This window comes from Pluralibacter sp. (assembly GCF_019237635.1).
Lineage (GTDB): Bacteria > Pseudomonadota > Gammaproteobacteria > Enterobacterales > Enterobacteriaceae > Enterobacter_B.
On sequence record NZ_JAFAGS010000111.1, the window covers coordinates 1 to 48,282 of the forward strand.

A 48,282-nucleotide genomic window follows, 5' to 3' on the forward strand; every position below is an offset into this window, starting at 1 on the left:
CTGTTCGACGACTGGGCGTCGCTGGTGTGGTATGACGCGCCAGCGCGCATTCGTAAGCTCCAGTCGCTGCCGCTCCCGCAGCTTGAAGAAGAGGTGGCCCGGGCGTTTCCACCGCGGCTTGGTCGCGTTACGCCGCTGGCTGCAGGCGCCTTTCCGCTCACGCGTCGCCACGCGCTGCGTTACGTACAGCCTGGCCTGGCGCTGGTTGGCGATGCGGCACACACGATTCATCCGCTGGCGGGGCAGGGCGTCAACCTGGGTTATCGCGATGTTGAGGCGCTGCTGGACGTACTGACGCGCGCACGCAGTCATGGGGAAGCATGGGGTAGCCTGCCGGTGCTTAAGCGTTACCAGATGCGCCGTATGGCCGATAACTACCTGATGCAGTCGGGTATGGATCTGTTCTACGCCGGGTTCAGCAACGATCTCGCGCCGGTACGCGTGCTGCGTAATATCGGGCTGATGGCGGCAGGTCGCGCCGGGGCGTTGAAGCGCCAGGCGCTGAAATATGCGTTAGGGCTGTAGGCTAAATCAGGGAAAGCAGAGACTTCAGCGCGGGCAGCGTTTCACCTGAGCGGACGAACTGCGCCTGGTGCCAGATTTGCCCGTCAGGGTGTGGTATCCCGGCAAACTGCAGTTCGTTGAGCGCAAATAGCCGTTGGCCGGTGCGTAATATTGCTGCCGCCAGTGGGATAAGCAGAACAAGGCTTCCGGCGACGGAATAGAGATCCAGCGGCGCTGCGATAAATTGCCAGACCGCCAGCACCACACAACCGGCCTGGAGGATAAGTTTCAGCAGAAAGCCTGTCAGAAAAAAACGCCGGGCTTTGGCCGGTGAGGAAAAGCCGGGGTTGGTTAGCAAGCTCCGCTGTTCCCGCACCGGAATCGCGTTAACGTAGACAAGCCACTCGCTATTCTCCTGTGGCGACCAGACCTTCATGCTCTCTTTTTGGCGATGCAGATACAGGGCAATCAGTACTGGCCAAAATAACCCTATCAGCAGCATATAGCCAAGCCCGGCGGAAAAGCCGATGAATGACAATGCGAAGCTGAGGACGACCGCCAGCAAGGGAAGGGGTTTATAAAACCATAGTGCGGAGGTTTGGTATTCCATCATGACATCCTTGCAAATCAGGCGTTGTATGATGACATTATCACCGGATAAACAAACAAAAAAGCTCGCCGTAGCGAGCTTTTTTGTTTGTTTAGTGGCTGGGGTACGAGGATTCGAACCTCGGGATGCCGGAATCAGAATCCGGTGCCTTACCGCTTGGCGATACCCCAACGGGCGCGTCGTGAGACGTCTTTCTAAAATTGGCTGGGGTACGAGGATTCGAACCTCGGAATGCCGGAATCAGAATCCGGTGCCTTACCGCTTGGCGATACCCCAATTTTATTTGGTGGCTACGACGGGATTCGAACCTGTGACCCCATCATTATGAGTGATGTGCTCTAACCAACTGAGCTACGTAGCCAAATTTTATTTCTTTTCACATCGACTGGCTGGGGTACCTGGATTCGAACCAGGGAATGCCGGTATCAAAAACCGGTGCCTTACCGCTTGGCGATACCCCAACAACAGGCACGTCAGTTTATCGATGAAAAGATGGCTGGGGTACCTGGATTCGAACCAGGGAATGCCGGTATCAAAAACCGGTGCCTTACCGCTTGGCGATACCCCATCCGTGCAACGCTTACCTGGGAATGGTGCGGGAGGCGAGACTTGAACTCGCACACCTTGCGGCGCCAGAACCTAAATCTGGTGCGTCTACCAATTTCGCCACTCCCGCAAAAAGATGGTGGCTACGACGGGATTCGAACCTGTGACCCCATCATTATGAGTGATGTGCTCTAACCAACTGAGCTACGTAGCCATCTTTTTTCGCGTTACCTTATCGGCGTTGCGGGGCGCATTATGCGTATAGACCCTTGCAGCGTCAACCCCTTTTTCATCGAAAATGACCGGAATGCGACTGTTTGGTTAGGTTGCGAACAGCATGGCCGAATAATCGGCGTTTATTGATTATTTATCGTATTTTAGGCGGGGAAAAACAACGGACCCCGTAGGGTCCGTACTGTTATTTGTAGGCTGACTGATGAACGCCGACCGCGCGACCGGAGGGATCGTTCATGGTTTTGAAGGCTTCGTCCCATTCAATGGCCTTAGCGGATGAACAGGCGACCGACGGACCGCCAGGCACACATTCCGCCGCGCTCGGTACCGGGAACAATTCTTCGAAAATTTCGCGATACAGGTACGCTTCTTTCGACGACGGCGTGTTGTACGGGAAGCGGAAGCGCGCGGTCTCCAGTTGCTGATCGGTAATCTGCTTCGCCGCCACCTCTTTTAAGGTATCGATCCAACTGTAGCCTACGCCATCAGAGAACTGTTCTTTCTGGCGCCAGGCCACGCTTGCCGGCAGGTAAGATTCAAAACATTCGCGCAGGATATGTTTTTCCATTTTGCCGTTGCCGCACATTTTGTCCTGCGGGTTAATGCGCATCGCCACATCGAGGAATTTCTTGTCGAGGAACGGTACGCGCGCTTCGACGCCCCAGGCGGACATCGCTTTGTTGGCGCGGGCGCAGTCAAACATATGCAGCGCCTGCAGCTTGCGAACGGTTTCTTCGTGCAGTTCTTTTGCATCTGGCGCTTTATGGAAATAGAGGTAGCCGCCGAACACTTCGTCGGAACCTTCACCGGACAGCACCATTTTGATGCCCATTGCTTTGATCTTACGTGACATCAGGTACATCGGCGTAGAGGCGCGGATGGTGGTGACGTCGTAGGTTTCAATGTGATAAATCACGTCGCGGATCGCGTCCAGACCTTCCTGTACGGTGAAGTGAATTTCATGGTGCACAGTACCCAGATGGTTGGCCACCTCCTGCGCGGCTTTGAGATCCGGAGAACCGACCAGACCGACGGCAAAGGAGTGCAACTGCGGCCACCAGGCTTCTGAGCGCTCCTGATCTTCCACGCGACGGGCGGCGTACTTTTTGGTAATGGCGGAGATAACGGAAGAGTCCAGACCGCCGGAGAGCAGTACGCCGTAGGGGACATCGGACATCAGATGGCTTTTCACTGAGTCTTCCAGCGCCTGACGCAATGTGGCTTTGTCGGTCGCATTGTCTTTGACGGCGTCATACTCGAACCAGTCACGCTGGTAGTACTGACGAATCTCGCCGTCTTTGCTCCACAGGTAGCTGCCCGCCGGGAACTCTTTGATGGTGCGACACACCGGCACCAGCGCTTTCATTTCGGAGGCAACGTAGAAGTTGCCGTGTTCGTCGTGGCCCATATACAGCGGGATGATGCCGATGTGGTCGCGGCCAATCAGGTAAGCGTCTTGCTCGCTGTCATACAGGGCGAAGGCGAACATGCCCTGCAGATCATCAAGGAACGCCGGGCCTTTTTCCTGGTACAGGGCGAGGATCACTTCGCAGTCTGAACCGGTCTGGAAGGTGTAGCGATCGCCGTATTCCACGCGCAGCGCCTGATGGTTGTAGATTTCACCGTTGACCGCCAGCGCGTGAGTTTTCTTCTCGTTGTACAGCGGCTGGGCGCCCGCGTTGACATCGACAATCGACAGACGCTCGTGCGCGAGGATAGCGTTATCGCTGGCGTAAATGCCGGACCAGTCCGGGCCGCGATGGCGCATCAGGCGGGAGAGTTCGAGCGCTTTTTTACGCAGCTCAACCACGTCAGTTTTAATATCCAGAACACCGAAAATAGAACACATAGAGAAATCTCCGTTAAACCTGTTGCGTGTTGTTGTGTCGTTGCATGAGATAAAAAATGCCGCAAACCACCGGACTACGCAATAGATTTACCGGCGAAAAAGTAAAAAGTGCAATAGAGATTAGTGAATTCTGAAAATCACGTATGTTATTGCCGCTGTCATTAGCGATTATTCAACAAAGTGGCGATTTTATTAGAGGGCTTTCTTTTTTCGTGTTCCAGAAAGCAAAAACCACGTCCGGGGACGTGGCGCTATTCAGATAACGTCGATTTCCGCAACCGACGGGTAAATCCACGACGGTCTGAACGGTACGCTGTCGATGTCGTCGACCGTCGATACGCCCGACAGCACCAGGATGGTTTCCAGCCCGGCCTGAAAGCCCGCGAGAATATCGGTACGCAGGTTGTCGCCCACAATCACCGTCTGCTCAGAGTGGGCCTGCATTTTATTCAGCGCGGCGCGGATGATCCACGGGCTCGGTTTGCCGACATAGAACGGTTTGCGCCCGGAGATTTTTTCGATACCGGCGCACAGCGCGCCGCAGGCAGGGTAAAAACCGCGGCCGTGGGTATCCGGGTTGGTGGCGATAAAGCGCGCGCCGTTGGCGACAAAGAAGGCCGCCTTATGCATCATTTCCCAGTTATAGGAGCGGGTTTCGCCGACAATGACGAAATCCGGGTTGACGTCGGTGATGGTGAACCCGGCTTTATAGAGTTCGTGGATGAGCGCGCCTTCGCCGACCACATAGGCTTTTTTTCCTTCCTGGCGTTTCAGGAAGTCGGCCGTCGCCATGGCGGAGGTATAGAAAACGCTATCCGGGACATTAACACCGGCGGTTGCGAAGCGGTTTGCCAGGTCTTGTCCGGTCTGGGAAGGGTAGTTGGTCAGCAGCACCAGCGGCATCCCTTTTTCCATAACGCGGTTAAGAAACTCTGCTGCGCCCGGCACGGCAATGTTGTCGTGCATCAGCACGCCGTCAATATCACAAATTACATTCTTAATGGTCATGGACTACCCGACGTCAAAAAAAGAAGGCGTCACTATAAAACGCCATTAGCTTTCCAGCAAACGTTGCAGAAGCATTCCGTTGAGCATAGCGCGTTTCACCAGGGCAAAGGCGCCGATGGCGGAACGGTGATCCAGCTCAGAGCGCACGACGGGCAGATTCTGGCGAAACGCCTTCAGCGCCTGGGTGTTGATACAGCCCTCAATGGCCGGTAGCAGCACTTTTTCCGCTTCGGTGATTTCACCGGCGATCACCACCTTCTGCGGGTTGAACAGGTTGATGGCGATGGCGATGGTTTTGCCCAGGTGACGGCCGACCTGCTCGATGACTTCGCTGGCGAGCGCATCGCCTTTGTTGGCGGCTTTACAGATGGATTTGATGTTGCAGTCATCCAGCGTCACGCGGCTCTGGTAGCCTTGCTCCAGCAGATGGCGCACGCGCTGTTCAATCGCGGCGTTGGCGGCGACGGTTTCCAGACAGCCGAAGTTGCCGCAGTGGCAGCGCTCGCCGAGCGGATCGACCTGGATATGGCCGATTTCGCCCACGTTGCCGTTGCGCCCGATGAAGATGCGGCCGTTTGAGATGATCCCGGCGCCGGTACCGCGGTGTACGCGCACCAGAATAGAGTCTTCGCAGTCCTGCGACGCACCAAAGTAGTGCTCGGCGAGCGCCAGGCTGCGGATGTCGTGGCCGACGAAGCAGGTCACGTTAAAGCGTTTTTCCAGCGCCTCCACCAGCCCCCAGTTCTCAACCTGGATATGCGGCATATAGCGGATCACCCCACTTTCGGGATCGACCAGCCCAGGCAGGATCACCGAGATAGCGATCAGCTCGCGGATCTTCCGCTGGCTGTGCTCTATAAAGGTGGCGATAGTGGAAAGCAGCGCATGCTCCAGGGTTTCCTGGGTGCGTTCCGGCAGCGGGTAGTGTTCTTCCGCCACCACTTTGCTGCTCAGATCGTAGAGCGTGAGCGTGGTGTCATGACGACCAAGGCGGACGCCGATGGCGTGGAAATTGCGGGTTTCAGTGACAATAGAGATAGCGCGGCGGCCCCCGGTGGAGGCCTGCTGATCGACTTCTTTGATCAGGCCGCGTTCAATCAGCTGACGCGTGATTTTAGTCACGCTGGCGGGCGCAAGTTGGCTATGCTCGGCAATCTGAATCCGCGAGATTGGTCCATGCTGGTCAATCAGGCGGTAAACGGCCGCGCTGTTAAGTTGTTTTACGAGGTCAACATTACCAATTTGAGCTTGTCCGCCTGATGTCATACTTTCACTTACTCAAGTCAACGACCTCGTTACCATTAACGATGGTCTTAGTGATTTTATAATCGCGGGTGAATGCGGTCAGGTTAGCAACCATTCCCGGTGCAAGGCTGCCCAACTGCTTGCTCACGCCGATAGCGCGGGCTGGGTACAGCGTTGCCATACGCAGCACTTCGTCCAGCGCGATGCCGCAGTGTTCCACCAGGTTACGTACGCCCTCGATCATGGTCAATGCTGAGCCGCTGAGGGTGCCGTTTTCATCCACACACAGTCCATCCCGGTAGTATATTGTTTTACCAGCAAAAATGAACTGTTCGATGTTAGCCCCTGCCGGCGCGGTGGCATCAGTCACCAGGCACAGCTTGTCGCCTTTCAGACGTTTCGCGTTACGGATATTGGCGAAGTCAACGTGCAGACCATCGGCAATGATACCGCAGTAAACGTCCGGCTCGTCGAAAATCGCGCCCGCAAGACCCGGCTCGCGGCCCGTAATATACGGCATGGCGTTATAAAGGTGGGTGGCGAAGGTAATTCCGGCGCGGAAGCCGATTTTGGCCTCTTTCAGCGTGGCGTTGGAGTGCCCGGCGGAGACCACAATACCGGCATTCGCCAGACGGGTAATGACGTCCGGCGCCACCATTTCAGGGGCCAGAGTGACCTTCGTGATAACGTCGGCGTTGTCACAGAGGAAATTGACCAGCGTGTCGTCAGGCTTACGCACATAGTTCGGGTTGTGCGTGCCTTTCTTTACGATGTTCAGCCACGGGCCTTCCAGGTGCAGACCCAGCGCCTGGTTCGGGTATTTGGCCAGGTATTCGCGCATCACGCGGACGCCCTGCATCATTAGCTCGTCGCTGGCGGTAATCAGCGTCGGCAGATAGCTGGTGCAGCCCGATTTCTCGTTGGCTTTTTGCATGATTTCCAGCGTTTCAACGGTCACGGCGTCGGCGGTATCGTTAAACTGCACGCCGCCGCAGCCGTTCAACTGTACGTCAATAAAACCGGGGGACAGAATGGCGCCATTCAGCGAGCGTTGCTCGACCCCGGACGGTAAATCAGCCAGTGGGCAAATACGTTCAATCAGGCCATTGGCGACAACAATCGCATGGTCATCCAGAATTTCGTGACCGGTGTAAATCCGGCCATGGGTTAAAGCATACATTACGACCCCCGGTTTCAAAATGCGCCCCGTCCCTGCGTAAAGGACGGGTATTCAATTACAGACCTTTAATGTTTTCTGCTTCTAATTCGTTGAAGTACTTCAGCGTTTTCACTTTCAGTTCCATGGTGGACGGCTCGTCGCACACCATCACCGCTTTCGGGTGCAACTGCAGGCAACTGATGGTCCACATATGGTTTACATTACCTTCAACGGCAGCCTGAAGCGCCAGCGCTTTCTGATGGCCCAGAACCAGAATCATAACCTCTTCGGCATCCAGCAGGGTACCCACGCCGACGGTCAGCGCATATTTAGGCACCTGGTTGACGTCGCCGTCGAAGAAGCGGGAGTTTGCCACACGGGTGTCATGGGTCAGGGTTTTAATACGGGTACGGGAAGAGAGAGAGGAGGCCGGTTCATTGAACGCGATGTGCCCGTCGTTACCCACGCCGCCCATGAACAGGTTGATTTTACCGTAGGAGCGAATTTTCTCTTCATACTGGCGGCATTCTGCGTCGATATCCGGGGCATTACCATTCAGCAAATTAATGTTTTCTGCCGGGATATCCACGTGGTCAAAGAAGTTGCGGTGCATGAAGCTGTGGTAGCTTTCCGGATGCTCTTTCGGCAGGCCGACATACTCGTCCATGTTGAACGTTACCACGTGTTTAAAGCTAACCTGGCCTGCTTTGTGCATCTCAACCAGCGCTTTATACGCGGTGAGCGGCGTGCCACCTGTCGGCAGACCCAGTACAAACGGACGATCCGCTGTCGGTTTAAACGCGTTGATGCGGTTAACGATATGACGGGCAGCCCATTTGCCCACTTGTTCTGCTGTCGCCAGGGGAATCAGTCTCATTGTTCACCTCAGTAGTTTAAAATAAATGTTGGCGGATTGGCGCCTTAACTCAGATAAGCGTAACCTGGATTTATCAATTGAGCGGGGCAATCCGTCTTGATTTTTTGAATGATAAAATAAGTTTTCCCTGTTAGCCAGTGTAAGGAGGAGGGGATTACGATATTTGGTGATAAAAATCACAAAAAATACGCTTTTAATTTGCGAGACGAATTAATTTTTCACACACTCTGAAGGCAGGTGAAAAATCGCCACGCTTTCAAGGTTAGTTACACTATAAAAAAACGGCTTTGAATGAGCCTTTACGGGGTCTCAAGGGGGAATAAAGTGAGTGTTCTAGGTTATTTACAAAAAGTCGGCCGCGCCCTTATGGTGCCAGTGGCCACGCTGCCTGCCGCAGCCATCCTGATGGGTGTCGGCTACTGGATCGACCCCAACGGCTGGGGTAACTCCAGCGCGCTGGCGGCGTTCTTCATCAAATCAGGCTCCGCCATTATCGACAACATGTCCGTGTTGTTCGCGATTGGTGTTGCTTATGGTATGTCCAAAGATAAAGACGGTGCAGCTGCGCTGACCGGTTTTGTGGGTTTCCTGGTATTAACCACTCTCTGCTCGCCAGCAGCGGTGGCGATGATCCAAAAAATCCCGGCGGATCAAGTTCCGGCGGCATTCGGTAAGATCAGTAACCAGTTCGTGGGTATCCTCGTCGGTATTATCTCTGCGGAACTGTACAACCGCTTTAGCAGCGTTGAGCTGCCGAAGGCGCTGTCGTTCTTCAGCGGACGTCGTCTGGTGCCGATTCTCACCTCGTTTGTGATGATCGTGGTCGCCTTCATTATGATGTACATCTGGCCGGTGATTTTCGACGGTCTGGTGAACTTCGGCGAACACATCCAGAAACTGGGTTCTATCGGTGCGGGCGTATACGCGTTCTTCAACCGTCTGCTGATTCCGGTCGGTCTGCACCACGCGCTGAACTCCGTGTTCTGGTTCGACGTCGCTGGCATTAACGATATTCCTAACTTCCTCGGCGGCGCGCAGTCTATCGAAGCGGGCAAAGCGGTTGTGGGTATCACCGGTCGTTATCAGGCGGGCTTCTTCCCGATCATGATGTTCGGTCTGCCGGGTGCGGCGCTGGCGATTTACCACTGCGCGCGTCCGGAAAACAAAGCGAAAGTGCTGGGTATCATGATGGCGGGCGCCTTTGCAGCCTTCTTCACCGGTATCACCGAGCCGCTGGAATTCTCCTTCATGTTCGTGGCGCCGGTACTGTACGTGATCCACGCCGTGCTGACGGGTATCTCCGTATTCATCGCGGCAAGCATGCACTGGATTGCGGGCTTCGGCTTCAGCGCCGGTCTGGTGGATATGGTGCTGTCTTCGCGTAACCCGCTGGCAACCCACTGGTACATGCTGATCCTTCAGGGTCTGGTGTTCTTCGTTATCTACTACGTGGTGTTCCGTTTCACTATCACCAAATTCAACCTGATGACCCCGGGTCGCGAGCTGGCAGTTGACGGCAGCGAAGCGGATGGTCAGGACATGAACGTGAGCGGCGCGAAAGAGCAGGACGTTTCTGGTCTGGCTCGTCAGTACATCGCGGCAGTTGGCGGTTCTGACAACCTGACCGGTATCGATGCGTGCATCACCCGTCTGCGTCTGAACGTGAAAGACTCCTCTTTGGTTAACGAAGCGCTGGCAAAACGTCTGGGCGCGTCAGGTGTTATCCGCCTGAACAAAACCAGCGTGCAGATTATCGTCGGCTTCGTTGCTGAGAAAATTGCTAACGCAATGAAAACCACCGGGCATGTCGCTGCCGCAGAAGCCGCTCCGGCTGCGGCTCCAGCTCAGGCCGCAGTAAAACCGCAGGCGGTACCGAACGCAGTAACCATCGCCGCGTTGGTTTCTCCGGTAACGGGGGATGTGGTGGCGCTGGAGCAGGTTCCTGATGAAGCGTTCGCCAGCAAAGCGGTTGGTGACGGTATTGCGGTGAAACCAACGGAGAAAACCGTTGTGTCTCCGGCAGCTGGCACCATCGTTAAAATCTTCAACACCAACCACGCGTTCTGTCTGGAAACCGAGAAAGGCGCGGAAATCGTTGTCCACATGGGTATCGATACCGTTGCGCTGAACGGCGAGGGCTTCAAACGTCTGGTGGAAGAGGGTGCGGAAGTGGCGGCAGGTCAGCCGGTTCTGGAAATGGATCTGGACTTCCTGAACGCGAACGCGCGCTCCATGATTAGCCCGGTTGTGTGCAGCAACATCGATGACTTCAGCGGCCTGGTGATTAAGGCGCAGGGTCACGTGGTTGCCGGTGTTACACCGCTCTATGAGATTAAAGGCAAGTAAGTGCTCCTGAGTAAGCGTTAAGCCTTAAGCGGCGGGGGATATCCTCCGCCGCTTTTTTTTATAGCGAATGCCCTCATTATTTTCTTTCAGTAGTTATTTTGCGTAACTAAGGGTTGTCAGTCGGTCCGGCTTATAAGATCATGTTGCGTTATACGTTGTTTACGCCTTGAGGAATGCACGATGAGTGAGGCAGAAGCCCGCCCGAGTAACTTTATTCGTCAGATAATCGATGAAGATCTGGCCAGTGGTAAGCACACCACAGTCCATACGCGTTTTCCGCCTGAGCCGAACGGTTATCTGCACATCGGCCACGCGAAATCTATCTGCCTGAACTTTGGTATCGCACAGGATTACCAGGGCCAGTGCAACCTGCGTTTCGATGACACCAATCCGGCAAAAGAAGACATCGAGTACGTAGAGTCGATTAAACACGACGTACAGTGGTTAGGTTTCCAGTGGGCAGGGGATATTTGCTATTCGTCTGACTATTTTGACAAGCTGTATCAGTACGCCGTCGAGCTCATCAACAAAGGTCTGGCCTATGTTGACGAACTGTCTGCGGACGAAATCCGCGAATACCGCGGTACGCTGACAGCGCCTGGCAAAAACAGCCCATACCGCGATCGCAGCGTGGAAGAGAACCTCGCGCTGTTCGAAAAAATGCGCGCAGGGGATTTTGAAGAAGGTAAAGCCTGTCTGCGTGCGAAAATCGATATGGCTTCACCGTTTATCGTGATGCGCGACCCGGTGCTGTACCGTATTAAATTTGCGGAACACCACCAGACCGGCAACAAGTGGTGCATCTACCCGATGTACGATTTCACCCACTGCATCAGCGATGCGCTGGAAGGTATCACCCACTCGCTGTGTACGCTGGAATTCCAGGATAACCGTCGTCTGTACGACTGGGTGCTGGACAACATCACCATCCCGGTTCACCCGCGCCAGTACGAATTCTCGCGCCTGAATCTGGAATACACCGTGATGTCCAAGCGTAAGCTGAACCAGTTGGTTACGGACAAGCATGTTGAAGGTTGGGACGACCCGCGCATGCCGACCATTTCCGGTCTGCGTCGCCGCGGCTATACCGCCGCCGCGATTCGTGAGTTCTGCAAACGTATCGGCGTGACAAAACAGGACAACACCATTGAGATGGCGTCGCTGGAGTCCTGCATTCGTGAAGACCTTAACGACAACGCGCCGCGCGCAATGGCCGTTATCGACCCGGTTAAGCTGGTTATCGAAAACTACCCGCAGGGCGAAAGTGAGCGGGTGGCGATGCCGAACCATCCGAACAAACCGGAAATGGGCAGCCGTGATGTGCCGTTCAGTGGCGAGATCTGGATCGATCGTGCGGATTTCCGCGAAGAAGCCAACAAACAGTACAAACGTCTGGTGCTGGGTAAAGAAGTTCGTCTGCGTAATGCGTACGTGATTAAGGCCGAGCGCGTTGAGAAAGATGCGGCGGGCAACATTACCACCATTTTCTGCAGCTACGATGCGGATACCCTGAGCAAAGACCCGGCGGATGGCCGCAAGGTGAAAGGCGTTATTCACTGGGTGAGCGCCGCGCACGCGCTGCCGATTGAAATCCGTCTTTACGATCGCCTGTTCAGCGTTCCAAACCCGGGGGCGGCGGAGGATTTCCTGGCGACCATCAACCCGGAGTCGCTGGTTATCCGCCAGGGCTACGCTGAGCCTTCGCTGAACGCGGCTGAAGCGGGTAAAGCGTACCAGTTTGAGCGTGAGGGTTATTTCTGCCTCGACAGCCGCTACGCGACCGCAGAGAAGCTGGTGTTTAACCGCACCGTCGGCCTGCGTGACACCTGGGCGAAAATCGGCGAGTAACGCGCCGTAGCATGAGAATACAGGCGCTGCTTCGGCAGCGCTTTTTTTATGACATTTTCGCGTAGCGAAATAATACCCTCATCGTATTACCTGACCTTTCTGTCGACTGTTACATTTGCAGAGTTTTATTTTCCTCTCTAACCGTTGCAGGCTGTGGTTTGTGACGCCATCCTCTTTCATTGATGTTTGTAACAAAACGAAATCAAATATGTGCGCCTTGTCATACTCTTGCGTTTTTGTGCGGAAAAAGGATTGATAATTCGCGTCGCGAAAAATAGTCTGTTCACAGTAGCATTCGGAAGGTTATTGATTCGCTGCTTTTATTTGTCAGTTTTTTATTTTTAATCGCTGTTTGCCCTTTTGCATCCAGCGTTTTTTAAAAGTCAAAGAGGATATACACATGCGTACGTTCAGTGGCAAACGTAGTACGCTGGCGCTGGCTATTGCCGGCGTCACCGCGATGTCGGGTTGGATTGCAGTTCCGCAGGCCAGCGCGGCAGGATTTATCGATGATTCAAGTTTAACGGGCGGTATCTATTACTGGCAGCGTGAACGTGACCGTAAAGATGTCACCGACGGGGATCAGTACAAAACCAACCTTTCGCATTCCACCTGGAACGCCAACCTCGATTTCCAGTCCGGTTATGCCGCTGACATGTTCGGTATTGATATTGCCGCGTTCACCGCCATTGAAATGGCGGAGTCTGCCGAAAGCGGACACCCGAACGAAATTGCCTTCTCCTCCAGCAATAAAGCGTACGACGAAGATTACTCCGGCGATAAGAGCGGGATCAGCCTGTATAAAGCGGCGGCGAAATTTAAGTACGGCCCAACCTGGGCTCGCGCGGGTTATATCCAGCCGACCGGACAAACGCTGTTAGCGCCGCACTGGAGCTTTATGCCAGGTACCTATCAGGGCGCCGAAGCCGGGGCCAACTTTGACTACGGCGATAACGGGGCGTTGAGCTTCTCCTATATGTGGACCAACCAGTATAAAGCGCCGTGGCATATCGAAATGGATGGCTTCTATCAGAACGATAAGAAGACCAAGGTCGATTATCTGCACTCGATTGGCGGGAAGTATGATTTCAAAAATAACTTTGTGCTGGAAGCCGCCTTCGGTCAGGCTCAGGGCTACATCGATCAGTACTTTACCAAAGCCAGCTATAAATTCGATATTGCTGGCACGCCGCTGACCACCAGCTATCAGTTCTACGGCACCCGCGACAAAGTCAGTAACGGCGGTATCAACGATATTTATGACGGCACCGCATGGCTGCAGGCGCTGACCTTCGGCTACAAAGTGGCTGATGTTGTCGACCTGCGACTGGAAGGGACCTGGGTTAAGGCTGAGGGGCAGCAGGGCTACTTCCTGCAGCGTATGACGCCGACCTACGCGTCCTCAAACGGTCGACTGGATATCTGGTGGGATAACCGCTCAGACTTCAACGCCAACGGTGAAAAAGCGGTGTTCTTCGGCGCGATGTATGACCTGAAAAACTGGGACATGCCGGGTTGGGCCGTGGGCGCATCCTACGTCTACGCATGGGATGCGAAGGCGGGCAAAATGGCGACGCCAGACGCTTACTACGACCCGAACTATCGCCTGACCGAATCGTCCTACAGCCTGGACGCTCTGTACACCGTTCAGGAAGGCCGCGCGAAAGGAACGCTGTTCAAGCTGCATTTCACTCAATACGACAACCACTCCGATATCCCGAGCTGGAGCGGCGGTTACGGCAACATCTTCCAGGATGAACGTGACGTGAAGTTCATGGTTATCGCACCGTTCACCATTTTCTGATGCCAGACGCGGCGGGGTTATCCCGCTGCATAACATTGAGGTCGCACTATGAAGAAAGTAATGCTGGTCGCCATCATGGCATCCGGGTTGGTCGCCTGCGCACAGCCGCCTGCGCCAAAGGAAGATTCAAAACTGAAGGACGCCTACAGCGCCTGTATTAATACCGCGGAAGGCAACCCTGACAAAATCCAGGCCTGCCAGAGCGTGCTGAATGTCATGAAGCAGGAGAAACAGCACGAGCAGTTCGCGAATCAGGAGAGCGTGCGCGTGCTGGATTATCAGAACTGCCTTCAGGCTACGCGTACGGGCAATGATCAGGCGGTTAAAGCGCGTTGCGATAAAATCTGGAAGGAAATTCGCAGCAACAATACAACGCAATAATGTTTTATCTTCTGTTGATGCCAGTAAAAAAGCCAACCGTCAGGTTGGCTTTTTTGATCAGCGGAAGATTATTTTTCGACGCCGTCGTGTGCGTGCTCGTTTTCACGGCAGTCGCCTTCAGCGCAGTGACCGTACAGGTACAGGCTGTGGTTGGTCAGGCGGATGCCGTGTTTTGCGGCAATTTCACGCTGACGCGCTTCGATAGACTCATCGCTAAATTCGATCACTTTGCCGCAGTCGAGGCAGATCAGGTGATCGTGGTGATGCTGCTGCGTCAGTTCAAAAACGGATTTACCGCCTTCAAAATTATGACGGGTCACGATGCCGGCGTCGTCAAACTGGTTCAGCACGCGGTAAACCGTTGCCAGACCAATTTCTTCGCCCATATCAATAAGGCGTTTATATAAGTCTTCCGCACTGACATGGTGGTTATCCGGCTCTTGCAGCACTTCCAGAATTTTCAAGCGAGGAAGCGTGACTTTCAGGCCGGCCTTCTTTAATGCGGTATTGTTGTCAGTCATGCGGAATCTGTCCTGTTGCTAAAGGCTTCCCTCGGGGAAGTATCACATAAGAGTGTAATCAGGATAATGCGTCTCATTATAGAACTGCCATGTCTAAATGAAAACCACAACTCCTGAGCAAAGTCTGCTTTTAAAAACGAGGCATCATCTGCAAAGCGAAACATCTGTCCTCGTCAAATCAACGGTTATTGTACAGATCTACGCTGGAAAGTTAAAAAATTGTAGCGATTATTTTGATTGCTTTTATCTATTAATGCGGCACAACTTAATCGTTGTGCCGCTATAAGATCAGGCATTCTTAATCGCTTCCAGATGCAGCTCTTCTGCAATCTGCTTAACCCATTTTTCAACGCGCTCTGCGGTCAGTTCCGGCTGGCGGTCTTCATCAATCGCCAGACCGACGAAGTGATCGTCATCGGCAAGGCCTTTAGAGGCTTCGAAGTGGTAGCCTGCCGTCGGCCAGTGGCCAACGATTGCGGCGCCGCGCGGCTCAATGATGTCGCGAATGGTGCCCAGCGCGTCGCAGAAGTATTCAGCGTAGTCTTCCTGATCGCCACAGCCAAACAGGGCAACCAGCTTGCCGTTGAAGTCGATATCTTCAAGCGTCGGGAAGAAGTCGTCCCAGTCGCACTGCGCTTCGCCGTAGTACCAGGTTGGGATACCCAGCAGCAGAATGTCGAAACCTTCGAGGTCTTCTTTGCTGCTTTTGGCAATGTCATGCACCTCAGCAACATCTTTACCCAGCTGCTTCTGAATCATTTTTGCGATATTTTCGGTGTTGCCGGTATCGCTGCCAAAAAAAATGCCTACGATTGCCATGAGTAAAATAACCTCTTGAAACGTCTTGAAATGGTGGTGGCATGATGCCCACAGATAAGGGCAATAATAGCAGGAGCAGCGGTGCGCGAAAACCGCTATCGCGCCGTACTGCACTCTCTGCTACATGAAAATGTTATTTTTGCGGATTTTCAGACAATCCCCTGGCCGCGCAGGGTAGCCAGTTGCTGCATCAGCATCTCTTCAATCAGTTCGCTGCGGCTCATATTTCGGGCGTCGGCCAGCTCATTGAGCGCATCGACAGCGTCGCTGTTCAGCTTCAGCTCGACACGTTTCAGGCCGCGGACCTTATCGCGTTTTAGCTGATTGCGCTTGTTAATGCGCAACTGTTCATCGCGCGAGAGCGGACTGGTTTTGGGTCTTCCCGGGCGACGCTCATTTGCGAACAAATCTAATGTCGTACGGTCCGTTTGTTCTTTTGCCATGATTCAGAGTGACTTCGGGGAAACAAGCCGCCGGAATACCCTCCGGCGTAGATAGCGCGCAATCATACATCACGGAGTCCGGCGCGCCAACGCCGACGGGCATTATGGCGCGCGGTCGCTCGGTTTTTAATCACTCAGCCAGATAACGGCGGATGGCGCGCAGAACGGCGTCCGGTTTTTCCGCATGCACCCAGTGACCGGCCCCGGCAATGACGTGGGCTCGCGCCTGCGGGAATTGCGCCAGCAGCGGCTGCCGGTAGGCCTCCGTCACGTACGGCGAGTTGCCGCCAGGAATAAAGAGCGCGGGCTTATCCCACGGGCGAATAGGCTCCCAGCCGACGATATGCGGATACTGATCCCACAGTACCGGCACGTTGAAACGCCATTCGCCGTCGATAAAGGATTTCAGCAGAAACTGGATCACGCCTTCTTCATGCAGGTGTTCGCGCATCACGGCGGCGGCCTGCTGGCGAGAGGTCGCTCCGGCGTCGGTGACCGCGTTGATGGCGGCAAAGATCTCATCGTGACGGCGCACCTGGTAATCCACCGGCGCGATATCGAGAGCCACCAGTTTGTCGATACGCTCAGGGGCGAGGGCGGTTAAAGCCATCACCGCTTTACCGCCCATGGAGTGGCCAACCAGTGTGGCTTTTTCAATCTGTAGCGCGTCCAGGGTGTCGAGCAGGTCCTGGGCCATTGCCGCATACGTCATTTCGGGGACGCGCGGCGAAAGGCCGTGATTACGCATGTCCACCTGTACGATGTCGTGGTCGGTGACCAGAGAGCGGGCGAGGATGCCTAAGTTATCCAGGCTGCCAAACAGGCCGTGGACGAGGACGATGGGTGAATGAGTGTGCAGGTTTTGTGCAGTTAGCGCTCGGCTATTCAATTTCATGGCAAAGTTCTTTTTTTCGCTCTGTCGGGTTAGGGTATTATGTTGAACATTCTGCCGCCCGGCTGCAACACCAGGAAGTATTCCTGAAATTGCCGCCACCCTGGTTTGACGCTATCCGCTGTTGGGATTTGACCTTATAATCCCAGCGACTTGTATTCAGAAAAGATATCGTACTGGATTAAGATGAAAACGATCGAAGTTGATGATGAGCTCTATCGCTATATTGCCAGCCACACCCTGCACATTGGCGAGAGCGCATCCGACATTTTACGGCGCATGCTGAAATTTTCCGCCGTCTCCCAGCCAGCCGCTACCGTCGTTAAAGAGTCCCCCGCTGCCGCACCTGCGCCTGTTGCGGCAGTGAAAGCGGCGACGACGCCGAGAGATAAGGTTCGCGCTATGCGTGAGCTGCTGCTTTCTGATGAATACGCCGAACAGAAAAAAGCGGTGAACCGCTTTATGCTGGTGCTGACTACACTCTACTCACTGGATGGCAAAACGTTTGCTGAAGCGACGGAGTCTCTGCATGGCCGTACCCGCGTCTATTTCGCGGCCGATGAGCAAACGCTGCTGAAAAACGGTAACCAGACCAAACCCAAACAGGTGCCAGAAACCCCGTACTGGGTGATCACCAACACGAACACCGGTCGTAAATGCAGCATGATTGAACACATCATGCAATCAATGCAGTTCCCTGCGGAATTAATTGAAAAGGTTTGCGGCACAATCTAACCCTTGCATGAGAAGGACCAGGCAATGGCAACTCATAACCGTGCGGGTCAACCTGCACAACAGAGTGATTTGATCAACGTCGCCCAGCTGACGTCTCAGTACTACGTGCTGAAGCCGCAAGCAGGCAACGCGGACCACGCGGTAAAATTCGGGACCTCCGGTCACCGTGGCAGCGCCGCTCGTCATAGCTTTAACGAACCGCACATTCTGGCGATTGCTCAGGCAATTGCGGAAGAGCGTGCGAAAAACGGCATCACCGGTCCGTGTTTTGTGGGTAAGGATACTCACGCGCTGTCTGAGCCTGCGATCATTTCCGTACTGGAAGTGCTGGCGGCCAACGGTGTGGATGTGATTGTGCAGGAGCAGAACGGTTATACCCCGACGCCTGCTATCTCTCATGCTATCCTGGTTCACAACAAAAAAGGCGGCGCTCAGGCTGACGGCATCGTCATCACCCCGTCGCACAACCCGCCGGATGACGGCGGCATTAAATACAATCCGCCAAACGGTGGTCCGGCAGACACCAACGTCACCAAAGTGGTGGAAGATCGCGCGAACGCGCTGCTGGCCGACGGCCTGAACGGCGTGAAGCGCATGTCGCTGGATGCCGCATGGGCTTCCGGCCACATTAAAGCGCTGGATCTGGTTCAGCCGTTCATCGAAGGACTGGTGGATATCGTCGATATGGCGGCTATCCAGAAAGCGGGTCTGAAGCTCGGCGTCGACCCGCTTGGCGGGTCCGGTATCGAATACTGGAAGCGTATCGCGACGCACTACAAGCTCGATCTGACCATTGTTAACGATCATGTCGATCAAACATTCCGCTTCATGCACCTCGATAAAGACGGCGCTATCCGTATGGACTGCTCCTCTGAGTGCGCAATGGCGGGCCTGTTGCAGCTGCGCGACAAGTTCTCTCTGGCCTTCGCCAACGACCCGGATTACGACCGCCATGGCATCGTGACCCCGGCCGGGCTGATGAACCCGAACCACTACCTGGCGGTGGCGATCAACTACCTGTTCCAGCATCGCCCGCAGTGGGGCGCTGATGTTGCCGTAGGGAAAACCCTGGTGTCGTCGGCAATGATTGACCGCGTGGTGAACGCGCTGGGCCGTCGGCTTGTGGAAGTGCCGGTGGGCTTTAAGTGGTTCGTCGACGGCCTGTTTGACGGCAGCTTTGGCTTTGGCGGCGAAGAGAGCGCGGGCGCATCATTCCTGCGTTTCGACGGTACGCCGTGGTCTACCGACAAAGACGGCATCATTATGTGCCTGCTGGCGGCGGAAATCACCGCGGTTACCGGTAAGAACCCGCAGCAGCACTACGATGAGCTGGCGGCTCGCTTCGGCGCGCCGAGCTACAACCGTCTGCAGGCTCCGGCAACGTCCGCGCAGAAAGCCGCACTGTCTAAACTCTCCCCGGAGATGGTCAGCGCTAACACCCTGGCGGGCGATCCGATCACCGCGCGTCTGACAGCGGCGCCGGGCAACGGCGCGTCTATCGGCGGCCTGAAGGTGATGACCGACAACGGCTGGTTTGCGGCGCGTCCGTCTGGTACGGAAGATGCGTACAAAATCTACTGTGAAAGCTTCCTCGGCGACGAACATCGTAAGCTGATTGAGAAAGAAGCGGTTGAGATTGTCAGCGAAGTGCTGAAAAACGCGTAAGGCGTGAACGAAGAAAAGTAGGCTCCTGAGAAGGCGCCTGCTTTTTTTTTGCCCTTTAACCGGGGAGAGCGTGACGGTGGCAGGTTAACGTTTCGCAGTCGATGCGTACAACGCAGACCGCCTTCATCATCTGTTCCCGATAGTGAAAGGTTTTTCCCGGCGCTGACTGGCGCATGATGGCATCCAGCCCGCGCCGCATCTCCTCACGACGTTGCAGTATCGAGGCATACCCGGTGGCCATAATGCTGGTATAGGCGAAGCCGTAATCACAGGCGTCGTCCGCCGTAATAAGCCCGTGGTCGCCGTCGATTTCAACGCTGACCGCCGGGTTTTTACGCAGCAGCCGCATTTTTTTCCCGGTTCTGGCGCCGTGGAAATAAATCACCCAGCGCCCGTCCTGATAGTCATAGCCAAAATTGACCGGAACAACATACGGCCAGGCATCGTCATTAAGGGCTATCCGGCAGACCTGATGCCGTTCGACGATTGCCCGTATGTCTGCAATTGCAGTGACTTCCCGCTCTGGATTGCTCATAACTTGTGTCTTATCGTTGATGGTTTGAACTGCCCGGGCCGCCTGAGCGGCGACCCGGAGACGGGGATCAACCGTGTTTGTTTTTCAGTTCAAAGCGCGGGGAGACCAGGCCATACAGCGTCCAGCCCAGGAAGGTCACGATAGAGCCGTACAGCATCGCCTCTTCGCCGGAAGAGTAGAGCGCGTAGAAGCTATAGATAGCCCCGATCAGCGCTACGGCGTTGGCGATTTTCGCTTTGCCCGGATCGACCTTCGCCACTTTCTGGATGATGACCAGCGCCGCCATCGACAGGATGTACGGAATAATGTTGGTCACCACCGCCAGGTTAACCAGCACGTTGAACTGGTTGTTCAACGACGGGCTAATAGTCATCAGCGCTAACCCGGACTGGATGACCACGATAGTCAGCATCCCCTGGACAGGCGCATCCGCCTGGCTGGTGCGGGAGAAGATTTTCGGGAAGTAACCTTCGTCCGCCGAAGATTTAAACACCTGGGCGATAGTGAACTGCCAGCCGAGCAGTGAGCCGCAGCAGGACATTACCATCAGACCCATGATCACTTTGCCCACTTCCGGGGTAAACATCTGGGCGAAAGCCAGACCGAACGGCGCGGTGGAGTTCGCCAGATCCATGTTCGGCACAATCCCGGCAATCACGTTGGTTGAGACGATGTAGATCACCGCCGCGCCCAGGGTCCCGCCGAGAACAGCGATAGGCACGTTACGTTCCGGGTTCTCCACCACTTCCATGTTGGCGCAGGCGGATTCCAGGCCCAGGAAGGCCCACAGCGTCATGGCGATAGACGAGCTTACCGCGCTGAAGAACGGCACGTTATGCGGGTTCCATGCGTTGACGTACATTGTCGGGCTAAACCAGAACCAGCCGATAATGCACAGACCGACGACCGGAATGATAACGCCCCAGACGGTGACGCTACTGATCTGACCGGTGATGCGCGCGCCGCCGAAGTTGGCAATCGTACACAGCCACAGCACGCCGATGGTGGCGATACCGATTTGCACCGGGCTCAGCGTGGCGCCGAATAGCTCGGTGCCGTAGCCGACTGCCGAAATGGCGATCGCCACGTTGGCAATCAGCAGCGACACGCCGTAGGTGTAGTTCGCCATGAAGTTGCCGGACTTACCGAAGGCATACTCCGCATAGCCGCCCATCCCGCCGGACTTACGGCTGAACATCCCGCATTTAGCGAAGGCCCACGCCAGAGCCATTGAGCCCACGGCGGTGACCAGCCAGGAGATAATGGAAATGGTGCCGACTTCAGCCAGTTTGGTGGGTAACATGATGATGCCCGAACCCATCATGTTCACCATCGTCAGGATGGTGAGCTGAACAACCCCCATTTTGTTGGATTTGCTCATAATTTTTCCCCTTTCAGCAGCGCATTGGGGGCGTGCTGATCGTTAATCACATAGCACCACACCTGTTTGCGACCGTCGTGCTCCTGGAGGTAAACCCCCTGGAGTTCCGGTGCAAAGCCGGGCAGCAGATTGATACCTTCTTCCAGCGCGGTGAAGTAGCGCAGTACGGCGCCGCCCCAGATTTCGCCCGGAACGACGCACAGTATGCCTGGCGGGTACGGCAGCGCGCCTTCTGCGGCAATGCGACCTTCGGCCTGTGGCAGCGGCACCAGACTGACCTGGCCGCGCAGATAGGCGTAGTTAGCGTCCTGCGGGTTCATGCTCACGCGCGGGAAGTGCGATTTGCGGAACATCTCTTTTTGCAGTTGCTTAACGTTGTGACGGGCATAGAGGTTGTGCATTTCCTGGCACAGCTGGCGCAGGGTGTAACCTTCATAGCGATCTTTATGTTGGCCGTAGAGCGACGGCAACACGTCGGCAAGCGGCGCATCGGACTCAAGCAGGGTTTCAAACCGTACCAGCAACGCGACCAGCTGCTGCAGCTTGGCCATGTCTTCAGCTGGCGTCAGCAGGAACAGGATGGAGTTGAGGTCGCATTTTTCCGGGATCACGCCGTTTTCACGCAGGAAGTTGGCGAGGATGGTGGCCGGTACGCCAAAGCGCTCATACTCGCCATTCGCCGCATCGATGCCCGGCGTGGTCAGCAGCAGTTTGCATGGATCGACAAAGTACTGGTGCTCGGCGTAGCCCTCAAACCCGTGCCAGCGTTCACCCGGAACAAAATGGAAGAAACGCAGGTCGGTGGAGATATCGGCGGTCGCCCAGGACTGCCACGGCTTGCCGTCGACGAGTTCCGGGACAAACGGGCGGATATGTTTGCAGTTATCGAGAATCAGCTTACGGGTTTCGATACCGCTAACCACGCAGTCCATCCACATGTTGCGACCACATTCGCCTTCGTGCATCTTCGCGTTGATATCCAGTGCCGCAAACAGCGGATAGAACGGGCTGGTGGAGGCGTGCATCATAAAGGCATTGTTCAGACGCTTATGCGGAACATAGCGCTGTTGCCCTTTGATATGGCTGTCTTTTTTGTGGATCTGCGAGGTCTGTGAGAAACCTGCCTGTTGTTTGTGCACCGACTGGGTCACCAGAATGCCAGGATCGTTTTCGTTGAGATCCAGCAGCAGCGGCGAGCAGTCCGCCATCATCGGAATAAACTGTTCGTAACCCACCCAGGCGGAGTCAAACAGAATGTAGTCGCACAGATGACCGATTTTATCGACCACCTGACGGGCGTTATAGATGGTGCCGTCGTAGGTACCTAACTGAATCACCGCCAGACGGAACGGACGGGCGTCCTGTGCGCGGGTTGGCGCGGCTTCGCTGACCAGCTCACGCAGATAGCGTTCTTCGAAACAGTGGGCATCAATACCGCCGATAAAGCCGTATGGGTTGCGTGCTGTTTCCAGGTAAATCGGCGTTGCCCCCGCCTGCAGCAGTGCGCCATGGTGGTTAGACTTGTGGTTGTTGCGGTCAAACAGCACCAGATCGCCCGGCGTCAGCAGGGCATTCAGCACCACTTTGTTGGAGGACGAGGTGCCATTAAGCACGAAGTAGGTCTTGTCGGCGTTAAAGACCTTCGCCGCATGCTGCTGGGCGATGCACGGCGCACCTTCGTGGATCAGCAGATCGCCCATAGCGACATCGGCGTTGCACAGGTCAGAGCGGAAGAGTGCTTCGCCGAAATACTCGACAAACTGGTTGCCCGCTGGATGGCGGCGGAAGAATTCGCCGCCCTGGTGGCCCGGGCAGTCAAAAGCGCTGTTGCCCTGAGCGACGTAATCGACCAGCGCGCGGAAGAACGGTGGGCGCAATTGCACCTCGTATTTGTGCGCGGCGGCCTCCAACTGACGGCCGTAAAAGTCGTTCCGGGTCTCATCGTGCTCGAACACCCCCTGAATACGTGAAAGGTACTCAGCAGGCACGATTTCTTCTTTATTAATGGCAATAAATACCGGGATGTTGTAGCCGGTTGCATCTATTTCATCGAGTTTGCCGCGCTCGACATCTTCAATAGACAATACGGCGGCGGCAACGTCAATAAAATGGCTTTCACAGGTATTGATAATAGAACGCTGTGTCGTAAAACAATCAGGGCAAGTACGGCTTACTGCAATTTTTAATTCTGACATTGGGATCTCTTCTTTATTTTCGGTAATAACAGGCCCTCAATTTCTTAAAAAAGAAATTGATTTTTCCGGATAAAAGGCAATATCACTCCGCTGATAATAAAATCAGGAAATTGCTTTTTTGGGATGTCACAAATCCCACCAGTCCGGTGACTGGCAATGTGCAGGATTTGTCAGGGCGAGCGCTATTGGCTACAGGCGGATGCCTGTACTGGCAAAATTCAGGAAGACCTGTATGCGAAAGCGCCCGTAGTCGGAAGACTACCGGGCATTAAAGAAGTGAAAGTCAAAACTATTTCGGTGGGCAAACATCATGATATGTGTTGTCCGCCTTATATGGGGCATCGTTCGGCTATTGTTTTCCATTTCGTGTACCTTCATGCATTGAGTGAAAGTGGGGTCATTTTATCCATGAATGAAAGGTAATCTGTGAAGATGATCAATAAAATATGATCATTTAAGAAATAAATAGTCATTGGTTATGCATATCACAGAATGATGTGCTGAATTGTATGTTTATTGTGAATGAAATGTGTTGAATAATGATTTGAATTAATCTTGTTTGTGGCTTTTTATTATTTTTTAATAAATTTAGCGGGGTTGGAATAAGCAGGGGGAGAGATATTTATGTTGTGAATAATTATTCACAACATAAAGCGATAGCCAATACCGGTTTCCGTTAATAAATGCTGTGGACGTGCGGGATCTATTTCCAGCTTTTGGCGCAGGTGCCCCATATAAATGCGTAAATAATGACTATGCTCGACGGCGTTCGGTCCCCAGACCTGGCTGAGCAACTGACGTTGTGTAAGTACCTTGCCGTGATTATTCAGCAACACCGCCAGCAGCCGGAATTCTATCGGGGTCAGATGAATCTCTTCATCGCCGCGGACGATTCTGCGGTTCGCAAGGTCGACCTGGGTATTGGAAAAGGTAAACAGCGGCTGGTTCTGTTCGCTGCCGCCGTGGCGACGTAGGGCCACGCGCAGGCGGGCCTGTAGCTCGCCAATGCCGAACGGTTTACTGAGATAGTCGTCAGCGCCGGCGTCAAGGGCGGTAATTTTGTCGGTTTCTTCAGCGCGGGCCGACAGCACGATAACCGGCACCTGGCTCCACTGGCGAAAATCGCGGATAAAGTCGATGCCGTCGCCATCCGGCAGACCGAGGTCGAGGATCACCAGATCCGGTTTGCGGGTTGCCGCCTCCAGCAGGCCGCGCTGGAGGGTTTCCGCTTCGTGAACACGCAGGCCGTCACCTTCCAGCGCGCTGCGCAGAAAACGGCGAATGGCCTGTTCATCTTCAATAATTAATACGTTAATCACGTTTCCTCAGGCAGGTAGTCCAGGGGAGGAGGAGCGTCCAACGGCAGGGTCACCGTAAAGCGGGCGCCGCCTTCCGGGCGATTATGCGCGGCCATCGTGCCGCCATGAACCTCCACAATGGCCTGACAGATTGCCAGCCCCAGCCCTACGCCGGGAATGGCTGACTCTTTATGGCCTCTGGCGAATTTATCAAAAATAGACTGCTCCTGACCAGCAGGAATACCGGGACCGTTATCCCAGACGTCTAACTGGAGCTGTTCATCCTGATGTTCGGCAGTGATGCCGATTCGCGCTTTCGTCCCGGCATATTTGACGGCGTTTTCCAGCAGGTTTATCAGCACCCGCTCAAACAGCGGGCCGTCGACATGAATAAGCGCCAGCGGGTCGCCAAGATGGAGTTCGATATGCCGCCCGCCGAGCCCGGGCTCCAGCGTACGAATTGCGCTACCTACCACCTCTTCGAGCGTCAACCACTCCTTGCGTAAATTAAAGCCGCCGGACTGAATTCGCGCCATATCCAGCAGATTATTCACCAGCCGCGTGGTGTTAAGCACATGCTGGCGGATTTCGTTGGCCTGCGGGGCGTGTTTTGACCCCTCGGCGGCTAAATCAAGCGTCAGGATTTCGGCCTGGCCGAACAGCACAGTGAGCGGTGTGCGCAGATCGTGCGACAGCGCCGCCAGCAGGGAGTTGCGTATGCTCTCCCGCTCGCTGGCAAGCCTGGCCTGCTCTTCGCTGGTGGTGAGCGCCAGCCTGTCGAGAGCGCTCGCGACCAGCAGGGTGCACGTTTCCAGCAGGCGCTGCTGCTCGGGAATCATCAACTGTCGCAGGTTACCCGGCTCCACCACGATCACGCCCAAGGTTTTCTCCGCCGTTTTGAGCGGCAGAATGAGGTATGGCACTCCGGGCAGGGTGTCAGTGCCTGCACCCGCAGGTTGGCCCTTGTCGTAGCTCCAGCGGACAATGGCTTCATCCCACGGGGTGATACCGTTGCCGGGGGTCAGGGCGGCGAGATGACCGCTGGCGTTGGGGAGCAGCACCTGACTGCGGGCGTAAAAGGTCGACTGGATAAACTGCTCGCTGGTACGGGCGATATCCTGCTCGCTGCGACCGATGGCCAGCGCTTTTGACATCTCATACAAATGGCGGGTGCGCTGCTCGCGGTAGCGGGCGATACGCGCCTGGTAGCGAACGCCCGCCGTCAGGTTACCGATGATAAGCCCGACGGTGAGCATCACCGCGAAGGTCAGCACATACTGAATGTCGGATACCGCCAGGGTGCCGCGCGGGGCGACAAAAAACAGGTCGAAGCTGATGACGTTTATCACCGTCGCCAGCACTGACGGCCAGCGGCCATAGAACAGCGCGACGATCACCACGCCAAGCAGGTAAAGCATGACCAGGTTCGCGGTGGCGAAAGCAATCAGGAAGTTGCTGGCCACCAGGGTTATCAATGCGCAGAGCGCCACCGCCACCGCACAGCCGCGAACCTGCACTCGCCAGCGATCCATCCACGGGCGCGCATCGTTGCCACGGTTGACCGGTGGGGCGGGCGCGTCTTCCAGCGCGACAATCACCAGGTCAAGATCCGGCGCGCGACGGGCGAGGCGGTCGGCGAAGGATTCCCGACTCCACCAGCGATGCTGCGTGCGGCGGCCGATAATGATTTTGCCGAGGTTGTGCTCGCGGGCGTAGCGCAAAATCGCTTTGTCTTCCGCCGGGTCGGAGAGGGTGGCGGTTTCCGCGCCCAGCTCCTGTGCGAGACGCAGCGCGCTGAGAATGCTGCGCCGCTGGTGTTCCGGCAGGCGGTGAAGCCCCGGGGTTTCAACATACACGGCGTGCCAGACGCTGCCGAATTTGGCGGCAAGCCTTGCGGCGGTGCGCACCAGCTTCTCATTACCGCTGCTGTGGCCAACGCAGAGCAAAATAGCGTCGCGGGTGTGCCAGACGCGCTCTTCGCCCTGGCCGCGCCACTCGCGCATTTGGTCGTCGACGCGGTCGGCGGTACGGCGCAACGCCAGCTCGCGCAGCGCAATCAGATTGCCTTTGCGGAAAAAGTGTTCAATGGCCCGTTCCGCCTGACCGCCGATATAGACTTTGCCTTCGTGCAGGCGTTGACGAAGATCGTCAGGGGGCAGGTCGACCAGCACGATTTCATCGGCGGCGTCAAAAAACGGGTCGGGCACCGTCTCACGAACCTTAATGCCGGTGACGCCGCTGACCACATCGTTAAGACTTTCAAGATGCTGAACATTGACGGTGGTAAAAACGTCGATCCCGGCTTCAAGCAGTTCTTCAACGTCCTGCCAGCGTTTAGGGTGGCGGGAGCCGGGGGCATTGGTGTGCGCCAGTTCGTCCATCAGGATCAGCGCCGGACGCCGGGCGAGGGCGGCATCGAGGTCAAACTCTTCGACGATGCGTCGCCGGTGAGGGATCCGTTTTCTCGGTTGTGTCGCCAACCCGTCAAGCAGGGCGGCGGTTTCCTGACGGCCGTGGGTTTCCACCACGCCTATCAGGATATCGAGCCCCTGCGCCCGCAGTCGCTGCGCTTCGCTGAGCATGGCGTAGGTTTTCCCTACGCCCGCACAGGCGCCAAAAAAGACTTTCAGTTTTCCCCGATGCCAGCCCGCGGTTTGTTCCAGCAGACGGTCGGGGTCCGGGCGAAGAGGCTCGTCGGTCATCATGTATCCTGAGGTTATTTCAGGGCATCCAGTGCCATGTTCAGTTCAATAATATTCACCACCGGCTGGCCGATAATGCTGACCAACGGCTTTTGCGTATGCTCCGCGACCAGTTTGCTCAGCGCATCCACTGACATCTGACGCGCGGCGGCAACGCGGGGGATTTGCCAGGTCACCGCCTGCGGCGACAGGCTGTAGTCGAGGCCGCTGGCGGAGGTGGTGACCAGCTCGACCGGCACGGCGCCATCAGCCTGCGGATTCGCGTTACGCAACTGCGCGACGCGGGCGGCAACCTCTTTATCCAGCTCCGGGTTGCTGGCGGCTAAATTGCTGCCGCCGGATGCTTCTGGATTATAGGGGCTATTTGCCGTCGCGGAAGGGCGCCCGTGGAAATATCCTGCAGCGTCAAAGTTTTGTCCAATCAGCAGCGAACCGCGGATCGCATTATCTTCTCTGATTAACGAGCCGTTCGCCTGGTCGTTAAACCACCATTGCCCGAGGACGGTGGTGACCAGCGGGTACAACCCGCCGGTGACCAGGGTCAGAAAAATCAGGATGACCAGAGCAGGGCGTAACATCGCCATTTTCAATTTCCTCTTACACCAGACCGAACAGCGTTAACAGCAGGTCGATAAGCTTGATGCCAACGAACGGCACCAGCAGACCGCCCAGACCATAAATCCACAGGTTGCGGCGCAACATCGCGGCCGCCGACAGCGGTTTGTAGCTCACGCCTTGCAGCGCCAACGGGATCAGGAACACGATAATCAGCGCGTTAAAAATGACCGCGCTCAGGATGGCGGAAGCCGGGGAGTGCAGATGCATCACGTTCAGGGCGTTCAACTGCGGATAGGTCGCCGCAAACGCCGCCGGAATAATGGCGAAATACTTCGCCACGTCGTTGGCGATACTGAACGTGGTCAACGAACCGCGGGTCATCAGCATCTGTTTACCGATGTGCACCACCTCAATCAGCTTGGTCGGGTTGGAGTCGAGATCGACCATGTTCCCGGCCTCTTTCGCCGCCTGGGTTCCGGAGTTCATCGCCACCGCCACGTCAGCCTGGGCTAGCGCCGGGGCATCGTTGGTGCCGTCGCCGGTCATCGCCACCAGACGGCCTTCCGACTGATACTGACGAATCAGCGCCAGCTTGGCTTCCGGCGTCGCTTCGGCGAGGAAGTCATCGACCCCGGCTTCGGCGGCGATAGCGGCGGCGGTCAGGCGGTTATCCCCGGTGATCATCACCGTTTTGATGCCCATTTTACGCAACTGGGCGAAGCGCTCTTTAATACCGCCTTTGACGATATCCTTCAGCGCGATAACCCCCAGCACCCTGGCGCCCTCGACGACGACCAGCGGCGTGCCGCCCTGACGGGCGACGCTTTCCACCAGCGCATCCACCTGCGGCGGGAAGTGGCCGCCGTTGGCCTCGACGTGACGGCGAATGGCGTCAACGGAGCCTTTACGGATCATCCGGTTATGCACGTTGATACCGCTCATGCGGGTCTGCGCGGTAAAGGGAACGAAGGTGGCTTGCAGCTCCTGGACGTCGCGTACGCGGATGTTAAAGCGCTGTTTGGCCAGTATCACGATGCTGCGGCCTTCCGGCGTTTCATCGGCAAGCGAGGCCAGCTGTGCGGCATCCGCCAGCGTTCTTTCATCGATGCCGGGCGCAGGCAGGAAATCGGAGGCCTGACGGTTGCCAAGCGTAATGGTGCCGGTTTTGTCGAGCAGCAGGACGTCGACGTCGCCCGCGGCCTCAACGGCGCGGCCGCTGGTCGCGATAACGTTCGCACCGAGCATGCGGCTCATCCCCGCCACGCCGATGGCCGACAGCAGGCCGCCGATGGTGGTTGGGATCAGGCACACCAGCAGCGCCACTAACACCGTCACGCTAACTGCCGCGCCGCCGTAGACCGAGAAGGGCCACAGGGTGGCGGTTGCCAGCAGAAAGACGATGGTCAGGGCGATCAGCAAAATGGTCAGCGCAATTTCGTTTGGCGTTTTGCGACGCTGCGCGCCTTCCACCATCGCGATCATCCGATCAAGAAAGGTCTCGCCGGGGTTCACGCTACAGCGGATCACCAGCCAGTCGGAGAGAATGCGGGTACCGCCGGTCACCGAGGCGAAATCGCCGCCGGACTCACGGATAACCGGTGCCGATTCACCGGTAATGGCGCTCTCGTCCACTGATGCGCCGCCTTCAATGACTTCGCCGTCGCAGGGGATAATATCGCCCGCTTCAACCAGCACGATATCGCCTTTGCGCAGATCTTCAGACGGGACATGATCGATTTTCGCGTCATGCTGCGGCGCGCGCAGCTTGCGGGCAAACGCCGTTTTCTTGACCCCTTTCAGGCTATTGGCCTGCGCTTTGCTGCGCCCCTCCGCCAGCGCTTCGGCGAAGTTGGCGAACAGCACGGTAAACCACAGCCAGATGCTGACTGCGGCAGTGAAGCCCGCGCTGCCGGGCAGGTGGCCGGTCGCCATGGCGACAGCCAGCCCGGTCGTCAGCACGCTGCCTATCCAGACGATGAACATGACCGGATTATGCCATTGCACGTCCGGACTCAGTTTTTTCACGGCATCCATCAGAGCCTGACGAACCAGTGACGGTTCGAACAGAGCCAGTTGCTTGCGACTCATAAACGCGTCTCCAGCCGACTTACTGTAAAGAGAGGTGTTCCGCTACCGGGCCTAATGCCAGGGCGGGGATAAAGGTTAATGCGCCGACCAGAATCACGGTGCCGATCAGCAGGCCGATGAACAGCGGACCAAAAGTCGGCAGCGTGCCTGGGCTTGCGGGCTGGATTTTTTTACCTACCAGCGAGCCGGCGATCGCCAGTACCGGCACGATCACGCCAAAGCGGCCAAAGAACATGCAGAACGCCAGCAGGCAGTTCCAGAACGGCGTATTCGCACTCAGACCCGCAAAGGCGCTGCCGTTGTTGTTTGCCGCTGAAGACACGGCGTACAGCACTTCGCTAAAACCGTGGATGCCCGGGTTGAAGATCCCCGCGCGCCCGGCGTCGCTCATCATGGCAAGCGCGGTACCAATCAGCACCAGCGATGGGGTGATAAGGATAGCCAGCGCGGTCATTTTCATTTCGCGCACGTCGATTTTCTTACCGAGATATTCCGGTGTACGGCCGATCATCAGCCCGGCGATGAACACCGCCAGCAGCACGAACAGCAGCATGCCGTACAGGCCGGAACCGACGCCGCCAAAGACGACTTCGCCAATCTGCATCAGCCACATTGGCACCATGCCGCCCAGCGCGGTGAAAGAATCATGCATGGCGTTTACCGCGCCACAGGAGGCGGCAGTGGTAATGACTGCAAACAGGCTACTTTGCAGAATGCCGAAACGGCTCTCTTTGCCTTCCATGTTGGCAGCGCTGTCGGCGCCAAGCTGCAGGAAGTGCGGGTTGCCTTTCAGCTCCGCCCACATCACCACTGCGGCGCAGATAACGAAGATTATCGACATCGCCCACAGAATGGCGCGCCCCTGACGGCGGTCGTTGACCGCATCGCCAAAGGCAAAACAGAGCGCCGCCGGGATCAGGAAGATTGCCAGCATCTGCACAAAGTTGGTCAGCGCCGTCGGGTTTTCAAACGGATGGCTGGAGTTGGCGTTGAAGAAACCGCCGCCGTTGGTGCCCAGCATCTTGATAGCCTCCTGCGACGCGACCGGACCCATCGGCAGCAGCCCTTTTGCCCCCTCGAGCGAGGTGAAGTGCTGGTAGGGCAAGAAGTTTTGCAGTGTGCCCTGTTGGATCATCAGGAGTGCGATCAGCAGCGAAATGGGCACCAGGATCCACAGCGTGATGCGGATGATGTCCATCCATGCGTTGCCGAGGGTACTGGCGCTGTGGCGGGCGAAACCGCGGATCAGCGCGAAGACCACGGCGATACCGGTGGCGGCAGACAGGAAGTTTTGTACCGCAAGCCCCGACATCTGGCTGAAGTAACTCAGGGTGGTTTCGCCGCTGTAGGCCTGCCAGTTGGTGTTGGTAATAAAGCTTACGGCAGTGTTTAGCGCCAGATCCCAGGGCAGGCCGGGAAAACCCTGTGGGTTCAGCGGCAGTACGCCCTGGAACGTCAGCATCAGGAACAGCAGCACGAGGCCTGCAATGTTCAGCAGCAAAATCGCCAGCAGGTACTGGCGCCAGTTCATCTCCTCACGCGACACGCCCAGTACGCGCCACAAACCAGCTTCTACGGCCGCGGTGCCCGGCAGCGGCGTGTTGTTGATCATCTTCGCAAGCCCAAGGCCCAGAGGACGGGCAAGAACGAAAAGCACCACCAGAAAACCGGCGATGAGTAAAAATGCCTGCGCTGCCATCAGAAGGCCTCCGCATTAATCAGGGCGTAAACCAGATAGCCCAACAACAGGAAAACCAGCACGATGCCGATTATTACGCCTGCACTCACAGTCCACCTCCAGGTGTTTGATGATGTACGGAAAAGGTAGGTTTTTTGGTGCAAAGATTTCGCAAAAAACGCGGAGCGGGGTGTAAAAAAAATATAAAAATGGTGAAAAGCCATTAATTAACTAATGGTTAGTATTAATTTAACCTTTCTGTAACCAAATAACGATAAGTTGTGTAAATAACCCCTGAAATGCCGAAAATAGTGGTCGGATGAGTAGTAAAATTACGCGCAAAGCGGTACTATTTTAGACAGATAACTTTTACCGGTGCGCTTCACCGGTCGAACATAGGGGGAGACCAAAATGACTCTGTATAAAGACTATCCTGCACATATTGTATTCGCGCGCCGCGCATTTGTGGTCGTTGCGGGCATCGTGGCGCTGCCGGTGATGCTGTTCTGGAAAGACCGCGCGCGTTTCTACAGCTACCTGCACCGTGTGTGGGCGAAAACCAGTGAAAAACCCGTGTGGATGGAGCAGGCAGAGAAAGCCACCTGCGATTTTTACTAACGCTGCGTTATGCGATGAAATGGGCCGCCTTGTGCGGCCTTTTGTTTTTTTACGCACCAGGTTTACGGTACGCATCGTAACCGTCATGCCACCGCACCTTTGCCTGCGCGAGCGGCGCGATTACACTCTTTGGCTGAATCCCCGATGCTTATTCGGCTCGGAATATGACGTCGTTACTCTGGACATTAACGGGAGAGTTATGGCCACGCATCTGGTCTGGTTTCGCGCCGATATACGTCTTCACGATAACCTGGCGCTTGCCGCCGCCTGCCGTTCCCGGCAGGCCAGGGTCATCGCGCTTTACATCGCCACCCCGCAGCAGTGGCGTCATCACGCCATGGCGCCGCGGCAGGCGGCCTATTTGCAGTGTCACCTCCGCGCGCTGCAGGCCGGTCTGGCGCAGAAAGGGATCCCGCTTATCTATCGCGAAGCGGCAGATTTCACCGCCTCGGTCATGGAACTGCAGGCGCTATGTGAGCAGCAGGGCGTCAGCCATATTTTTTATAACTACCAGTATGAAGTTAATGAACGCCAGCGCGATATCGCCGCGGAACGCGCGCTAAAAACGGTGGTGTGCCAAGGATTTGATGACAGCGTGATCCTGGCGCCAGGCAGTGTCGTGACCGGCGACGAGCAGATGTATAAAGTCTTTACGCCGTTTAAAAACGCCTGGCTTCGTCGTGCGCGCGTGGGGCTACCGGAATGCGTGCCGGCGCCAGCGCCGCGCGACGGCGGCGCGCTCCCCGACGCGCAGGCATTGCTGATGCTCAACTATCCACAGCAGCTGTTTGATCCCGTGTTATTTCCGCCGGATGAACGGCAGGCTATTCAACAGCTGCGGCGGTTTTGCCAGCAGCCCGTGGTCGAGTATGATGCGCAGCGCGACTTTCCGGCGACGGAGGGCACCAGCCGTCTTTCCGCCTGCCTGACGCTTGGCGTGCTGTCGCCGCGCCAGTGTCTGCATCGCCTGCTGGCGGAACACCCGGGGGCGCTGGCAGGACAGGATGGCGCCGTCTGGCTGAATGAGCTTATCTGGCGCGAATTTTATCGCCATTTAATGACTTTTCATCCGGCGCTTTGTTGCTTCAAACCGTTTATCAAATGGACTGAGAAAGTGAAATGGCGCGAGGATAAAACCCTGCTTAAAGCCTGGCAGCGGGGGAAAACGGGATATCCGATTGTTGATGCGGCGATGCGCCAACTGAATGACACCGGCTGGATGCACAACCGGCTGCGTATGATTGTCGCCAGCTTCCTGGTGAAAGATCTGCTGATTGACTGGCGGGAAGGGGAGCGTTATTTCATGTTGCAACTGGTGGATGGCGACCTCGCCGCCAACAACGGAGGCTGGCAGTGGGCGGCGTCCACCGGTACCGATGCGGCACCCTATTTTCGGATCTTCAATCCGACGATGCAGGGGGAAAAGTTTGATAAGTCCGGTGTATTTATTCGCCGCTGGCTGCCCGAGCTGGCGCAGGTTCCGGATAGCGAGATTCACACGCCCTGGGAGTGGGCGCAAAAACAGGGCGCGTCGCTCGATTATCCGCGCCCGATTGTCGATCACAAGCAGGCGCGGCTGGAGACGCTGGCGGCCTATGAGGCCGCCAGGAAAAGTTAAGAGGCCAGCGCCAGGCGGCGGGCTTTCATGCGTATTGCCTGGACAAGCCAGATGACCAACACCATGCCGACGCAGGCAAGCGCTCCCCAGGTAATTTGGCTGAACACGTCGATATAGGCGTTGATGGCGTAGTTAACGGCGCCTGCGGCATCGAACGCGCTTTGCGAGGTTTGATCGGCGATAACTCCGGCGACGTAGTTAGCGATAGCCCCCGACAGCAGCATATAGATCCCGGTCAACACCCCTGTCACGCCCGGGATCTCAATACGGGTGATCTGCGCCATGGCCACCGGGTCGATGAACAGTTCCGCAAAGCCCATTACCGCCAGCCCCAGCACCATCAGCGGCAGAGAAGAGTGGCCGTGCGCCGCTGACCAGCGGGCGCTAAAGGTCAGAATGCAGAAACCTGCGCTCATCAGACCCAGCCCCAGGGCATATTTACCCCAAATGCGTACTGTCCGGTTGCCGGTCACGCCCTCTTTCACCACCCACGCCAGCACCACACCGCACAGCATCACGGCAAAGCCGTTGATCGACTGGAACATGGCGGTCGGGACGTCATATCCCATGATATCGCGGTTAACAAAGCGGTCGATGTAGAGGCTAATCGAGCTGCCGCCCTGCTGGGCAAAGGCCCAGAACAGCAGGCTAAAGAAGGTCAGCACGACGATAAGCCCCAGCTCTTTACGCTGCTTCTGGTTTTGCGCCTGGCGGTAGATTTTCGCCAGCACGGCAAGGCCGATAATGGTCGCGACGATCAGCGCATACACCGACCACTCTTTCCAGAACAGAACGGCGATAACGACCGGCGATACCAACAGCAGCACCAGCAGCCAGCCCCAGACAGGCAGCGCGAATTTCTTACTGCGTAGTACGGCTTTGTTGACGCCGACGGTGTGGCTGAAGTGGCGATTGCCGCAGAGGAAAATCACCAGCCCGGCGAGCATCCCCACGGCGGCCAGCGCAAAGCCCATTGCCCAACTGTACTCTTCCTGCACGTAACCGCAGGCGACAGGCGCTACGATAGAGCCGATGTTGCCAGCAGCATACAGCAGCGAGAAGCCGCCGTCGCGGCGCGGGTCGGTCGGCTCATACAGTTCGCCCAGCAGGCAGCTGACGTTGGATTTAAATAATCCATAGCCGCAGACAATAATAGCCAGCGAGAGGTAGAGAAAAACGGCGGACATTTCGCTGGCGCCGAGCACCAGATGACCGATGACCATCAGCAGCGCCCCGAGCATTACCGCCATGCGGTTACCGAGCACTTTATCCGCCAGATAGCCGCCGAGGATCGGCGTGACATATACCAGCGAGCAGTAGGCGCTGAACAGCGCGTAGGCGTGGGTATCGGTGTATTTCAGCTGGTTAGTTAAATACAAAATCAGCAGGGCGCGCATACCGTAGAAACTAAAGTATTCCCAGATTTGCAGCGCGACGACGTAGTAGATAGCGCGGGGTTGTGATGATGGTGTTTTCATTTCGTTCTCAGTCTTGCCAGTAGCGCGGGAGATAATCATGCCGCATTATTCATTTCTTTTATGCTTTCCATGGTCTTTGAGCATCAATGCTTCATTAATATGCTTTCCTTTTGCATAAATATACATGAATATCCTGTGGGGTGGTAAGCCTTTTACGAAAGCCCTGACGGTGGGTATCGGCGTCCGGTTGTTGGAAAGCTGTGATATTCTTAAGTGAATATGTCCGGGCAGGAGCAACGATGAAAAATAGCGAACTGGAACAACTGATTAATGACAAACTCAACAGCGCGGCCATCAGCGATTTTGCGCCAAATGGTCTACAGGTTGAGGGCAAAGAAGAGATTCAGAAAATCGTCACTGGCGTGACTGCGAGCCAGGCGCTGCTGGATGAGGCCGTGCGTCAACAGGCTGATGCGGTGATTGTGCATCATGGTTACTTCTGGAAGAACGAATCGCCGGTGATCCGCGGAATGAAGCGTAACCGTCTGAAAACGCTGCTGGCGAACGATATCAACCTCTACGGCTGGCATTTGCCGCTTGACGCGCATCCCGAGCTTGGCAATAACGCCCAACTGGCGGCGCTGCTGGGTCTTAACATGCGCGGCGAGATAGAACCGCTGCTGCCGTGGGGCGAGCTCTCTATGCCGGTGTCCGGCCTTGAGCTGGCGTCGTGGATTGAGGCGCGACTGGGACGCAAACCGTTGTGGTGCGGCGATACCGGGCCAGAGAAGGTGACCCGCGTGGCGTGGTGCACCGGCGGCGGACAGAGCTTTATCGACAGCGCTGCCCGCTTCGGCGTTGATGCGTTCATTACCGGCGAAGTGTCGGAACAGACCATCCACTCAGCGCGCGAGCAGGGTTTGCATTTCTATGCGGCAGGTCATCATGCTACGGAGCGGGGCGGGATCCGCGCGCTCAGTGAATGGCTGCAGGAGACGACCGGTCTCGACGTGACCTTTATCGATATACCTAATCCGGCCTGATACGGGAGGCAGAGGGTGCAGCGAGCGCGTTGTTATCTGTTAGGCGAAACGGCGGTGGTGCTGGCGCTGGAGCCTCCGGTGACGCTGGAGAGCCAGAAGCGTATCTGGAGCCTGACGCAGCGTCTGGTCGGTTTGCCGGATGTCGTTGAAGCCATTCCGGGCATGAACAATATCACCGTTATTCTGCGTGACCCGCACATGCAGGCGCTGGATGCCATCGAGCGCCTGCAACGCTGGTGGGAAGAGAGCGATGCGCTGGAGCCGGAATCACGCTTTATCGAAATCCCGGTGATTTACGGCGGCGAAGGCGGTCCGGATCTGGCAGAAGTCGCCCGGCACAGCGGTCTGAGCGAAAAACAGGTTGTTGAACTGCATGCGTCGGTGGATTACGTGGTCTGGTTTTTGGGCTTTCAGCCGGGCTTTCCCTATCTGGGGAGCTTGCCGGAACGTCTGCATACGCCAAGACGCGGGGAGCCCCGGCTGAGGGTTCCGGCGGGTTCCGTGGGGATCGGCGGTCCGCAGACCGGCATCTACCCGCTATCGACGCCGGGCGGCTGGCAGCTTATTGGCCTGACGCCGGTTAAGTTATTCGACCCCCATCGTGATGAGCCGATTCTGCTGCGTCCGGGCGACAGCGTGCGCTTTATCCCGCAGAAGGAGGGCATATGCTGAACATCATTCGCGCGGGCATGTACACCTCGGTGCAGGATAACGGACGCCATGGCTTTCGCCAGTCGGGCATCAGCCACTGCGGCGCGCTGGACAAACCGGCGCTGTATATCGCGAACCTGCTGGTGGGCAACGATCCCGGCGCGGCGGCGCTGGAGATAACGCTGGGCCATCTGGTAGTGGAGTTTGAGTCTGACGGCTGGTTCGCTCTTACCGGAGCAAGCTGCGAGGCGTTTTTGGATCGTCAGCCCGTCTGGACGGGGTGGCGGCTGCCGGTAAAAGCCGGTCAGCGGTTGACGCTGAAACGGCCGCTGCACGGGATGCGCAGCTATCTGGCGGTGGCGGGCGGAATTGATGTGCCTGAGGTGATGGGGTCTCGTAGCACTGACCTGAAGGTCGGCATCGGCGGTTTTGCCGGACGCCTGTTAAAAGATGGCGATCGGCTGGCGACGGGTAAACCCAGGCGCCAGTTTAGCGAGGCGCGGGGCGTCAAACAGCTGCTGTGGGGCAATCGCATCCGCGCGCTGCCGGGGCCGGAGTATCAGGAGTTTGACCAGGCCTCGCAGGAGGCATTCTGGCGCTCGCCCTGGCAACTGAGCCCACAGAGCAACCGCATGGGCTACCGCTTGCAGGGACAGCCGCTCACGCGTACAACCGATCGCGAGATGGTCTCGCACGGGCTGCTGCCGGGCGTTATCCAGGTGCCGCATAACGGGCAACCTATCGTGCTGATGAACGATGCCCAGACCACCGGCGGCTATCCGCGCATTGCCTGTATCATTGAGGCGGACATGTATCATCTGGCGCAAATTCCGCTCGGGCAACCCATTCATTTTGTACCGTGTTCGCTGGAGGAAGCGCTGAAAGCGCGCCACGATCAGCAGCGTTATATTGAACAGATAACATGGCGGCTTAACGATGATCATTGATTTGAATGCCGACCTGGGCGAGGGCTGCGGCCGCGACGCTGAATTATTAAAACTGGTCTCCTCCGCCAACATCGCCTGCGGGTTTCATGCTGGTGATGCGCAAACCATGCTGGCGAGCGTGCGTGAAGCGCTAAAAAACGGCGTGGCGATTGGCGCGCACCCGAGTTTTCCGGATCGGGAAAACTTCGGGCGCACCGCCATGAACCTGCCGCCGGAAACCGTTTACGCGCAAACGCTGTATCAGACAGGCGCGCTGGCGGCGATAACCCGCGCAGAAGGCGGCGTCATGCGTCATGTCAAACCGCACGGCATGCTGTACAACCAGGCGGCAAAAGACGCACAGCTGGCCGATGCTATCGCGAAGGCGGTACGGGCCTGCGACCCGTCGCTGATTCTGGTGGGACTGGCGGGTAGCGAACTGATTCGCGCGGGCGAACGGTATGGACTGAAAACGCGCCAGGAGGTGTTCGCCGATCGCGGATACCAGGCGGATGGTTCGCTGGTGCCGCGAACCCAGCCCGGCGCGTTGATTGAGGATGAAGAGCAGGCGCTGGCGCAAACGCTGGGGATGGTTGAGTCCGGACGGGTGAAAAGCATCACTGGCGAGTGGGCGAGCGTGACGGCACAGACGGTGTGCATTCATGGCGATGGCGAGCACGCACTCGCTTTCGCCCGCCGCCTGCGCGCCGCGTTTGAGGCGTGCAGGATCAATATCGAAGCATAGCCATGGCTGAGGATATCGCCGTGACCGGCGGCGCAACCCACTCATCGAGCAGAAATAAGGACAGAACGATGCCGGAAGGTCCGGAAATCCGCCGTGCGGCGGATAACCTGGAGGCGGCGATCAAAGGCAAACCATTGACCGAGGTCTGGTTTGCCTTCCCGCAGCTTAAGCAGTACCAGCTACCGTTACTTGGTCAAACCGTGACGCGCATCGAGACCCGCGGAAAAGCGCTGCTGATGCACTTTTCCGGCGGGCTGACGCTCTACAGCCATAATCAGCTGTACGGCGTCTGGCGGGTAGTGGAGGCGGGAACCCTGCCGGACACGACGCGTGTGCTGCGGGTGAAACTGCAGACGGCGGAAAAAGCGATATTGCTCTATAGCGCGTCAGATATTGCCATGTTGACCGCCGAACAGCTGGCGACTCACCCCTTTTTACAGCGTGTCGGGCCGGATGTGCTTGATATGACGCTCACTGTGCAAAGCGTACGGGCGCGTTTGCTGTCGCCGCGTTTTCGCAACCGGCAGTTTTCCGGGCTGCTGCTGGACCAGGCGTTTCTTGCCGGACTGGGAAATTACCTGCGGGTGGAGATCCTCTGGCAGGTCGGGCTGACCGCGCAGCATAAAGCGTCCGGGCTAAGTGATGCGCAACTCGACGCGCTCTCCCATGCGCTGCTGGAGATTCCTCGTCTCTCCTACCGCACGCGAGGCAAAGCGGAGGACAACCGACATCACGGCGCGCTGTTTCGCTTTAAGGTTTTTCACCGCGATGGCGAGATGTGCGAGCGCTGCGGCGGGATCATTGAAAAAACAGTGCAGTCGTCGCGGCCATTTTACTGGTGTCCAGGCTGTCAGAAATAGCCGCTGCGCTGTACCGGCGCGTAGGTTTTCCGGTACTGTAGCGGCGTTTTTCCCATATTTTTGCGAAAGCAGGTAATAAACCACGCGTATTCTGGAAAGCCGACCTGCCTGGCAATCTCCCTGACAGAGCCGCCGGTGTGCAGCAGCAGCTCACAGGCCTGGCGAATTCGCCGCATGATCAGATACTCCTGGATGGTGCCGCCCGTTTCCTCATGAAACCGGCGCGATGCGTGACCGCGCGAACAGCCCATCTCCTGGGCTATCTCCTCCAGCGAGCAGCGCTGCTGATAGTGATTTTCAATCCAGCGGATAATACTGACCGAAAAGGTATTTTGCCCGGTTGCCTGCTCCTGATGGGGCAGCAGGCTCATGAGCTGCATCACCAGAAAGGCGCTGTCGCTGATGCTGAAAGTGTCGGTTTTGGTCAGTGCCTCAAACCTCGCCAACAGCGCTTCAATGACCGGCTGCACGTCGCCGACATCAAACACCCGTGCTTTTTCTCCCTGACCGCACAGCTGGCGCAGCAGCGTTTGCTGACGCGGGAAATCGCGAAGATAGTGCTCAACCATTGGCCCGCTAAAGTGCAGGGTAGTGCGGTGGTAGATGTTGCGGGCATCCTGCTCAACGAACACTTTATGCAGTTTTCCCGGTGGGAAAATAAAGACTCGCCCTGGCTTGACGGTGTATTGCTGATGCTCCACCAGCGCAATGCCAACGCCCTGAGAAACCGACAAAATCTCTGCACACTGGTGCCAGTGGTAGTAGTTGGCGGGCATGTTGGTCATACGATTAAAGTAAATCGATTTGTCATTCAGATTGATGTGTTCGAGGTAACGGCTGTCTTCCGTCCGCTGCGATTTGTCGCTCATCTCCGCTCTCATGCAGGCAATGTGAATAAACTTAAACTTTTATCACTGTAACCAAATTTTCAAACCAAAAACCGGATTAATGTTGTTATTCATCACCTGGAGTGTTTGAAAATACGACAATTATCACATTTGTGTGTCAGAGGGACTTCTTATCATGCGGCCATTATTCAACGTATGAAACGGGGTTTCATTATGCGGACAAAGCAGGAATACAGCGCGCTGGCACAGAAGTGGATAGCCGCAGCTATCCCGCATCTGGCGCGGAATGACACGCGGCTGGTAATGGGAGCGTCTTCCGCACAGTACCCGGCGGAGATTGCCGGAATCGAAGGATTTTCGCGTCTGCTGTGGGGGCTGGCGCCGCTGCTAAGCGGCGGCGAGGGCGCCGACCTCCGCCCGGCGTTTATTCACGGTATTCGCCACGGCAGCGACCCTGCGCACCCGGACTATTGGGGCGATTTAGTCGACTACGATCAGCGCTGCGTGGAGATGGCTGCTTTTGGACTAAGCCTGGCGCTGCCCGATACCGGGATTTGGTCATCGTTGTCGGCCTCCGAGCAGAACAATCTGGCGCGCTGGTTGCAGCAGAGCGCGGATATTCAGACTCCAGACAATAACTGGCATTTTTTCCCGGTGCTGGTGCAGGTTGGGCTGAAGTGCGCGGGGCATGACTACGACATGATGGTCATCGACAGACACCTGAACGCGATTGAGCCCTTCTGGCTCGGCAACGGCTGGTATTCAGACGGCGAGGGCAAACCGCGTGATTATTACATTTCGAGCGGCTTTCATTTTTACAGCCTGCTGTACAGTCATTTCATGCAGGACGTCGATCCGCAGCGCTGCCTGCGCTACCGTCAGCGCGCGCGTCAGTTTGCCAAAGACTACATCCACTATTTTACCTGCGACGGCAGCGCGATTCCCTTTGGCCGCAGCTTGACCTACCGCTTTGTGCAGGTCGCCTTCTGGAGCGCGGTGGCGTTTAGCGGGCTCGATGTCCTGCCGACGGCGGTGGTGAAGGGGCTGATACTGCGCCATCTCGACTGGTGGCAAAGCCAGCCGATAACCGATGAGCGCGGTCTCTTTACCCTCGGTTATACCTGGCCGAACCTGATCATGACCGAGGATTACAATAGTCCCTGTTCGCCGTACTGGGCGTTTAAGGCGCTGCTGATTCTGGCGCTTGGGGAGGAGTGCGAGTTCTGGCAGGTCGAACCCGCGCCGCTACCCGCGCTAGAAAGGGTACATACCGTGGCGGAAGCGGGGCAGGTGATTATTCACGATGAGAACCATCGGCACGCCTGGATGTTGATGTCCGGGCAGCACGACCGCAATAACTTTGTCAATTTTGAGCAGAAATACGGCAAGTTCGCCTACTCAAGCCACTTTGGCTTTACCCTCGAACGAGGGCGCTACAGCATTTCCCACGCCGCCTGCGATTCGATGCTGATGTTCAGCGAACAGGACGATTACTGGCGCGGACGCCGCAAGTGCGAGGCGGTAACGGTGGCTGAAGGCCTGATCCGCAGCGACTGGCGGCCCTGGCATGACGTCGCGGTCACCACCTGGCTTATTCCTCATGAGCAGGGGCACCTTCGGCTGCATCGGGTGGTCACGCCCCGTGTGCTTGACTGCGTCGAGGGCGGTTTTGCCGTCAACCGCCACCAGGGGCTTAGCAGCGACCAGGATGCGCACAGCGTTACCCTCAGCGCAACGTCTGGCAGTTGTCGGATCTGCTGCCTGCTTGCCGCGCGCCAGCCGCTGAGCGTAACGACGCCGCCTAACAGCAATATTCTGTATGCCGCGCCCGCCGGGATCCCCTGTTTGAGCGCCACGCTGATGCCAGGCACCCACTGGCTCGCTTGTTCCGTCGACGCCACGCTGGCCCGGACGCTGCCGCCGCCGATGCCGATAGCGTTCGACCCCCGAACCCAGACGCTTGCGCTGAACCATAAAACCCTGACGATTGTATAACTGACGCACCCGGCGTGCGTGCGGAGAAAAAGAATGATAAACCCTGTTCAGTCGACCCGGTCGGCATATATCAAACTCAGCCTTTTTGTCTTTTTATTCACCTTCACCTGGGCCGCCAGCTTCGGTCTCTACGCCATCTGGCTTGGCGATAAGGCCGGGCTCGACGCCATTGAGATTGGCACCGTGTTTGCCGTGAACGGCGTGTTTGCGGTAGTGATTAAGCCGGTGTATGGCTACATCATGGACAAAATGGGGATGAAGAAACATCTGCTCTATTTTGTCTGTATCGTTTCTGCGTTGATGGCGCCGTTTTACATCTGGTGCTATCTGCCGCTGCTGCAGGCGCATTTTGTCAGCGGCATAATCGTCGGCGCACTGTTTTTCAGCCTCGGCTGGTATGCCGGCGTAGCGGCGGAGGAGTCGTATGTCGACCGCTTTAGCCGCCTCTATGATATGGAATTCGGCCGTATTCGCATGTGGGCGGCGCTGGGATGGGCTACCGCCTCTTCGTTTTCCGGCTATCTCTACAACCTCTCGCCAAAGATTAACTTTGTGATCAGCAGTATTTCCGCACTGTGCATGTTCGGCGTGCTGCTGACGCTGAAGGTCGACCATTTCGGCAAGGAAGAGAACAACGTCCTGTCAAAAGAGAAAATTGTTATCGGCGATGTGTTCCAGCTGCTGCGTAACAGGAAGTTCTGGACCTTTGCGCTGTATATCGCTGGCGTCGCGTGGATGATGTTTATCGCCGAACAGCAGTTTTCCCGCTATTTCGTGACCTTTTTCGCCACCAGAGAGGAGGGAAATGCGATGTTCGGCTACATGAGTACCGCGCAGTCCGCCGCTGAGTTTTTCGGCATGATGCTGGTGCCAGCCATTATTAACCGCATTGGCGCTAAGCAGGGCATGATCCTGACCGGGCTGGTGATAAGCCTGCGTCTCGTGGTCTCCGGCCTCACCTCCGACCCGCTGATTATCTGCCTGATAAAACCGCTGTATGGCATTGAGATTGCGCTGATCCTTGTCTCGGTTTTCAAGTATATCGCCGAGCATTTCGACAAGCGCGTCAATGCGACGATGTATCTGCTGGGCTATCAGGCGATGATTTATGTCGGCTCTATCGTCGTCGCGCCACCGGCGGGCTACGCCTACCAGAAAATTGGCTTTGAGCACACCTATCTGATTATGGGGCTTACCGCGCTGCTGTTTACCGCTGTCTCCACCCTGACGCTTTCACCCTGCTATCAGCATAAAAAAACGCACGTCATGCCGACCCATGACGTAAACCACGATGCCGTTCACTGATCTTTATTGAAGTAGAAAAACGAGAGAATTATGTCTGAGACTATCCGTACGGAACCGATCGTCCGCTGCGCCTTGCTGCCGGGCGAAAGAGATGCCATTGCGCAGAAAATCCGCCGGGCGATGCCGGTGATACTCGTCGCCATTGACCGTAACCGGGACTATTTTGGCCAGCGTTTTCCGGATGCCGCCTGTAAAAGTGGCCTGTATCCGATAATCGATAACCAGGAGTGGACCACCAGCTTCTGGACCGGTCAGCTGTGGCTGGCCTGGGAATGGACGAAGGAGGACGTATACCGGACGCTGGCGGAGCAGCATGTGCGCGCCTTCGGCGAGCGTATTGCACGCCGCGACCATACCAATCACCACGACCTCGGTTTCTTGTACAGCCTGTCGTGCATTGCCGCCCACAAGCTGACCGGCTCCCGGCAGGCCAGATATATTGCGTTGCAGGCGGCAGAGGCGCTGATGGAGCGCTATCACGAGAAGTGCGGCATCATTCAGGCGTGGGGCGAGCTCGATAACCCCGAACAGCAGGGACGCATGATAATCGACTGCAACATGAATCTCCCGCTGCTGTATCAGGCGTCAGCCGCCAGCGGCGACCCGCGATACGCGCAGGCGGCGCGTCGGCATATCGGGCAGGCCAGGCGCTATATCGTGCGTGAGGACGGCTCAACGTTTCATACCTGGTATATGGACGTGAACAGCGGAGAACCGCGTTTTGGCAATACTCATCAGGGGCTTTCCGATGATTCATGCTGGTCGCGCGGGCAGGCGTGGGGGATTTACGGCTTTTTACTCAACTACCTCTATACCGGCGATGAGAGGCTGCTGTCGTTAAGCCAGACGCTGGCGAATTATTTTATCAACCGGCTGCCGGACGATCTGGTGTGCTATTGGGACCTGTCGCTCACCGACCCGGCAAGCGAACGCGACAGCTCGTCGACCGCCATCGTCGCCTGCGCGCTGCTTGAGCTGGTGAAACAGCTTCCCGTCACCCACCCGGATCGCGAGAGCTATGAGACGCTGGCGCTGCGGATGCTGGCGCGGATGGTGGATTATTATCTCAATACCGCGCACCGGGCAGGGGAGGGGTTACTGAAGCACTCGGTTTATCATTTTAAAGGTAACGTTGGGGTGAATGAATGTTGTGCCTGGGGTGATTATTTTCTGATGGAGTCCATCACCCGCGCAACCATGGCCTGGAATCGTTACTGGTAATATTTTACACCCCCTTTTGAATTTTATTCCGTTAATTCGGAAGGAGGTTTTTATCTCTGTATCGGCAAGGAATATATAAAGATGAATAACAATGTTAATAAGATAATAATCGCCGCAACGCTGATGTCTGCAGCGGCTAGCGCGAATGCGGAAAATACCAGTAATGTTGCCGCCATGCCTCAGGCTAAACCCACGCCCTTCACCACCGTCTTTTTCGCGCCGCGCACCCAGTACCGTACCGCCAGCGAGAGTTTTTTACAGCGTCTGATGCTGACCGGCGTGGTGCAGGATCCGGACAGCATCCTGAAAAATATGTACTGGAGTTTTGAGACCGATGCCGACCTTGGCAAGCATATGGATCAGTGGAAAAGCAGCTATCAGGAAGTGGAGATCAACAAGCCGTTTCCGCTGGGAGATAGCGGGTTCTGGCTGGAGCCTGGGACGGTGTTCCATTGGGAATCCGCCGGTTCGCGTATCGACCCCTACATCGGTATTGGCTACCATTTCGACCCGACGCTGGGCGCCGTGCTGCGCTACCGCTACAACCACCAGAACCATGATAGCCAGACGCTGCAGGGGGACTGGGATGATTCATCTGAGCATCGCGTCGATATTTATTTAACCAAGTATTTTACCCCGAATTTCTGGGTGCAATATAACCCCACGTATTACAGCAAAACGCACGGCGACAAATTTGTGTATGCCAATGGTAAAAATCATACCTTGCAGCATAATTCTGTATTTACGTTCCACACCACTCCTCGTTTTTATCCCTTCTTTGAGTTAGGCTATCTGGATAAATATAAAGATGGTGATGACACGAAGGATGAATATCAGATAAGGGTTGGCTTTAAATTTAATCTGAATTAAATCGCCGCAGATAATAAAAACGCGCCCGCAGGCGCGTTTTTTTATCGGGCGTAACGGGATTAGCGTTTGGCCAGGTCGGATTTGAAATCGCGTTTTTCGTAGCCGGTATACAGCTGACGTGGACGGGCGATCTTCATGCCGTCGCTGTGCATTTCGTTCCAGTGCGCAATACCCGCCGCGATGCAGGCGAACCTGCTGCTGGCGCTCCAGGCGGCGTATTGCTCTCCACTGAATAAATATACAGTTCGGCATGTTCCCATTTTTTTCAATACGCACTGTGATTATTTCACCTTTTGAAGTGGTGTAACGACGTTTGATTGAATCGTGACATAAATCAAATTTGAGACCTTTTAAACTCGAACAATGAATATTTCCACCTAACGCATTCACAATAAATATCAAGGTGACAATGCAGAAATCATAAATTACATTTTGTTAATCCTTGTAGTTGTAATGTGTGATTGATTTTTCAACTAAAAGGAGTTAACAAAATGGCTATACCCGTTTATTTAAGGTTATACGAGGAAGATGGGAAGCTACTAAAAGGCGGTGTTGATGTTCGCGGTCGGGAGGGAAGTATAGAATTGGTGGGCATGCAGCACGACGTATATATTCCCACTGACGATATGACCGGAGCAGCTACAGGAACACGCCAGCATGAGGCATATACGTTCGAAAAAGAAATTGATCCCTCAAGCCCACTTTTGTACCGCGCATTAACAACTGGCCGAACCCTGGCAAAAGCCGAGTTCAAATATTACTGCATCAACAGCAACGGTATGGAAGAAGAGTATTTCAATGTCCAGCTAGAAAACGTGAGAGTGTGTCATGTTGTACCCATCATGTTTGATACAAAGGATCCAGATTTCGAAAAGCACGGGCATATTGAGCATGTCGGCCTGCGTTACGAAAAAATCACATGGAACTATGTTGACGGAAACATCCAGCACGCTGATAGCTGGAAAGAACGCAAAACTGCATAAAGGAGATCACTAATGGCAAGCTGGACGTATAAGCAAAGCACTGGCGAATTGTTTAGAGATGGCAAGCTCATCGAAACAGGTTACTCCGGTGCTCTAACCAATAAAAACAATCCCGACCGTGAACAAGTGCGCGGTATGGGCCCAATACCACGGGGAACGTGGAAGATCGGCAGTACAGGAACCAGTAAGGGACCTTTAACCATTACGCTGATTCATGTCAGCGGAAATTCCTATGACCGTGATATGAACACCTTCCGTATGCATGGCGAAAAAGTTCATGGCATACCCGGCTTCGCTTCGGAGGGCTGTATAATAATGTATCCATCCACACGCCTGTTAGTGAGTAAGGATCATGGTGCGTATCTGGACGTTATCAGATGAAAAATTTACTGTTAGGGCTATTACTTTTGCCGGGCATCGTCATTGCCGCACCTACACCTGAATCAGCGGCAACAGGTAACCTTTCAGTGACTGACTGGCAGTATGTGACCCAAAAAATCTCTGAAGGCCAAAAAGAGTGGCTGGATATAGTCCCCGCGCTTGCTTCAAAAGCCAACCACCAGCAAGCCGATCAGCTTGAAGACGCGTTAGCCACTGCGCTACCAATCAACACCAAAGGTGTATTATCGGTTTTACGCGTGCTGGACTCAGGAAGATATCCTGAAGTTCAGGGTACTAATATTGTCTGCGTGCAAAAGGTTGCGAGTTCAGGAAAAGCATCTGAATCTTATTACCGCGATACACGACTGGCACTGCTTGATGAACCAGAGGGCGCACAATGCCTATGGAATCTGGAAGGTGTTTGGGAAGAAGTAAAACATGGGCAATAGCATGGAGGATGGCTTAATTGACGAGCAATGCCATTATATTAATACCTTTCTCGCCAATAAAAAACGCGCCAGCAGGCGCGTTTTTTATCGGGCGTAACGGGATTAGCGTTTGGCCAGGTCGGATTTGAAATCGCGTTTTTCGTAGCCGGTATACAGCTGACGCGGACGGGCGATCTTCATGCCGTCGCTGTGCATTTCGTTCCAGTGCGCAATCCAGCCGACGGTACGCGCCATCGCGAAGATAACGGTAAACATTGAGGACGGAATGCCCATCGCTTTCAGGATGATGCCGGAGTAGAAATCGACGTTCGGGTACAGTTTCTTCTCGATGAAGTACGGGTCGTTGAGCGCGATGTGCTCAAGCTCCATGGCCACTTCCAGCAGATCGTCTTTGGTGCCCAGTTCTTTCAGCACTTCGTGGCAGGTTTCG

General features: G+C 55.9%; 44 protein-coding genes, 7 tRNA genes and 2 pseudogenes. 21 read left to right on the plus strand and 32 right to left on the minus strand.

Annotation, left to right across the window (positions count from 1 at the left end; all coding sequences use genetic code 11):
- A partial coding sequence (locus JO226_RS12850) for an FAD-dependent monooxygenase (RefSeq protein WP_293592676.1) occupies positions 1–525 on the plus strand: 525 nt, incomplete at its 5' end.
- A 1-nt stretch (position 526) separates the two neighbouring features.
- Here the strand turns inward: JO226_RS12850 and JO226_RS12855 are convergent.
- From JO226_RS12855 to nagB, 13 genes are all read right to left on the minus strand, one after another.
- Positions 527–1,117 (minus strand): hypothetical protein, encoded by a 591-nt coding sequence (locus JO226_RS12855; RefSeq protein ID WP_293592678.1) that lies wholly within the window; start codon positions 1,115–1,117, stop codon positions 527–529.
- Positions 1,118–1,209: 92 nt separating this feature from the next.
- Positions 1,210–1,284 (minus strand) — tRNA-Gln (locus tag JO226_RS12860).
- Between the two features lie 31 nt (positions 1,285–1,315).
- A tRNA-Gln gene (locus JO226_RS12865) sits at positions 1,316–1,390 on the minus strand.
- A gap of 8 nt (positions 1,391–1,398) precedes the next feature.
- A tRNA-Met gene (locus JO226_RS12870) sits at positions 1,399–1,475 on the minus strand.
- A 25-nt stretch (positions 1,476–1,500) separates the two neighbouring features.
- Positions 1,501–1,575, minus strand: a tRNA-Gln gene (locus JO226_RS12875).
- A 32-nt stretch (positions 1,576–1,607) separates the two neighbouring features.
- Positions 1,608–1,682: transfer RNA gene (locus tag JO226_RS12880), tRNA-Gln, on the minus strand.
- Between the two features lie 23 nt (positions 1,683–1,705).
- Positions 1,706–1,790, minus strand: a tRNA-Leu gene (locus JO226_RS12885).
- A 7-nt stretch (positions 1,791–1,797) separates the two neighbouring features.
- Positions 1,798–1,874, minus strand: a tRNA-Met gene (locus tag JO226_RS12890).
- 204 nt (positions 1,875–2,078) lie between these two features.
- On the minus strand, positions 2,079–3,743 hold the full coding sequence (asnB, locus tag JO226_RS12895) for an asparagine synthase B (protein WP_293592680.1): 1,665 nt from the start codon (positions 3,741–3,743) through the stop codon (positions 2,079–2,081).
- Between the two features lie 255 nt (positions 3,744–3,998).
- Complete coding sequence (gene nagD, locus JO226_RS12900; RefSeq protein WP_293592682.1) at positions 3,999–4,751, minus strand: ribonucleotide monophosphatase NagD; 753 nt, start codon at positions 4,749–4,751, stop codon at positions 3,999–4,001.
- A 45-nt stretch (positions 4,752–4,796) separates the two neighbouring features.
- Complete coding sequence (locus tag JO226_RS12905) at positions 4,797–6,017, minus strand: N-acetylglucosamine repressor (protein ID WP_293592684.1); 1,221 nt, start codon at positions 6,015–6,017, stop codon at positions 4,797–4,799.
- 4 nt (positions 6,018–6,021) lie between these two features.
- Positions 6,022–7,176 carry an N-acetylglucosamine-6-phosphate deacetylase gene (gene nagA, locus JO226_RS12910; protein WP_293592686.1) on the minus strand — a complete coding sequence of 385 codons (1,155 nt, stop codon included), beginning with the start codon at positions 7,174–7,176 and terminating at the stop codon, positions 6,022–6,024.
- A gap of 55 nt (positions 7,177–7,231) precedes the next feature.
- Positions 7,232–8,032, minus strand: a complete 801-nt coding sequence (nagB, locus tag JO226_RS12915) for a glucosamine-6-phosphate deaminase (RefSeq protein ID WP_293592688.1) — start codon at positions 8,030–8,032, stop codon at positions 7,232–7,234.
- Between the two features lie 324 nt (positions 8,033–8,356).
- On the opposite strand from nagB, the gene nagE reads away from it, so the two are divergent.
- Together nagE and glnS are read left to right on the plus strand one after the other, a co-directional pair.
- Positions 8,357–10,378, plus strand: a complete 2,022-nt coding sequence (gene nagE, locus JO226_RS12920; RefSeq protein WP_293592690.1) for an N-acetylglucosamine-specific PTS transporter subunit IIBC — start codon at positions 8,357–8,359, stop codon at positions 10,376–10,378.
- Positions 10,379–10,558: 180 nt separating this feature from the next.
- Positions 10,559–12,226, plus strand: coding sequence for a glutamine--tRNA ligase (glnS, locus tag JO226_RS12925; RefSeq protein ID WP_293592692.1), 1,668 nt, complete (start codon positions 10,559–10,561; stop codon positions 12,224–12,226).
- Positions 12,227–12,414: 188 nt separating this feature from the next.
- On the opposite strand, the pseudogene JO226_RS12930 reads toward glnS, so the two are convergent.
- A pseudogene (locus JO226_RS12930) lies at positions 12,415–12,537 on the minus strand (hypothetical protein); the annotation flags it as partial.
- Positions 12,538–12,626: 89 nt separating this feature from the next.
- Here JO226_RS12930 and chiP point away from each other — a divergent pair.
- On the plus strand, positions 12,627–14,030 hold the full coding sequence (gene chiP / locus JO226_RS12935; protein WP_293592694.1) for a chitoporin: 1,404 nt from the start codon (positions 12,627–12,629) through the stop codon (positions 14,028–14,030).
- Positions 14,031–14,078: 48 nt separating this feature from the next.
- Entirely contained in the window at positions 14,079–14,411 is a 333-nt protein-coding gene (gene chiQ / locus JO226_RS12940) for a ChiQ/YbfN family lipoprotein (protein ID WP_293592696.1), read from the plus strand.
- A 68-nt stretch (positions 14,412–14,479) separates the two neighbouring features.
- Here chiQ and fur read toward each other — a convergent pair whose 3' ends face one another.
- From fur to ybfF, 4 genes are all read right to left on the minus strand, one after another.
- On the minus strand, positions 14,480–14,932 hold the full coding sequence (fur, locus tag JO226_RS12945) for a ferric iron uptake transcriptional regulator (protein WP_293592698.1): 453 nt from the start codon (positions 14,930–14,932) through the stop codon (positions 14,480–14,482).
- Between the two features lie 288 nt (positions 14,933–15,220).
- Positions 15,221–15,751 carry a flavodoxin FldA gene (gene fldA, locus JO226_RS12950; RefSeq protein ID WP_293592700.1) on the minus strand — a complete coding sequence of 177 codons (531 nt, stop codon included), beginning with the start codon at positions 15,749–15,751 and terminating at the stop codon, positions 15,221–15,223.
- Positions 15,752–15,900: 149 nt separating this feature from the next.
- The gene (gene ybfE, locus JO226_RS12955) at positions 15,901–16,194 is read right to left on the minus strand and encodes a LexA regulated protein (protein WP_013367106.1); all 294 of its coding nucleotides are present in this window, start codon (positions 16,192–16,194) and stop codon (positions 15,901–15,903) included.
- Positions 16,195–16,324: 130 nt separating this feature from the next.
- Positions 16,325–17,089: an esterase gene (gene ybfF, locus JO226_RS12960; protein ID WP_293592702.1), complete on the minus strand. Its 765-nt coding sequence runs from the start codon at positions 17,087–17,089 to the stop codon at positions 16,325–16,327.
- Positions 17,090–17,272: 183 nt separating this feature from the next.
- On the opposite strand from ybfF, the gene seqA reads away from it, so the two are divergent.
- Positions 17,273–17,821 (plus strand): replication initiation negative regulator SeqA, encoded by a 549-nt coding sequence (gene seqA, locus JO226_RS12965; RefSeq protein WP_293592704.1) that lies wholly within the window; start codon positions 17,273–17,275, stop codon positions 17,819–17,821.
- A gap of 24 nt (positions 17,822–17,845) precedes the next feature.
- Positions 17,846–19,486 carry a phosphoglucomutase (alpha-D-glucose-1,6-bisphosphate-dependent) gene (gene pgm / locus JO226_RS12970; protein ID WP_293592706.1) on the plus strand — a complete coding sequence of 547 codons (1,641 nt, stop codon included), beginning with the start codon at positions 17,846–17,848 and terminating at the stop codon, positions 19,484–19,486.
- Between the two features lie 55 nt (positions 19,487–19,541).
- Here the strand turns inward: pgm and JO226_RS12975 are convergent, their stop codons facing one another.
- From JO226_RS12975 to kdpF, 10 genes are all read right to left on the minus strand, one after another.
- Entirely contained in the window at positions 19,542–20,021 is a 480-nt protein-coding gene (locus tag JO226_RS12975) for a pyridoxamine 5'-phosphate oxidase family protein (protein WP_293592708.1), read from the minus strand.
- A 67-nt stretch (positions 20,022–20,088) separates the two neighbouring features.
- Positions 20,089–21,402 carry a putrescine-ornithine antiporter gene (potE, locus tag JO226_RS12980; protein ID WP_293592710.1) on the minus strand — a complete coding sequence of 438 codons (1,314 nt, stop codon included), beginning with the start codon at positions 21,400–21,402 and terminating at the stop codon, positions 20,089–20,091.
- Entirely contained in the window at positions 21,399–23,597 is a 2,199-nt protein-coding gene (gene speF, locus JO226_RS12985; protein WP_293592712.1) for an ornithine decarboxylase SpeF, read from the minus strand. Before speF ends, potE begins: the two co-directional genes overlap by 4 nt.
- Before the next feature lie 258 nt (positions 23,598–23,855).
- Complete coding sequence (speFL, locus tag JO226_RS12990; protein WP_114149115.1) at positions 23,856–23,960, minus strand: leader peptide SpeFL; 105 nt, start codon at positions 23,958–23,960, stop codon at positions 23,856–23,858.
- A 278-nt stretch (positions 23,961–24,238) separates the two neighbouring features.
- Positions 24,239–24,916: a two-component system response regulator KdpE gene (gene kdpE / locus JO226_RS12995; RefSeq protein WP_293592747.1), complete on the minus strand. Its 678-nt coding sequence runs from the start codon at positions 24,914–24,916 to the stop codon at positions 24,239–24,241.
- Positions 24,913–27,597: a two-component system sensor histidine kinase KdpD gene (gene kdpD, locus JO226_RS13000; protein WP_293592790.1), complete on the minus strand. Its 2,685-nt coding sequence runs from the start codon at positions 27,595–27,597 to the stop codon at positions 24,913–24,915. The genes kdpE and kdpD overlap by 4 nt, the downstream gene beginning before the upstream one ends.
- Positions 27,598–27,611: 14 nt before the next feature.
- Entirely contained in the window at positions 27,612–28,181 is a 570-nt protein-coding gene (kdpC, locus tag JO226_RS13005) for a potassium-transporting ATPase subunit KdpC (RefSeq protein WP_293592749.1), read from the minus strand.
- Between the two features lie 13 nt (positions 28,182–28,194).
- Complete coding sequence (gene kdpB / locus JO226_RS13010) at positions 28,195–30,243, minus strand: potassium-transporting ATPase subunit KdpB (protein ID WP_293592751.1); 2,049 nt, start codon at positions 30,241–30,243, stop codon at positions 28,195–28,197.
- A 19-nt stretch (positions 30,244–30,262) separates the two neighbouring features.
- The gene (gene kdpA / locus JO226_RS13015; RefSeq protein ID WP_293592753.1) at positions 30,263–31,942 is read right to left on the minus strand and encodes a potassium-transporting ATPase subunit KdpA; all 1,680 of its coding nucleotides are present in this window, start codon (positions 31,940–31,942) and stop codon (positions 30,263–30,265) included.
- Positions 31,942–32,031, minus strand: coding sequence for a K(+)-transporting ATPase subunit F (kdpF, locus tag JO226_RS13020; protein WP_035885978.1), 90 nt, complete (start codon positions 32,029–32,031; stop codon positions 31,942–31,944). The genes kdpA and kdpF overlap by 1 nt, the downstream gene beginning before the upstream one ends.
- 301 nt (positions 32,032–32,332) lie before the next feature.
- Between kdpF and JO226_RS13025 the strand changes: the two genes are divergently transcribed.
- On the plus strand, positions 32,333–32,539 hold the full coding sequence (locus tag JO226_RS13025; protein WP_293592759.1) for a YbfA family protein: 207 nt from the start codon (positions 32,333–32,335) through the stop codon (positions 32,537–32,539).
- A gap of 199 nt (positions 32,540–32,738) precedes the next feature.
- Entirely contained in the window at positions 32,739–34,157 is a 1,419-nt protein-coding gene (phrB, locus tag JO226_RS13030; protein ID WP_293592761.1) for a deoxyribodipyrimidine photo-lyase, read from the plus strand.
- On the opposite strand, the gene dtpD is transcribed toward phrB, so the two are convergent.
- Positions 34,154–35,635, minus strand: a complete 1,482-nt coding sequence (gene dtpD, locus JO226_RS13035; protein ID WP_293592763.1) for a dipeptide permease DtpD — start codon at positions 35,633–35,635, stop codon at positions 34,154–34,156. The genes phrB and dtpD overlap by 4 nt on opposite strands.
- 239 nt (positions 35,636–35,874) lie before the next feature.
- Between dtpD and JO226_RS13040 the strand changes: the two genes are divergently transcribed.
- The 5 genes from JO226_RS13040 to nei all read left to right on the plus strand — a co-directional run bounded on the left by JO226_RS13040 (position 35,875) and on the right by nei (position 39,800).
- Positions 35,875–36,618, plus strand: a complete 744-nt coding sequence (locus JO226_RS13040; protein WP_293592765.1) for a type 2 GTP cyclohydrolase I — start codon at positions 35,875–35,877, stop codon at positions 36,616–36,618.
- A gap of 15 nt (positions 36,619–36,633) precedes the next feature.
- Positions 36,634–37,290 carry a 5-oxoprolinase subunit PxpB gene (gene pxpB, locus JO226_RS13045; RefSeq protein WP_293592767.1) on the plus strand — a complete coding sequence of 219 codons (657 nt, stop codon included), beginning with the start codon at positions 36,634–36,636 and terminating at the stop codon, positions 37,288–37,290.
- Complete coding sequence (pxpC, locus tag JO226_RS13050; RefSeq protein ID WP_293592769.1) at positions 37,284–38,216, plus strand: 5-oxoprolinase subunit PxpC; 933 nt, start codon at positions 37,284–37,286, stop codon at positions 38,214–38,216. Before pxpB ends, pxpC begins: the two co-directional genes overlap by 7 nt.
- A complete protein-coding gene (gene pxpA / locus JO226_RS13055) occupies positions 38,206–38,940 on the plus strand; it encodes a 5-oxoprolinase subunit PxpA (protein ID WP_293592770.1) in 735 nt (244 codons plus the stop codon). The genes pxpC and pxpA overlap by 11 nt, the downstream gene beginning before the upstream one ends.
- A 68-nt stretch (positions 38,941–39,008) precedes the next feature.
- On the plus strand, positions 39,009–39,800 hold the full coding sequence (nei, locus tag JO226_RS13060; protein WP_293592792.1) for an endonuclease VIII: 792 nt from the start codon (positions 39,009–39,011) through the stop codon (positions 39,798–39,800).
- Here nei and JO226_RS13065 read toward each other — a convergent pair.
- The gene (locus JO226_RS13065; protein ID WP_293592772.1) at positions 39,791–40,669 is read right to left on the minus strand and encodes an AraC family transcriptional regulator; all 879 of its coding nucleotides are present in this window, start codon (positions 40,667–40,669) and stop codon (positions 39,791–39,793) included. The two genes, nei and JO226_RS13065, sit on opposite strands and share 10 nt — an antisense overlap.
- A 192-nt stretch (positions 40,670–40,861) precedes the next feature.
- Here JO226_RS13065 and JO226_RS13070 point away from each other — a divergent pair, with 192 nt between their 5' ends.
- The 4 genes from JO226_RS13070 (at position 40,862) to JO226_RS13085 (ending at position 46,039) form a co-directional block, all read left to right on the plus strand.
- Complete coding sequence (locus tag JO226_RS13070; protein WP_293592774.1) at positions 40,862–42,643, plus strand: DUF2264 domain-containing protein; 1,782 nt, start codon at positions 40,862–40,864, stop codon at positions 42,641–42,643.
- 33 nt (positions 42,644–42,676) lie between these two features.
- Complete coding sequence (locus JO226_RS13075) at positions 42,677–43,948, plus strand: oligosaccharide MFS transporter (RefSeq protein ID WP_293592776.1); 1,272 nt, start codon at positions 42,677–42,679, stop codon at positions 43,946–43,948.
- Positions 43,949–43,978: 30 nt separating this feature from the next.
- Complete coding sequence (locus tag JO226_RS13080; protein WP_293592778.1) at positions 43,979–45,169, plus strand: glycoside hydrolase family 88 protein; 1,191 nt, start codon at positions 43,979–43,981, stop codon at positions 45,167–45,169.
- Positions 45,170–45,250: 81 nt separating this feature from the next.
- A complete protein-coding gene (locus JO226_RS13085; RefSeq protein WP_293592780.1) occupies positions 45,251–46,039 on the plus strand; it encodes an oligogalacturonate-specific porin KdgM family protein in 789 nt (262 codons plus the stop codon).
- 59 nt (positions 46,040–46,098) lie between these two features.
- Here the strand turns inward: JO226_RS13085 and JO226_RS13090 are convergent.
- Positions 46,099–46,308 (minus strand): annotated as a pseudogene (locus JO226_RS13090) (hypothetical protein); the annotation flags it as partial.
- A 222-nt stretch (positions 46,309–46,530) separates the two neighbouring features.
- On the opposite strand from JO226_RS13090, the gene JO226_RS13095 reads away from it, so the two are divergent.
- Genes JO226_RS13095 through JO226_RS13105 form a run of 3 tightly spaced genes read left to right on the plus strand, consistent with a single transcriptional unit; the run spans position 46,531 to position 47,852 of the window.
- Positions 46,531–47,022 carry a type VI secretion system tube protein TssD gene (locus tag JO226_RS13095; RefSeq protein ID WP_293592782.1) on the plus strand — a complete coding sequence of 164 codons (492 nt, stop codon included), beginning with the start codon at positions 46,531–46,533 and terminating at the stop codon, positions 47,020–47,022.
- A 12-nt stretch (positions 47,023–47,034) separates the two neighbouring features.
- The gene (locus JO226_RS13100; protein ID WP_293592784.1) at positions 47,035–47,403 is read left to right on the plus strand and encodes a tlde1 domain-containing protein; all 369 of its coding nucleotides are present in this window, start codon (positions 47,035–47,037) and stop codon (positions 47,401–47,403) included.
- Entirely contained in the window at positions 47,400–47,852 is a 453-nt protein-coding gene (locus JO226_RS13105) for a hypothetical protein (RefSeq protein WP_293592786.1), read from the plus strand. Before JO226_RS13100 ends, JO226_RS13105 begins: the two co-directional genes overlap by 4 nt.
- A 102-nt stretch (positions 47,853–47,954) precedes the next feature.
- Here the strand turns inward: JO226_RS13105 and JO226_RS13110 are convergent.
- The coding region (locus tag JO226_RS13110; RefSeq protein WP_293592788.1) for a citrate/2-methylcitrate synthase at positions 47,955–48,282 on the minus strand (328 nt) is incomplete at its 5' end.

Coding starts and splice junctions, on each gene's coding strand:
- pxpC (WP_293592769.1), top strand. CDS start 37,284: ATGCTGAACATCATTCGCGCGGGCATGTACACCTCGGTGCAGGATAAC.
- chiQ (WP_293592696.1), top strand. CDS start 14,079: ATGAAGAAAGTAATGCTGGTCGCCATCATGGCATCCGGGTTGGTCGCC.
- ybfE (WP_013367106.1), bottom strand. CDS start 16,194: ATGGCAAAAGAACAAACGGACCGTACGACATTAGATTTGTTCGCAAAT.
- pgm (WP_293592706.1), top strand. CDS start 17,846: ATGGCAACTCATAACCGTGCGGGTCAACCTGCACAACAGAGTGATTTG.
- nei (WP_293592792.1), top strand. CDS start 39,009: ATGCCGGAAGGTCCGGAAATCCGCCGTGCGGCGGATAACCTGGAGGCG.
- nagB (WP_293592688.1), bottom strand. CDS start 8,032: ATGAGACTGATTCCCCTGGCGACAGCAGAACAAGTGGGCAAATGGGCT.
- potE (WP_293592710.1), bottom strand. CDS start 21,402: ATGAGCAAATCCAACAAAATGGGGGTTGTTCAGCTCACCATCCTGACG.
- JO226_RS13085 (WP_293592780.1), top strand. CDS start 45,251: ATGAATAACAATGTTAATAAGATAATAATCGCCGCAACGCTGATGTCT.
- JO226_RS12975 (WP_293592708.1), bottom strand. CDS start 20,021: ATGAGCAATCCAGAGCGGGAAGTCACTGCAATTGCAGACATACGGGCA.
- JO226_RS13095 (WP_293592782.1), top strand. CDS start 46,531: ATGGCTATACCCGTTTATTTAAGGTTATACGAGGAAGATGGGAAGCTA.
- JO226_RS13100 (WP_293592784.1), top strand. CDS start 47,035: ATGGCAAGCTGGACGTATAAGCAAAGCACTGGCGAATTGTTTAGAGAT.
- JO226_RS12855 (WP_293592678.1), bottom strand. CDS start 1,117: ATGATGGAATACCAAACCTCCGCACTATGGTTTTATAAACCCCTTCCC.
- JO226_RS13070 (WP_293592774.1), top strand. CDS start 40,862: ATGCGGACAAAGCAGGAATACAGCGCGCTGGCACAGAAGTGGATAGCC.
- JO226_RS12905 (WP_293592684.1), bottom strand. CDS start 6,017: ATGACATCAGGCGGACAAGCTCAAATTGGTAATGTTGACCTCGTAAAA.
- kdpC (WP_293592749.1), bottom strand. CDS start 28,181: ATGGCGATGTTACGCCCTGCTCTGGTCATCCTGATTTTTCTGACCCTG.
- nagD (WP_293592682.1), bottom strand. CDS start 4,751: ATGACCATTAAGAATGTAATTTGTGATATTGACGGCGTGCTGATGCAC.
- seqA (WP_293592704.1), top strand. CDS start 17,273: ATGAAAACGATCGAAGTTGATGATGAGCTCTATCGCTATATTGCCAGC.
- JO226_RS13105 (WP_293592786.1), top strand. CDS start 47,400: ATGAAAAATTTACTGTTAGGGCTATTACTTTTGCCGGGCATCGTCATT.
- fur (WP_293592698.1), bottom strand. CDS start 14,932: ATGACTGACAACAATACCGCATTAAAGAAGGCCGGCCTGAAAGTCACG.
- phrB (WP_293592761.1), top strand. CDS start 32,739: ATGGCCACGCATCTGGTCTGGTTTCGCGCCGATATACGTCTTCACGAT.
- JO226_RS13040 (WP_293592765.1), top strand. CDS start 35,875: ATGAAAAATAGCGAACTGGAACAACTGATTAATGACAAACTCAACAGC.
- fldA (WP_293592700.1), bottom strand. CDS start 15,751: ATGGCAATCGTAGGCATTTTTTTTGGCAGCGATACCGGCAACACCGAA.
- chiP (WP_293592694.1), top strand. CDS start 12,627: ATGCGTACGTTCAGTGGCAAACGTAGTACGCTGGCGCTGGCTATTGCC.
- JO226_RS13080 (WP_293592778.1), top strand. CDS start 43,979: ATGTCTGAGACTATCCGTACGGAACCGATCGTCCGCTGCGCCTTGCTG.
- asnB (WP_293592680.1), bottom strand. CDS start 3,743: ATGTGTTCTATTTTCGGTGTTCTGGATATTAAAACTGACGTGGTTGAG.
- glnS (WP_293592692.1), top strand. CDS start 10,559: ATGAGTGAGGCAGAAGCCCGCCCGAGTAACTTTATTCGTCAGATAATC.
- dtpD (WP_293592763.1), bottom strand. CDS start 35,635: ATGAAAACACCATCATCACAACCCCGCGCTATCTACTACGTCGTCGCG.
- kdpA (WP_293592753.1), bottom strand. CDS start 31,942: ATGGCAGCGCAGGCATTTTTACTCATCGCCGGTTTTCTGGTGGTGCTT.
- kdpD (WP_293592790.1), bottom strand. CDS start 27,597: ATGACCGACGAGCCTCTTCGCCCGGACCCCGACCGTCTGCTGGAACAA.
- pxpA (WP_293592770.1), top strand. CDS start 38,206: ATGATCATTGATTTGAATGCCGACCTGGGCGAGGGCTGCGGCCGCGAC.
- JO226_RS13075 (WP_293592776.1), top strand. CDS start 42,677: ATGATAAACCCTGTTCAGTCGACCCGGTCGGCATATATCAAACTCAGC.
- JO226_RS13025 (WP_293592759.1), top strand. CDS start 32,333: ATGACTCTGTATAAAGACTATCCTGCACATATTGTATTCGCGCGCCGC.
- kdpB (WP_293592751.1), bottom strand. CDS start 30,243: ATGAGTCGCAAGCAACTGGCTCTGTTCGAACCGTCACTGGTTCGTCAG.
- nagA (WP_293592686.1), bottom strand. CDS start 7,176: ATGTATGCTTTAACCCATGGCCGGATTTACACCGGTCACGAAATTCTG.
- JO226_RS13065 (WP_293592772.1), bottom strand. CDS start 40,669: ATGAGCGACAAATCGCAGCGGACGGAAGACAGCCGTTACCTCGAACAC.
- speF (WP_293592712.1), bottom strand. CDS start 23,597: ATGTCAGAATTAAAAATTGCAGTAAGCCGTACTTGCCCTGATTGTTTT.
- speFL (WP_114149115.1), bottom strand. CDS start 23,960: ATGGAAAACAATAGCCGAACGATGCCCCATATAAGGCGGACAACACAT.
- ybfF (WP_293592702.1), bottom strand. CDS start 17,089: ATGAAATTGAATAGCCGAGCGCTAACTGCACAAAACCTGCACACTCAT.